At 71.6% G+C, this 44,833-nt stretch carries 41 protein-coding genes and 1 tRNA gene; 22 read left to right on the top strand and 20 right to left on the bottom strand.

Going from position 1 to position 44,833, the window contains the following annotated elements:
• Positions 1-2,983 (top strand): FAD-binding and (Fe-S)-binding domain-containing protein (locus D9R02_RS03430; RefSeq protein WP_147435327.1); only part of this gene is annotated, 2,983 nt, incomplete at its 5' end.
• 16 nt (positions 2,984-2,999) lie between these two features.
• Here the strand turns inward: D9R02_RS03430 and D9R02_RS03425 are convergent.
• On the bottom strand, positions 3,000-4,247 hold the full coding sequence (locus tag D9R02_RS03425; protein WP_039100575.1) for an MFS transporter: 1,248 nt from the start codon (positions 4,245-4,247) through the stop codon (positions 3,000-3,002).
• Between the two features lie 98 nt (positions 4,248-4,345).
• Here D9R02_RS03425 and D9R02_RS03420 point away from each other — a divergent pair.
• The 3 genes from D9R02_RS03420 to D9R02_RS03410 all read left to right on the top strand — a co-directional run bounded on the left by D9R02_RS03420 (position 4,346) and on the right by D9R02_RS03410 (position 5,781).
• Positions 4,346-4,419: transfer RNA gene (locus tag D9R02_RS03420), tRNA-Pro, on the top strand.
• Between the two features lie 91 nt (positions 4,420-4,510).
• A complete protein-coding gene (locus D9R02_RS03415) occupies positions 4,511-5,365 on the top strand; it encodes a PhzF family phenazine biosynthesis protein (protein ID WP_121566345.1) in 855 nt (284 codons plus the stop codon).
• Positions 5,362-5,781 carry a thiol-disulfide oxidoreductase DCC family protein gene (locus D9R02_RS03410; protein ID WP_245190519.1) on the top strand — a complete coding sequence of 140 codons (420 nt, stop codon included), beginning with the start codon at positions 5,362-5,364 and terminating at the stop codon, positions 5,779-5,781. The genes D9R02_RS03415 and D9R02_RS03410 overlap by 4 nt, the downstream gene beginning before the upstream one ends.
• A 15-nt stretch (positions 5,782-5,796) precedes the next feature.
• Here D9R02_RS03410 and thiE read toward each other — a convergent pair whose 3' ends face one another.
• A complete protein-coding gene (gene thiE / locus D9R02_RS03405; protein WP_121566344.1) occupies positions 5,797-6,459 on the bottom strand; it encodes a thiamine phosphate synthase in 663 nt (220 codons plus the stop codon).
• A 245-nt stretch (positions 6,460-6,704) separates the two neighbouring features.
• Here thiE and thiO point away from each other — a divergent pair, with 245 nt between their 5' ends.
• From thiO to moeB, 4 genes are all read left to right on the top strand, one after another.
• Positions 6,705-7,976 (top strand): glycine oxidase ThiO, encoded by a 1,272-nt coding sequence (gene thiO / locus D9R02_RS03400; RefSeq protein WP_121566343.1) that lies wholly within the window; start codon positions 6,705-6,707, stop codon positions 7,974-7,976.
• 65 nt (positions 7,977-8,041) lie between these two features.
• Positions 8,042-8,326, top strand: a complete 285-nt coding sequence (gene thiS / locus D9R02_RS03395) for a sulfur carrier protein ThiS (RefSeq protein ID WP_121566342.1) — start codon at positions 8,042-8,044, stop codon at positions 8,324-8,326.
• A gap of 2 nt (positions 8,327-8,328) precedes the next feature.
• Entirely contained in the window at positions 8,329-9,303 is a 975-nt protein-coding gene (locus D9R02_RS03390; RefSeq protein ID WP_121566341.1) for a thiazole synthase, read from the top strand.
• Entirely contained in the window at positions 9,300-10,559 is a 1,260-nt protein-coding gene (gene moeB, locus D9R02_RS03385; protein WP_121566340.1) for a molybdopterin-synthase adenylyltransferase MoeB, read from the top strand. Before D9R02_RS03390 ends, moeB begins: the two co-directional genes overlap by 4 nt.
• A 271-nt stretch (positions 10,560-10,830) precedes the next feature.
• On the opposite strand, the gene D9R02_RS03380 is transcribed toward moeB, so the two are convergent.
• The 3 genes from D9R02_RS03380 to D9R02_RS03370 are packed head-to-tail and all read right to left on the bottom strand — an operon-like array spanning position 10,831 to position 14,296.
• On the bottom strand, positions 10,831-11,475 hold the full coding sequence (locus D9R02_RS03380) for a LutC/YkgG family protein (RefSeq protein WP_121566339.1): 645 nt from the start codon (positions 11,473-11,475) through the stop codon (positions 10,831-10,833).
• Entirely contained in the window at positions 11,472-13,457 is a 1,986-nt protein-coding gene (locus D9R02_RS03375; RefSeq protein WP_121566338.1) for a LutB/LldF family L-lactate oxidation iron-sulfur protein, read from the bottom strand. Before D9R02_RS03375 ends, D9R02_RS03380 begins: the two co-directional genes overlap by 4 nt.
• A complete protein-coding gene (locus D9R02_RS03370; RefSeq protein ID WP_039102030.1) occupies positions 13,454-14,296 on the bottom strand; it encodes a (Fe-S)-binding protein in 843 nt (280 codons plus the stop codon). The genes D9R02_RS03375 and D9R02_RS03370 overlap by 4 nt, the downstream gene beginning before the upstream one ends.
• A 326-nt stretch (positions 14,297-14,622) precedes the next feature.
• Here D9R02_RS03370 and D9R02_RS03365 point away from each other — a divergent pair, with 326 nt between their 5' ends.
• The gene (locus tag D9R02_RS03365) at positions 14,623-16,293 is read left to right on the top strand and encodes an L-lactate permease (protein WP_121566337.1); all 1,671 of its coding nucleotides are present in this window, start codon (positions 14,623-14,625) and stop codon (positions 16,291-16,293) included.
• Positions 16,294-16,378: 85 nt separating this feature from the next.
• Entirely contained in the window at positions 16,379-17,122 is a 744-nt protein-coding gene (locus D9R02_RS03360) for a FadR/GntR family transcriptional regulator (RefSeq protein WP_121566336.1), read from the top strand.
• 348 nt (positions 17,123-17,470) lie between these two features.
• On the opposite strand, the gene D9R02_RS03355 is transcribed toward D9R02_RS03360, so the two are convergent.
• On the bottom strand, positions 17,471-18,217 hold the full coding sequence (locus D9R02_RS03355) for a response regulator (protein WP_183085943.1): 747 nt from the start codon (positions 18,215-18,217) through the stop codon (positions 17,471-17,473).
• A gap of 23 nt (positions 18,218-18,240) precedes the next feature.
• Between D9R02_RS03355 and D9R02_RS03350 the strand changes: the two genes are divergently transcribed.
• The 3 genes from D9R02_RS03350 to D9R02_RS03340 are packed head-to-tail and all read left to right on the top strand — an operon-like array spanning position 18,241 to position 19,978.
• Entirely contained in the window at positions 18,241-18,447 is a 207-nt protein-coding gene (locus D9R02_RS03350) for a hypothetical protein (protein ID WP_019310030.1), read from the top strand.
• A complete protein-coding gene (locus tag D9R02_RS03345; RefSeq protein ID WP_259463900.1) occupies positions 18,444-19,643 on the top strand; it encodes a sensor histidine kinase in 1,200 nt (399 codons plus the stop codon). Before D9R02_RS03350 ends, D9R02_RS03345 begins: the two co-directional genes overlap by 4 nt.
• The gene (locus tag D9R02_RS03340; protein ID WP_019310028.1) at positions 19,640-19,978 is read left to right on the top strand and encodes an MGMT family protein; all 339 of its coding nucleotides are present in this window, start codon (positions 19,640-19,642) and stop codon (positions 19,976-19,978) included. The genes D9R02_RS03345 and D9R02_RS03340 overlap by 4 nt, the downstream gene beginning before the upstream one ends.
• 50 nt (positions 19,979-20,028) lie before the next feature.
• Here D9R02_RS03340 and D9R02_RS03335 read toward each other — a convergent pair whose 3' ends face one another.
• The gene (locus D9R02_RS03335) at positions 20,029-21,000 is read right to left on the bottom strand and encodes a phosphoribosylaminoimidazolesuccinocarboxamide synthase (RefSeq protein WP_121566333.1); all 972 of its coding nucleotides are present in this window, start codon (positions 20,998-21,000) and stop codon (positions 20,029-20,031) included.
• Entirely contained in the window at positions 20,997-22,358 is a 1,362-nt protein-coding gene (gene purD / locus D9R02_RS03330; RefSeq protein WP_121566332.1) for a phosphoribosylamine--glycine ligase, read from the bottom strand. Before purD ends, D9R02_RS03335 begins: the two co-directional genes overlap by 4 nt.
• Before the next feature lie 70 nt (positions 22,359-22,428).
• Between purD and D9R02_RS03325 the strand changes: the two genes are divergently transcribed.
• From D9R02_RS03325 to purM, 5 genes are all read left to right on the top strand, one after another.
• A complete protein-coding gene (locus tag D9R02_RS03325; RefSeq protein WP_121566331.1) occupies positions 22,429-23,430 on the top strand; it encodes an asparaginase in 1,002 nt (333 codons plus the stop codon).
• A gap of 13 nt (positions 23,431-23,443) precedes the next feature.
• Positions 23,444-23,803, top strand: a complete 360-nt coding sequence (locus D9R02_RS03320; protein ID WP_121566330.1) for a sterol carrier family protein — start codon at positions 23,444-23,446, stop codon at positions 23,801-23,803.
• A gap of 80 nt (positions 23,804-23,883) precedes the next feature.
• The gene (locus D9R02_RS03315) at positions 23,884-24,225 is read left to right on the top strand and encodes a DUF2273 domain-containing protein (RefSeq protein ID WP_121566329.1); all 342 of its coding nucleotides are present in this window, start codon (positions 23,884-23,886) and stop codon (positions 24,223-24,225) included.
• Between the two features lie 13 nt (positions 24,226-24,238).
• Positions 24,239-25,786 carry an amidophosphoribosyltransferase gene (gene purF, locus D9R02_RS03310; RefSeq protein ID WP_121566328.1) on the top strand — a complete coding sequence of 516 codons (1,548 nt, stop codon included), beginning with the start codon at positions 24,239-24,241 and terminating at the stop codon, positions 25,784-25,786.
• Complete coding sequence (purM, locus tag D9R02_RS03305; protein WP_121566327.1) at positions 25,783-26,940, top strand: phosphoribosylformylglycinamidine cyclo-ligase; 1,158 nt, start codon at positions 25,783-25,785, stop codon at positions 26,938-26,940. Before purF ends, purM begins: the two co-directional genes overlap by 4 nt.
• A 93-nt stretch (positions 26,941-27,033) precedes the next feature.
• On the opposite strand, the gene D9R02_RS03300 is transcribed toward purM, so the two are convergent.
• The 5 genes from D9R02_RS03300 to D9R02_RS03280 all read right to left on the bottom strand — a co-directional run bounded on the left by D9R02_RS03300 (position 27,034) and on the right by D9R02_RS03280 (position 32,373).
• Positions 27,034-27,234: a DUF3073 domain-containing protein gene (locus tag D9R02_RS03300; RefSeq protein ID WP_019310020.1), complete on the bottom strand. Its 201-nt coding sequence runs from the start codon at positions 27,232-27,234 to the stop codon at positions 27,034-27,036.
• Between the two features lie 377 nt (positions 27,235-27,611).
• Positions 27,612-30,275: an ATP-dependent chaperone ClpB gene (gene clpB / locus D9R02_RS03295; RefSeq protein ID WP_121566326.1), complete on the bottom strand. Its 2,664-nt coding sequence runs from the start codon at positions 30,273-30,275 to the stop codon at positions 27,612-27,614.
• A gap of 99 nt (positions 30,276-30,374) precedes the next feature.
• Positions 30,375-30,977, bottom strand: coding sequence for a DNA-3-methyladenine glycosylase I (locus tag D9R02_RS03290; RefSeq protein ID WP_121566325.1), 603 nt, complete (start codon positions 30,975-30,977; stop codon positions 30,375-30,377).
• Positions 30,974-31,684 (bottom strand): GNAT family N-acetyltransferase, encoded by a 711-nt coding sequence (locus tag D9R02_RS03285; RefSeq protein ID WP_121566324.1) that lies wholly within the window; start codon positions 31,682-31,684, stop codon positions 30,974-30,976. The genes D9R02_RS03290 and D9R02_RS03285 overlap by 4 nt, the downstream gene beginning before the upstream one ends.
• Complete coding sequence (locus tag D9R02_RS03280) at positions 31,681-32,373, bottom strand: hypothetical protein (protein WP_121566323.1); 693 nt, start codon at positions 32,371-32,373, stop codon at positions 31,681-31,683. Before D9R02_RS03280 ends, D9R02_RS03285 begins: the two co-directional genes overlap by 4 nt.
• 53 nt (positions 32,374-32,426) lie before the next feature.
• On the opposite strand from D9R02_RS03280, the gene D9R02_RS03275 reads away from it, so the two are divergent.
• Complete coding sequence (locus D9R02_RS03275) at positions 32,427-33,101, top strand: HAD family hydrolase (protein ID WP_121566322.1); 675 nt, start codon at positions 32,427-32,429, stop codon at positions 33,099-33,101.
• 226 nt (positions 33,102-33,327) lie between these two features.
• A complete protein-coding gene (locus tag D9R02_RS03270; RefSeq protein WP_059281727.1) occupies positions 33,328-33,978 on the top strand; it encodes an HAD family hydrolase in 651 nt (216 codons plus the stop codon).
• Between the two features lie 208 nt (positions 33,979-34,186).
• Here D9R02_RS03270 and D9R02_RS03265 read toward each other — a convergent pair whose 3' ends face one another.
• The 3 genes from D9R02_RS03265 to D9R02_RS03255 all read right to left on the bottom strand — a co-directional run bounded on the left by D9R02_RS03265 (position 34,187) and on the right by D9R02_RS03255 (position 37,698).
• Positions 34,187-35,830 (bottom strand): DEAD/DEAH box helicase, encoded by a 1,644-nt coding sequence (locus D9R02_RS03265; RefSeq protein WP_121566321.1) that lies wholly within the window; start codon positions 35,828-35,830, stop codon positions 34,187-34,189.
• A gap of 186 nt (positions 35,831-36,016) precedes the next feature.
• Positions 36,017-36,769, bottom strand: a complete 753-nt coding sequence (locus tag D9R02_RS03260; protein ID WP_121566320.1) for an SDR family NAD(P)-dependent oxidoreductase — start codon at positions 36,767-36,769, stop codon at positions 36,017-36,019.
• 149 nt (positions 36,770-36,918) lie between these two features.
• On the bottom strand, positions 36,919-37,698 hold the full coding sequence (locus D9R02_RS03255; RefSeq protein ID WP_121566319.1) for a type 1 glutamine amidotransferase domain-containing protein: 780 nt from the start codon (positions 37,696-37,698) through the stop codon (positions 36,919-36,921).
• A gap of 205 nt (positions 37,699-37,903) precedes the next feature.
• Here D9R02_RS03255 and D9R02_RS03250 point away from each other — a divergent pair, with 205 nt between their 5' ends.
• Together D9R02_RS03250 and D9R02_RS03245 are read left to right on the top strand one after the other, a co-directional pair.
• On the top strand, positions 37,904-38,302 hold the full coding sequence (locus D9R02_RS03250; protein ID WP_019310009.1) for a DoxX family membrane protein: 399 nt from the start codon (positions 37,904-37,906) through the stop codon (positions 38,300-38,302).
• Positions 38,303-38,471: 169 nt separating this feature from the next.
• Positions 38,472-39,980, top strand: coding sequence for an alanine/glycine:cation symporter family protein (locus D9R02_RS03245; RefSeq protein ID WP_121566318.1), 1,509 nt, complete (start codon positions 38,472-38,474; stop codon positions 39,978-39,980).
• A 13-nt stretch (positions 39,981-39,993) separates the two neighbouring features.
• Here the strand turns inward: D9R02_RS03245 and D9R02_RS03240 are convergent, their stop codons facing one another.
• The 4 genes from D9R02_RS03240 to D9R02_RS03225 form a co-directional block, all read right to left on the bottom strand.
• On the bottom strand, positions 39,994-40,851 hold the full coding sequence (locus D9R02_RS03240) for a D-hexose-6-phosphate mutarotase (RefSeq protein WP_121566317.1): 858 nt from the start codon (positions 40,849-40,851) through the stop codon (positions 39,994-39,996).
• A gap of 62 nt (positions 40,852-40,913) precedes the next feature.
• On the bottom strand, positions 40,914-42,374 hold the full coding sequence (locus D9R02_RS03235; RefSeq protein WP_121566316.1) for an amino acid permease: 1,461 nt from the start codon (positions 42,372-42,374) through the stop codon (positions 40,914-40,916).
• 218 nt (positions 42,375-42,592) lie between these two features.
• Positions 42,593-44,059 (bottom strand): alanine/glycine:cation symporter family protein, encoded by a 1,467-nt coding sequence (locus D9R02_RS03230; RefSeq protein WP_059281721.1) that lies wholly within the window; start codon positions 44,057-44,059, stop codon positions 42,593-42,595.
• A gap of 192 nt (positions 44,060-44,251) precedes the next feature.
• The coding region (locus tag D9R02_RS03225; RefSeq protein ID WP_147435326.1) for an MFS transporter at positions 44,252-44,833 on the bottom strand (582 nt) is incomplete at its 5' end.

Here is a 44,833-nt window from a genome sequence, read left to right as displayed (position 1 = left end):
GCCCGACGACGCCGCCCCTGCCACCCCTGCCTCCCCGCTGGACCGCGCGGTGGCCAGGATCGAGCGGGAGTGCGGCAGCGGCGTCGTCGTCAGCGGGGAGCTGGAGCGGCGGGCCGTGGCCCACGACGCCTCTCACTACCTGCTGCAGCCCCGCGCGGTGCTGCGTCCGCGGGACGAGTCCGAGGTGGGGCGCATCTTCGCGGCCGCCGCGGAGGCGGGCGCGGGGCTGACGCTGCGCTCGGGCGGCACGTCCCTGTCCGGGCAGGCCGTCACGGACCAGCTGCTCGTGGACGTGCGCCGGCACTTCAAGGCCGTGGAGGTCCTGGACCAGGGCGCCCGCGTGCGCGTCCAGCCGGGCGTCACCGTGCGCCAGGTCAATGCCCGGCTGGCCCCGCACGGGCGGTCGCTGGGCCCGGATCCGGCGAGCGAGTCGGCGTGCACGCTGGGCGGAGTGGTGGCCAACAACTCCTCCGGGATGGCGTGCGGCACGGAGTTCAACACGTACCGCACCCTGGAGTCCATGGTGCTCGTGCTGCCCTCCGGCACGGTCCTGGACACCGCCGCCCCGGACGCCGCCGAGACGTTGCGGGCGCGCGAGCCCGAGCTGTTCGAGGGCCTGCTCCGGCTGCGGGACCGCGTGCGGGGCAACCCGGAGTCCGTGCGGACCGTGGAGCGGCTGTTCGCCATGAAGAACACCATGGGCTACGGGCTGAACTCTTTCCTGGACCACGAGGACCCCGTGGCGATCCTGGAGCACCTCATGATCGGCTCCGAGGGCACGCTGGGGTTCGTGGCGAGCGCGACCCTGCGCACCGTGCCCGTGCACCCGCACGTGGCCACCGGCCTGCTGGTGTTCCCCACCGTGGTGGCCGCCACGAGCGCGGTGCCGGAGCTGGTGGGCTCGCACTGCGCCACCCTGGAGCTGCTGGACGCCACGTCCCTGGCGGTCTCGCAGCGCACGGGGCTCGCCCCGCCCGCGATCATGGACATCCCCGTGGACCAGCAGGCCGCGCTGCTCGTGGAGTACCAGCACGACACCCCGGACGGTGTGCGGGAGCTGGCGCAGGCGGCGTCGTCCACCTTCGATGCGCTGGAGCTGACCGGGCCCGTGTCCCTGACCACGGACCCCCGCGAGCGCGCGAGCCTGTGGACCGTGCGCAAGGGGCTCTACACCACCGTGGCGGGCAACCGGCCGCAGGGCACCAACGCGCTGCTCGAGGACGTGGTGGTGCCCGTGGACCAGCTGGGCGGCACGTGCGAGCAGCTCACCGGGCTCTTCGACGCCCACGGCTACCGGGACTCCGTGATCTTCGGCCATGCCAAGGACGGCAACGTCCACTTCATGCTCAACGAGCAGTTCGACGACCCCGCCCAGCTGGAGCGCTACGAGCGCTTCACCGAGGAGATGGTGGACCTGGTGCTCGGCCGCGGGGGCTCGCTGAAGGCGGAGCACGGCACCGGGCGCATCATGGCGCCGTTCGTGCGGCGGCAGTACGGGGACGAGCTGCACTCCGTGATGGTGGAGCTCAAGGCCCTGATCGACCCCGGGAACCGCTTCAACCCCGGCGTGATCCTCACCGAGGACCCGCGTGCGTACCTGCGGGACCTCAAGACCGCCCCGCCCGTGGAGTCCGAGGTGGACCGCTGCGTGGAGTGCGGCTACTGCGAGCCGGTGTGCCCGTCCCAGGACCTCACGCTCACGCCGCGCCAGCGCATCGTGGGCCGCAGGGAGATCGCCCGGGCCGAGGAGCGCGGGGACACCGCCCTGGCCGCACGGCTGCGCCGCGAGTACGACTACGCCGGGCTGCAGACGTGCGCGGTGGACGGCATGTGCGTCACGGCGTGCCCCGTGCACATCAACACGGGTGACCTGGTGCGCCGGCTGCGCGCGGAGAACCACTCCACGGTCGCGGACCTCGCGTGGGGGGCCGCCGCGCGCTCGTGGGCCGCGACCTCTGCGGGGGCGTCCTTCGCCCTCACGCTGGCCTCGCGCATGCCCGCCGCGCTGCCCGCCTCTGCGACCCGCGCGGCCCGCGCCGTGCTCGGCGCGGACACGGTCCCCCGCTACAACGCCACGCTCCCGGCGGGTGGCGGCAACCGCTCCCGGTTGACGACGCCGCCCGCGCCCTCCCCTGCCGAGCGACCGTCCCGAGGGGCTGCGGGCACCCCGGGCACGAGTGCCGTGGGAACGGGTGCGGCGGAACCGGGGGCGACGGCTGCCCGCGGTGACACCGCGGCGTCGGCCTCCGCGCAGCACCATCCCGTCCGAGCCGTGTTCTTCCCCGCGTGCATCGGGGCGATGTTCGGCACGGTGACCGGGGAGGGCCCCTCGGCCTCCGAGGCGTTCCTGCGGCTGTGCGAGCGCGCCGGTGTGGCCGTGCGGATCCCGGAGGGCATCGACTCGGCCTGCTGCGGCACCCCGTGGAAGTCCAAGGGCCTGCCCACCGGCTACGCCACGATGACCGAGCGGACCCTCGGGATGCTGTGGGAAGCCTCCGAGCAGGGGCGGCTGCCGGTGGTGTGCGATGCGGCGTCCTGCACCGAGGGGCTCGAGACCATGCGGGAGCTGGCCACGGACCATCCCGTGTACCGCGAGCTCCGCTTCGTGGACGCCGTGACCTTCACCGCCGAGCACGTGCTGCCCGGCCTGGACCGAAAAGCACGCCTGGAGACCCTGGCCGTGCACCCCACGTGCTCGTCCGTGCACCTGGGCGCCACCGAAGACCTCATGCGGGTGGCCCGGGCGTGCGCCCGGGAGGTCACCGTGCCCGTGGACTGGGGCTGCTGCGGCTACGCCGGGGACCGCGGGATGCTGCACCCGGAGCTCACGGCGTCCGCCACGCGGCGCGAGGCCGCGGAGGTGCGGGCCGGTGATTTCGATGCATATGCATCGTTGAACCGGACGTGCGAGCAGGCCCTCACGGAGGCCACGGGCCGGCCCTACGAGCACGTGCTGCAGGTCCTGGAGCGAGTCACCCGCTGAGCCGGACGGACGCGGCTCAGCCCCGCGGCGGCGTCGTGCCCGGATCCGGGACACCCCGTGCCGCGGCGCGCGCCACCGGGACCGCGGAGGCCGCGCACACCAGCACGCCGAAGAGCAGGCACCACACGAAGCCCGTGGTGGGCTCCACCCCGGCCCAGCGGGCCACGGCCGGCGCCACGAGCGACAGCACGAACGGCACCGCGAAACCCGTGTAGGTGAGGGTGTAGAACACGCCGATGAGCGCCCCAAGCTCGTGCGGGCGGGCCATGAGCTCCACCTCGCGCAGCCCGGCCACCATCATGAACCCGTAGCTCACGCCCAGCACCACGGCCGTGGGAACCGCGAGCCAGCTCGAGTGCCAGGTCACCGTCAGCGCGCCGAGGACCAGGCCCACGCTCGCCGCGCCGAGCCCGGTGACGGACAGCGGGAGCCACCCGTGGCGCGCGAGCCGCGCCGCGAGCGGCTGCACCAGCACGCCCGTGAACATCACGGCAGCGGCCACGACGCCCAGGTAGGCCACGGGCCAGCGCACGGTGCTGAGCAGGAAGGACGGGATGCTCGCAAAGGCAATCGTCGCCGTGCCGAACACCCACGGCGCCCATGCCGCGACCACCCAGAAGAACCGGGACGTGCGCGCCACGGCAGGAACCAGGGGCCGTGACGGGCGCGGGCCGCTCGCGGGTGGCTGCGTCTCGGGGACGTTCCACACGAGCACCGCGGCCACCACGGTGAGGACCACGTGCACCACGAACGGGGTGACCTGCGGCGCGGGCAGGAACTGCGCGAGCAGCCCGGCCGCGAGCGGCCCGGCACCGAAGCCCGCGGAGAGCACCACGGTGGCCCGCCGGGGTCCGGCACCCGGGCGGTCGGTGCTCAGCTGCTTGACCCACGCGGACCCGGACGCCATGGCCATCCCCACGCCGAAGCCCATGATCCAGCGGCCCGGGTACAGCAGCCAGTCCGTGGTGTGGGACGCCGCCGCGAGCACCAGGGACGCCACGAGGACCACCGCGAGCGCGGGGCGCATCACGGCGCGCCGGCCCCGGTGGTCGGAGACCGGGCCGAGCACGAGCAGCGCAGGCACGAGGCCCGCCGCGTAGATCCCGAGCATCCCGGTCACGAAGGACTCGCTGAGCCCGTCCTGCGAGCGGTAGACCTCGAGCATCGGGGCGAAAAGGTTGGCACCGAACCCCACGGTGAACATGGCCGTGCCCACGCGCCACCACGTGCGAGGGGTGACGGCCGTCACGGCGGGGTTCTCCATACCAGCGAGGCTACCGGGGCGGCGCGGGGAAATTTCACATTCTCCGGACCCTGACGCTATGCTGAAGCAGTTGTTCGCGGGTTCGCCCGTGCAACTTCCGGGATGTGGCGCAGCTTGGTAGCGCGCGTCGTTCGGGACGACGAGGTCGCAGGTTCAAATCCTGTCATCCCGACCGAAATCCCCTTGCTCCTCCGCAACCGGAGCAAGGGGATTTTTTTCATGCCCGCCCCCCGCGCGTCGGGGCTCCGTGGTGGAATCGGGGCATGACCTCCGCACCCCGTTCCCGCCCGTTCGCCCAGGTGGACGTGTTCTCCGCCGAGCCCTTCCGGGGCAATCCCGTGGCCGTCGTCCTGGACGGCGCGGACCTCACGGACGAGCAGATGGCACGGTTCGCGAACTGGACCAACCTCTCCGAGACCACGTTCGTGCTGCCGCCCACCTCCCCCGACGCGGACTACCGGCTGCGCATCTTCACGCCCGACCGCGAGCTGCCGTTCGCGGGCCACCCCACCCTGGGCTCGGCCCGCGCGTGGCTCGCGGCGGGAAACACGCCGCGCGGTGACGTCATCGTCCAGGAGTGCGCCACGGGCCTGGTCCGCGTCCACACGTCCAACGACGACGCCGCCCTCGCCTTCGAGGCCCCGCCCACCCTCCGCTCGGGGGACCTCGCACCGAACGTGCTGGAGCCGATCACCACCGGGCTGGGCCTGCACCCGGACCAGGTGGTGGCGCACCAGTGGGTGGACAACGGACCGGGGTGGGCCGCGCTGCTGCTCAGCTCCGCGGACGAGGTGCTCGCACTGGAACCCACCTTCGCCGCACTCGGTGCGCACAAGGTGGGAGTGCTCGGCCCCGCCCCCGACAGCGCGGAGCACCGCTTCGAGGTGCGCGCGTTCGTGCCCGGGGCCACCGGGTACGAGGACCCCGTGACCGGCAGCCTCAACGCGGGTCTCGCGCAGTGGCTCGTGCGGACCGGCCGCGCCCCGCAGGACTACACCGCACGTCAGGGCACCCGGATGGGTCGTCGAGGGCTGGTCCGCGTGAGCGCGGATGCGACGGGTGCCGTGCGCGTGGGTGGGCACTGCACGGTGTGCGTCTCGGGGAGCGTGGTCCTGTGAGCACCCGGCTGCACGTGGTCTTCGACGGCCGGTGCGGTTTCTGCACCCGCGCGGTGGGCTGGGTGGAACACCTGGACCGCCACGGACGGATCGAGCTGCACGCGTGGCAGCACCCGGGCGTGCCGGAGCGCTTCGGCCTGACCCCGCAGCAGTGCGACGCCTCGGTCTGGGCGGTCCCCGCCGGGCCCGGGGACCCGCAGGGCGACGGCGGGCTCGCGGTGAGCGGTGCCCGAGCAGTTGCGAGCATCCTTGACACAGCCCTGGGCACACGCTTCTTCGGCGCGCTCTACGGGCTGCCGCTGGTGGCCCGCACCCAGGAGGCCGTCTACCGCTGGGTGGCCGCTCACCGAGGACGCTTTCCGGGCGTCACCCCGTGGTGCGAGCAGCATCCCGGGCAGTGCGGTGCCGTTCGCTGACCGGCGCCTCCCCCGTCAGGCGGGCAGCGCGTCCCGGAGTTCGCGCGCGGCGGCGGTGACATCGGTGGCCTCGGTGACCGCCCGCACCACCACGATGCGCGAGGCCCCGGTGCCGAGCACGGCGGGGAGCCGGGCGGCGTCGACACCCCCGATCGCGAAGAACGGCGTGTCCCCGGCGTGCTCCGCGGCGTAGCGGGGCAGCTCCAGGCCCACCGCGGCCCGTCCCGGTTTGGTGGGGGTCTCCCAGACCGGTCCGGTGCAGAAGTAGTCGAGCCCGGGATCCGCGAGCGCGGCATCCACCTGGGCGGGCGAGTGGCACGAGCGGCCGAGCACCACGTCAGGACCCAGCACCGTGCGGGCCTGCTGCGTGGTGAGATCCCCCTGGCCCACGTGGAACACGTCCGCGCCGGTCAGCAGGGCCACGTCCGCGCGGTCGTTCACCGCAAAGAGCTTGCCGTGCTCACGGGCAACCTCAGCGAGCACCCCGATGGCCTCGATCTCCGCGGCCGCCTCGAGCGTCTTGTCCCGCAGCTGGATGATGTCCGTCCCGCCCGCGTATGCGGCGTGCAGGAACTCCCGCAGGTCACCGCGTTCCCGTCGTGCGGTCACGCACACGTAGAGCCGCGTGTCCCGCAGCTTCTCGCGGCGTCGTCGTCCCTGGTCCTCGATCTGTGCCATGCCGCCATCGTGGCACGAACCGGCACAGGGCGCGCGGCGAGCGATCTGCTCCCCGCGAATTCCCCGGGGACGGGGGCCACGGGGAGGACTAGACTGGCGGCGTCGTCCGGCCGCCCTGCATCGTGCCGCCCGACGAGTTCCACGGGAGCCCGCACCCGTCCGCACGGACCACCGCAGCGGGCTGAGAGGGCGTGAGCCGCCGACCGGTCACCTGACGCGGATCATGCCGCCGGAGGGAGGAAGAGATGCCCGAGAACACGCCCGCCCACGTGGTGGTGGCCGGGGCCGGTCTGATCGGCCTGGCCACGGCGCTCGAACTGCGACGCCGCGGGGTTGCCGTCACCGTGGCCGACCCCCAGCCCGCGTGGGGCGCCACACGTGCCGCGGCGGGGATGCTGGCACCCGTCGCGGAGACCCAGTACGGCCAGGAGCGGCTCTACCCCCTGATGCGCGCGTCCGCCGAGGAGTACCCCGGCTTCGTGGAGCGGGTGGCCGCGGCCACGGGACTCGCCACGGGATACCGCACGGAGGAGACGCTGGTGGTCGCCGCCGACGCCGCGGACGCCCGGTCCCTCTCCGACCTCGCCTCCCACCAGATCGCCTCGGGCATGGACGTGGAGGAGATCTCCACGCGCGAGGCCCGCTCCATGGAACCCGCGCTCGCCCCCAGGCTCGGGGGTGCCGTGCGCATCGTCTCCGACCGTCAGGTGGACCCGCGGATGCTGGCCGCCGCCATGGTCGAGGCCCTCAACGCACCGCACGCCGAGACGCTCGCGGGCGCCGCGGATGCCGGCCCGGTCACCTGGCTGACCCACCGGGTGGAGTCGGTGCAGGTGCCCCGCAAGGGCCCCCGCAGGGTGGAGGGTGTGCTCCTGGACAACGGCGAACGGATCCCCGCGGACGCGGTGGTGGTGGCCTCGGGGCTCACGGCCAACACCATGGGCGGGCTGCCCGAGGACCTGGAGCTGCGGCTGCGACCCGTGTTCGGTGACATCCTGCGGCTGCGCGTCCCCGACTCCGTGCTGGGACCCGGTGAGGAGCACCTGCTGACCCGCACGGTGCGCGCCCAGGTCATGGGCCGCCCGGTCTACATGGTCCCGCGCGTGGACCGCACACTGGTGGTCGGTGCCACCAACCGCGAGGACGGCCGGGAGTCGGTGCTGGCCGGAGGCGTCCACCAGCTCCTGCGGGACGCCCGCGCGGTGGTTCCCGCGATCGACGACTGCGACGTCCTGGAGATGATGGCCCGGGCCCGCCCGGGCACCCCGGACGACCTCCCCTACCTCGGAACCACCTCCGTGGCCGGGCTGGTGATCAGCACCGGGCACTTCCGCCACGGCATCCTGCTGACCCCCGTGGCCTCCCGTCTCGCGGCGGAACTCGTGACCGGGGTTCTGGATCCCGAGGTGGACCACCAGCGGGACGTGGAGTTCCTCGCCGCCACGGATCCGGGGCGCCACTCCCGCCCGAACGACGACCTGCACGACACCACCGACTTCTCGGGAGGACTCGCATGAGCGCCCCTGCACCGCACACACCAGAGGCCGGCGCCGAGCCCGGTTCTCCGGACCCCGGGCGACCGGTGCCCGCCACTGGCGAGCCCCACGCGCCGCGGCAGGACGTCGGTCCGGGCACCGCGAGCATCAACGGCTCCCCGGTGGAGGTCCACGAGGGGTTCACCCTCACCGATGCGGTGGCACAGCTGACAGGCCGGGAGATCACGCCGCAGGGCACCGCCGCGGACGGGCACCCCCTGGGGATCGCCGTGGCCGTGGACGACACCGTGGTCCCCCGCTCCCTGTGGGCCACCACCGCCGTGGCACCGGGGCAGTCGGTGGAGGTCGTCACCGCGGTGCAGGGAGGCTGAGCATGACGGACAAGGATCTGGGCACAGCGCCGCTGACGGTGGCCGGGGTCGAGCTGACCTCACGGCTCATCATGGGCACCGGCGGTCTCACGGACCTCGCCATGCTCGAGCGCGCCCTGCTGGCCTCCGGCACCGAACTGACTACGGTGGCTCTGCGCCGCTTCTCCCCCGGCCCGTCACGGCCGGTTGCCACCTCCGTTCCCGGTGGCTCCGGAGCGGGGGTGGACGGAGGCGGCCCGCGCGGAACGGGAGCCACCGGTGGGACGGGTGCGGCGTCGTCGTCGGGGGCCCCGCGGGACAGCCTGTACGCGATCCTGCGCCGCCACGGCATCCGGGTGCTGCCGAACACCGCCGGGTGCTACACGGCCCGGGACGCGCTGCTGACCGCGGAACTCGGACGCGAGGCGCTGGAGACGGACTGGGTCAAGCTGGAGATCATCTCCGACGAGGACACCCTGCTGCCGGACGGCGTGGAGCTGCTGGACGCCACCGAGAAGCTCGTGCGGCGTGGCTTCAAGGTCTTCGCGTACACGTCCGACGACCCCGTGCTCGCGCTGCGTCTCGAGGACGCGGGGGCCAGCGCCGTGATGCCCCTGGGTGCGCCGATCGGCACGGGACTCGGCATCCTGAACCCCCACAACATCGAGCTGATCGCCTCGCGTGCCGGCGTACCCGTGGTGCTGGACGCCGGCATCGGTACGGCGTCCGAGGCGGCGCTGGCCATGGAGCTCGGGTGCGACGCCGTGCTGCTCGCCTCCGCCGTGACCCGCGCCCAGGACCCCGTGGCCATGGCGCACGCCATGAGGCACGCCGTGCAGGCTGGTCTGCTTGCGCGCGGCGCGGGACGCATTGCGCGCCGCACCCACGCTCTGGCGTCCTCGCCCATGGCCGGCCGGATCGGTGCGGGCGAGGACGCTCCCCGCGGGGACTGGCCCGCCCGGTCCGTGGCCGAGGCCGCGGGAGACGTCACCCGATGAGTGCTCCCTCCCCGTTCGACCCCCTGGTGGAACCGGCCGCAGATCTCACCCGCGAAGAGCTCGAACGGTACTCGCGCCACCTCACGCTCACGCAGTTCGGCCCGGAGGGACAGCGTCGGCTCAAGAACGCGCGCGTGCTCGTGGTCGGCGCCGGCGGCCTGGGCGCACCCGCACTGCAGTACCTCGCGGCAGCCGGTGTGGGAACCCTGGGCGTCGTGGACGACGACGTCGTGTCCGTCTCCAACCTGCAGCGCCAGGTGATCCACACTGTGGCGGACGTGGGACGGCCCAAGGTGGACTCCGCCGCGGACGCCGTGGCCCGTCTCAACCCGCTGGTCACCGTGCGGACCCACGACACCCGGCTCAGCACCGGAAACGCCCTGGAGATCCTCGGGCAGTACGACCTGGTGCTGGACGGGGCGGACAACTTCGCCACCCGCTACCTCGTGGCGGACGCCGCCGAGCTCACCGGGATCCCCGTGGTGTGGGGCTCCATCCTGCGCTTCGACGGCCAGGTCTCCGTGTTCTGGGCGGGCCACGGACCGGTGTACCGGGACCTCTACCCGGAGGCTCCCCCGGCCGGTTCCGTCCCCTCGTGCGCGGAGGGCGGGGTGCTGGGCGTCCTGCCCGCAACCATCGGCTCCGTGATGGCCACCGAGGCCCTGAAACTCCTCACCGGCCTGGGCGCGCCCCTCGTGGGCCGGGTTCTCGTCCACGACGCGCTCGCCCAGACGTGGCGCACCCTCACCGTCCTGCCGGACCCGGAGCGCGAGCCCGTCACCGACCTCTCGCGGGTCGTCGTGGCGTGCGGCCTTCCCTCCCCCGGCGACGGCGCGGCGGACCGCGGGGACGTCTCGCCCGCTGCCCCCGAGGCCGGGGTGGGCACCCCGCCGGCCGGACCGAGCGCCGTCGAGACCGTGGACGCCACCGAACTCGCCCGGCTGCTGGAGGCCCGCGAGCGCGGCGAGACCGCCTTCACGCTCGTGGACGTGCGCGAGGACTGGGAGCGGCAGCTCGTGTCCATCCCCGGATCCGTGCCGGTGCCCCTGGACCGGCTGCTCACCGACGGCGTGCGGGCGCTGCCCGCGGGCACCGAGGGGGACGTGGTCCTGCACTGCAAGGCCGGGGTGCGCTCCGCGCAGGCCCTCGCGGCCCTGCGCGCCGACTACGCCCTGCGGGAGGACAACCTCAAGCACCTGGACGGTGGCATCCTCGCGTGGATCGAGGACGTGGACCCCTCGCAGCCGCGCTACTGAGCAGTGCAAGAGCCACGCGCCGCGAGCGCCTCGAGCCCCTCCCGCACCTCACCCGCCTGGCGCACCGTCAGCACCGCCCTCCTCCACGCAGAAAAAAGTGCAGATATTGCCATCTACGGACTGGTAGATGGCAATATCTGCACTTAATCCCTCGGGGTGAACCTGGGCATCAGCTCGTGGGTGGACGATCCCCGGCGCGGGTTACCGAGGGCGGGACCCCGGGGCGGGTCCCCGGGGCGCCGCTGCGCGGGCCCGTCGACCGGTCAGACCCTCAGCCCAGCAGGATGACGTCCAGCGTGCGCGGCCCGTGGACACCCTCCACGCGCTCGAGCTCGATGTCCGATGTGGCGGACGGGCCCGAGATCATGGTGGTGGGCGCGGTGGGTTCCACCCGGGCCATGGCCTCGGGGATCAGCTCCACCACGGAGTCCAGCGGCACGATGCAGATGTGGTGGTCCGGCACCAGGGTGATGGCGCGGCGCCCCTCGTCCGGGCGCCCCGACAGGAAGATGGTGCCCGTCTGCGCGCACGAGACCGTGGAGGAGGTCACCACGGCGTCCACCTGGTTGAGGTCCCGCACGGTCAGCGCGGAGGCCTTGCGACCGTCGTTGGGGTCCACGATGGCGCGGCGCGCCGCAGTCTCCTCGGGGAGCAGCGCGGTGTCCAGCCCCTCGGGGATCACGTAGCGGGCGGACGCCCCCAGCTGCGTGGCGATGCGCTGCGCCACCGTCTGAGCCGTCTCCCGGTACACATTGGCCTTGTAGTCCAGCAGCCGGTCCTCAAGCATGTCGACGATCTCGTCGCGCGAGAGCTCCGAGGTGTGCCGGTAGTCCCGGGGGACCTCAGGCGCCTGCGGGTGGTCGGAGAGCGCACCGTGCAGCCGCTCCAGGATCTCGGTCTTGGCGTCCGCGCTCATGCCTGCTCTCCGTTCTGGTCCCCGCGCTCGGCGTGGCCGTTGGGGGCGTCGATGTTGTCCTCGTGCGGATCGCCCGTGGCCTCCCGCTGGCCCCCGGCTGCGGCATCGGGACCGGCACCCGGGGTGGCGGCGTCGTCGCCCGTCCCGGCGGCGGTCTCCGCCACACGGGAGGCCTTGGCCGCGTCCTCGGCCGCGGGAGCGCCCGGGCTGGCCGACGCCGCCGCGCTGTCCTCCGCGCGTTCGTCACCGCTGCGCTGCAGGCCGGACCCCGCCGGGACACCGTCGCGTGCGAGGCGCTCGTCGGTCTCCCCCTCGTGCTTCTTCCACCAGTTGCGGAAGGACTCCTTGGGCGGTTCGGGGATGTCCCGCTCGTCGGTCCAGCCGCCCACCATGCCGGGGAGCCAGCCGATGGCGTGGTCGCGGCCCGCCACCAGGCGCCCCATGGGCAGCCCGCGCTCGGCGAGGGACATCCGCTGCCCGGAGGACATCACGAAGGACGCGCCCTTCATCATGGCGTCCATCTGCGTGGGCAGTCCTCGGGAGGGGACGGCCCGGCGCATCCGGCGCCCGGCGCGGCGCGCCCGCGAGCCCAGCTGGGACAGGGATCCCTCGGAGGGGGCCGAGTCCTGACCGCCCTGGCCCTCGTCCGCGGTGAGGGACTTCTCCTCGCGCCAGTCATCGGCGCCACCCACGGCCGGGTCCTCGGTGGCGGGAGCCGGTTCGGCCCGGTCCACGCGCTGACCGTGCTGGGTGCGGATGTCCTCGTCCCGCAGGTGCACCAGGATGTCCGGGATGTTGATCTTCACGGGACACACCTGGTAGCACGCACCGCACAGCGAGGACGCGTAGGGCAGGGAGGCGTTCTTCTCGGACGTGATGCCCGTGAGCTGCGGCGAGAGGATCGCCCCGATGGGACCGGGGTAGGTGGAGCCGTAGGAGTGGCCACCCGCGTGCTCGTACACCGGGCACACGTTCAGGCACGCGGAGCAGCGGATGCAGTGCAGCGCGGAGCGCCCCTTGGGGTCCGAGAGCACGGCGGAGCGGCCGTTGTCCAGCAGCACCACGTGGAAGTTCTTGGGGCCGTCCCCCGGGGTCACGCCCGTCCACAGGGAGGTGTACGGGTTCATGCGCTCCCCCGTGGAGGAGCGCGGGAGGAGCTGGAAGAACACCTCGAGGTCCTGGTAGGTGGGCAGCAGCTTCTCGATGCCCATCACGGTGATGAGCGTCTCGGGGAGGGTGAGGCACATGCGGCCGTTGCCCTCGGACTCCACCACGGACAGGGTGCCGGTGTCCGCGATGCCGAAGTTCGCACCGCTGATGGCCACCTTGGAGGTCAGGAACTTCTCCCGCAGGTGCTGCCGGGCCGCCTCCGCGAGGACTCGGGGCTCGCTCGTGAGCTCGTCCGTGACACCGGGCATCTCGCGGCTGAAGATCTCGCGAATCTCCTCGCGGTTCTTGTGGATCGCGGGCACCAGGATGTGCGAGGGCTTGTCCCGCCCCAGCTGCACGATGAGCTCGGCCAGGTCCGTCTCCGTGGCGGTGATCCCGTGCTCGGAGAGGTGCTCGTCCAGCCCGATCTCCTGGGTGGCCATGGACTTCACCTTGATGACGTCGGTGGTGTCCTGCTCCTGGACCAGGCGGGTCACGATGGCGTTCGCCTCGTCCGCGTCCCGGGCCCAGTGGACGACGCCGCCGCGTGCCGTCACGTTCGCCTCGAACTGCTCGAGCAGCTCCGGCAGCCGCGCCATCACGGTCTCCTTGATGGCGGAGCCGGCGTCGCGCAGCTCGCTCCAGTCCGGAACCTCCCCCACCACGCCGGCGCGCTTGGCGCGGATGGTGTGGGTGGCGTGCCGGATGTTGGCCCGCATCTGCTCGTTCTGCAGCTCCTTCTTGGCGGCCTTGGGGAACGCCACCTGCGCGTGCAGGTTGCCCTGCCCGTGCACGGGGCGCACGGACGGCATGCCGAGGGACGTGACGCTCATCGAGTTGCTCCTGCGGTGGTGGCCGCGCTCGTCGAACGACGGCCGGGCTGGGGGATGGACAGCTCCACGGGGCCCTCCACGTGCAGCGGGTTGGACCGGGTGGACGCGAGGATCTCCGCGAAGTGGACGGTCTGGATGTCCACCTTGCGCTTGGAGGCGGCTCCGCCCAGGTGCATCAGGCAGGAGGCGTCCCCGCCGGTGCACAGGGAGGCGCCGGAGCCGCGGATGTTGTGGAGCTTGGCGTCCGCCATGGCACCGGAGACGTCCGGGTTCTTGAAGGAGAAGGTGCCGCCGAAGCCGCAGCACTCCTCGGCGTCCGGCAGCTCGTGGAACTCGATGTCCGCCACGGAGCGCACGAGATCCTTCTGGCGGTCCCCGAGACCCAGCAGCCGCATGCCGTGGCACGAGGGGTGGTACGTCACGGGGTGCGGGAAGTAGGAGCCCAGCTGCTCGGCGGCGTCGGTCACACCCAGCACGTCCACGAGCAGCTCGGAGAGCTCGTACGTGTTCCCGGCGACCATCTCGGCGTCCTCCGCCAGGGCGTCCTCACCGCACTCGCGGGCGACCATGGGCTGCTGGTGGCCCAGGGAGGCCACGCACGATCCGGACGGTGCCACGGCGACGTCGTAGTCCACGCTGGTGAAGGCGCGCACGTGGTTGCGGATGACCGGCACGGCGTCCTGGAAGTACCCGCTGTTGACGTGCATCTGCGAGCAGCAGCCCTGCCCCTGGGGGAACACGACCTCGTGCCCCAGCCGCTCCAGGATCCGCACGGTGGCCAGCGCCACCTTGGGGTACATGGCGTCCACGATGCACGTGGCGAAGAGCGCGATTCTCATGTGTGTGGTCTCCCAACCGTCTGCGCCGGTCATGCTGTGCCCCGGTCCATCTCTGTGGCCAGACCAGGCTACGCCCGTGAGTCCGGTCACAACAACGCGCAACCCACCCCGGGACACTTCGCCGGAGGGGCGCATGGGGCCCACGCCCGCGGGTGCGCGACTCCTTCACCGTGTGACATGGATCATGTACGCTGTGTGGTCGGACCACTATGGTCTGACCACTTATCGTACGACCCGTCCCGGACACGGCGCACACCGCCCCGCCGGGACCGCCCCCTCGATCCGGGAACCACGGTTCCGATCCGGCCCCACCCCTTGGAGAACCCGTGAACACATTCACCGCCGCCACCGATGCCGTGGCGGGCAGCGTGGGCTGGTCAGCCCTGGTCGGCTGCCTGCCCCTGCTGACCTTCTTCGTGATGCTGCTCGCCTTCAAGGCGAGCGCCTACGTGGCGGGTCTGACCTCGCTCGCCGTGGCCCTGCTCGTGGCGGTCTTCGGCTTCGGCATGCCGGCCCACCTCGCCGCGCTGACGGCCACCCAGGGCGCCGTCTACGGCCTGTTCCCCATCGTGTGGATCGTGGTCATGGCCCTGTGGTTCTACCAGGTGACCGTGCTGTCCGGACGCTTCGAGGACCTGCGCACCATCTTCGACACCATCGGCGGCGGCGACCTGCGCATCCAGGCCATGCTGATCGCCTTCTGCTTCGGCGGGCTGCTGGAGGCCCTCGCCGGATTCGGTGCCCCCGTGGCCATCACCGCCACCATGATCCTGGCCCTGGGTCTCAAGCCCCTCAAGACGGCCACCCTGGTCCTGATCGCCAACACCGCCCCCGTGGCCTTCGGCGCCATCGCCATCCCCATCACCACGGCCGGCACCCTGACGGACCTGGACCCCGCGCACATCGGCGCGGTCGTGGGACACCAGGCCCCGTTCTTCGCGTTCGTGGTTCCGTTCTTCCTGCTGATGATCGTCGACGGCGCCCGGGGCCTCAAGCAGGCCTGGCCCGCCGCGCTGGTGGTGGGCGGCAGCTTCGCCGTGGCCCAGTGGTGGTGCGCCACCCACTTCTCCTACGAGCTCACGGACGTGGTGGCCTCGCTGGTGGGCCTCGCGGCCATCGTGGTCCTCATGCGCTTCTGGCGGCCCAAGGGCGCGGAGGAGGTGCGCGCGGACCTGGGCGTCACCCGCCCCGAGAACGCGGCGGTGCTCACGCCGGCACGCGTGTGGATGGCCGTGCTGCCCTACGTGCTCGTGGTGGTGGTCTTCGGGATCGCCAAGCTGTGGACCGCGGGGGTCAGCATCCCCAAGGCCCTGGCCTCCACTGACGTGAAGATCCCCTGGCCCGGCCTGCACGGCCACCTGGTCAACGCCCAGGGGGACCCCATCTCCGGCACCGTCTACACGTTCCAGTGGCTCTCGAGCCCCGGAACGCTGCTGCTGTTCACCGGCCTGGTGGTGGCTGTGGTCTACGCCGTGTTCAACCACCACGGCACGTTCCGCCTGAACATCGGCGACGCCCTGGCGGAGATTGGCCGCTGCTTCTGGAAGATGCGCTTCTCCGCCCTGACCATCATGTCGGTCCTGGCCCTGGCCTACGTGATGAACTTCTCCGGTCAGACCCTGGCGATCGGCACGTTCGTGGCCGGCCTCGGCGCGGCGTTTGCGTTCTTCTCCCCCGTGCTGGGCTGGGTGGGCACGGCCGTGACCGGATCGGACACGTCCGCCAACGCGCTGTTCGCCAACCTGCAGAAGACCGCGGCCCTGGGCTCCGGGCTGGACCCGTACCTGATGACCGCGGCGAACACGTCCGGCGGCGTGGTGGGCAAGATGATCTCGCCCCAGTCCCTGGCCATCGCGTCCTCGGCCGTGGGGATGCAGGGCAAGGAGTCGCAGATCTTCCGCTCCGTGCTCCCGTGGTCCCTGGGCATGCTGCTCGCGCTGTGCTGCCTGGTGTTCCTGCAGTCCAACGTCCTCGCGTGGATGCTGCCGGTGGCCTGAGACGGCCGAGTACAGTGAACGGTCTCGGCCCGCCACCGCAGCTCGCGGTGGCGGGCCATCGCACGTCAGGATCCGGGGAGGAACCATGAGCACTGCACCCGCCTACACGGTGGTGCTGGACTGGCTTGAGCAGCAGCTGCGCTCGGGAGGTCTGCGCGTGGGCGACAAGCTGCCCGCCGAGCGCGCCCTGGCCGAGGACTTCGGCATCTCGCGGGCGTCGGTGCGGGAGGCCGTGCGAATCCTCGCCGCCATGGGGCTGGTGCGCACCGCCACCGGATCGGGTCCGCAGTCCGGCGCCACTGTCATCTCGGATCCCTCGGCGGCCCTGGGCTGGGCGCTGCGGATGCACATCGCCACCCGCTCCCTGCCGGTGGCAGACGTGGTGAGCACCCGCATCCTGCTGGAGACGCAGTCCAGCCTGGACGCGGCGTCGTCGGAGACCGGGGAACGGGACCGGGTCCTCGCGGAGGCCGAGCAGATGCTGGAGCGCATGGAGGATCCCGAGGTGGGGGACGAGGAGTTCCATGCCCTGGACGCCCAGTTCCACCTGCACCTCGCCTCGCTGGGCGGCAACGTGGTGCTCGAGACGATCATGGCGTCACTGCGGGAGGCCACGATCGGCTACGTCCAGGAGACCGTGGCGGCCACCTCCGACTGGCCGAGCATTCGAGCGCGTTTGCAGGAGCAGCACCGGGAGATCCACCGGGCCACGCGAGCCCGGGACGGGGAGCGTGCTGCACGGCTGCTGCGCGAGCACATCATGTGGTTCTACGGCCACGCGCCGGATGCGGCCTGCACGGCGGGCCGCCCGCCGGCCGACGAGCGCTGAACCGGCAGGACGCGGACACAGAAGAACCCCGACGCCCCCTGGTCGGAGGACGCCGGGGCCAGGCTCGTGTCTGCCCTGGACCGCTGACGCAACGGGGACCCTCGGAGCTGCACGCGAGGTGATCCAGGCCTCACGGAACTCGTTCGGTCACACAGGAGACACGAGGACCCCCGCTGCGAACCCAGCGGTCCGCTCCGTCGGGGATGCGAACGCCGTACAACCGTTCGCCCTACCGGAGCGCGTGGACATCTCATCCGATGTCCACGAACCACTCTGCCGTACGAGGACCCCGAACCACCATGGCCAATCGGCCAGACTTGTGGACCGAAGCTGGGCACGGTCTGTGAGTCAGCGCGGCCCCGGGGTGGAGTCCGCGTCCAGCTCGGGGTGCACGAGCCCCCACTGGATGCCGGAGATCAGCACCTGCACCCGGTCCCGCACGGCGAGCTTCTCGCACAGGTGGGACACGTAGGACTTCACGCTGCCGTGGGACACGGTCATCCGCTCCGCGATCTCCGCGTTGTTGAGCCCCTTGGCGATCCACTCCAGCGTCTCCTGTTCACGCGGGGTGAGTTTGGGCGCCCCGGGGTGCGGGCCCGGCGGCGGGGACATCGCCGCCTGGGTCAGGGCCCCACGGCCGCGTCCCCGCCGCACGGAGGGCACGGGGACGTCGCCCAGCACGTTGTTGGCCAGGGAGTTCGCCACGGACGGGGACAGGGCCAGCTCGTCGTCGCGGATCAGGGTCACGGCCGAGACGATGTCGTCGTGCCGGGCGTCCTTGACCAGGTAGCCGGAAGCGCCCGCGCGCAAGGCCGGAACCACGTACTCGAGGGTGGAGAACGTGGTCAGTGCCAGCACCCGGGTGTCCGGGCACTGCGCCACGATCTGGCGTGTGGCCTCGATCCCGTCCATCCCGGGCATGCGGATGTCCATGAGCACCACGTCGGGGGACAGCCGCAGACTCTCCGCGACCGCCTCGGCGTCCTCGGAGGCCTCCCCCACGACCTCGAACCCCGGCTCGGCGCGGAAGAGGTTCGCGAGGGCGTCCCGCATGAGCGGATGGTCGTCCACCAAAAGAAGCCTGCACAAATCCATGAAACGATCATAAACTTGCGCACATGACTCAGCATTCGCAGGATCTCGACGCCGCGGCCTCACCCGCCCGCCGCACCTCTCCTCTCCGCGCGGCCGCTGCCGCCGCCCTCGTGTTCTCCATGCTCTTCGCCTCCGCGGGACCCGCCCTGGCGGTCTCCTCCGGTGACTCGGTGCGCGGACCGGGCAGCGCGCTCTGCCGCTTCTTCCCCATTTACTGCAACCCCCGGTGAGTTCCGCCCCCGCCGTGACGGACGGGGTCCACATAGCACGGGGCGGTGGGCTGCCCAGCTGGCTGCGCATCGCCCTGGTGCTGTTCGCCGCGGTGGCGGCATTCGACGACCTTCACGCCTTGCACTGGGCGGAGCTGGATCCGACCACGGCCGCCCTGGTCTCGGCGTGGATCGTCCTGAGCTACGGCGCGGTCGCGCTGCTCGCGTGGTCCGCCGCGGCGAGCGCCCTGGCCATCGTCCCCTCCTACGCCCTGTGCCTGGTGCTGGACGAGTACTCCGTGGCCCTGCTGTGCGGCTGCGTGGTGATGGTCGGCGCCGTGGCCATGCTCGGCCGCGCGGCACTGGTCGCTCACCTTGCCGTGACCGCCGCCTGGGTGGCGGTGACGGCCTGGGTGCTGGAGAGCTCGGACTTCTTCTGGGCGCTCGGCATCCCCCTGGGCATCGCCGCGCTGATCGGCGTGGCCGTGCGGTTCTTCCTGGGGCAGTACCGGCTCAACACCCGTCGGCTCGCCGTCATGGAGGCCACGCACCAGCGGCTGAGGGAGCAGGAGCGGCTGGCCCTGGCACGCGACCTGCACGACGTCGTGGCCCACGAACTGACCCTCGTGACCATGCAGGCCGCAGGCTCCCAGCGGCAGACCGATCCCGCCGAGCTGCACCGCACCATCGACACCATGGACGCCGCGGCCCGCTCCGGGCTGACCGAGCTGCGCACGCTGCTGCACATCCTGCGGGACTCCCCCGGCGCCGATGACGCCGGGGAGGCCGCCGAGGATCGGGGCAGCGCCTCGGGCCTGACCACCGGTTCCCTGCACGGCGTGGTCCGGACCCTCGAGTCGAGCCTGCGCCAGGCGGGACTGGTGCCGGAGTTCGAGGTGGGCGAGGGCGTGGACGACATCCCCACGTCCATCCGCGGCACCGCGGCCCGGGTGCTGCAGGAGGCCTCCACCAACATGATCAAGTATGCGCCCGCGGGGTCACCCTGCCTGGTGCGGCTGGGCGTGCAGGACGCTGCCGTGTGCATCCACACCCAGAACCGGGTGTCTCAGGGTGCCGCGGACCCGGAGCGCCACGAACTGGCCTCCGGCTTCGGTCTGCGGGGCATTAGGGAACGCGTGGCCCTGCTGAACGGCCAGGTGGACTACGGCCCGCAGAACCACGTGTGGCACCTGGACGTGCGGATCCCCGTCGCGTGAGCGGACCAGGCGCGGAGCAGACCCGCCGCGGTGAGGCTGCGGTCGGGGCCGTGCGCGGCGTCGTGCTGGGCATCCCGTCCGGGACCGTGCTCAGCTACGGGGACGTGGCCGAGCTGGCGCAGCTCGGAAGCCCCCGGCTGGCGGCGCGCATCATGAGCTTGGGCCAGGCCGGCGAGGACGTGCCGTGGTGGCGCGTGGTGCGGGCCGACGGCACTCTGCCGGACCGGCTGCAGATCGCCGCGCGAGGGCACTACGAGAGTGAGGGAACGGCCCTCAGAACCACCTCCGCGCACTGGGTGCAGGTGGACATGGCCCGCGCCCGCTGGAACGGCTGACGCCGAGGCCCGAGAGACCGACGCCGCTCTCCCCCGCCTGCGCGCGGGGCTCAGGCGTCGGCGAGGCCCGTCACCTCGAAGAAGCCGCCGCGGGGGTCGAACGCCCGACCCGTGAGCCGCTCGTAGGCCTCCACGTAGCGTTCGCGCGTCTTGGCCACCACGTCCTCGGGCAGCGCGGGGACCGGCCCGTGGCCGTCCCAGCCGGAGGCGTCCGAGCGGAGCCAGTCACGCATGTACTGCTTGTCGAAGGACGGCTGGGAGCGGCCCGGCTTGTAGGTCTCCATGTCCCAGAACCGTGAGGAGTCCGGGGTCAGCACCTCGTCCCCCAGGGTGATCGCACCGCGGTAGGAGTCCAGGCCGAACTCCACCTTGGTGTCCGCCACGATGATTCCCCGTTCACGGGCGATCCGCTCGGCACGCGTGTAGATCTTCAGGGAGAGCTCCCGCAGCCGGTCCGCCACGGAGTTGCCGACCACGTTGGCCATCTCCCGGTAGGTGATGGGCTCGTCGTGCTCACCCAGCTCGGCCTTGCCCGTGGGCGTGAAGATGGGCTGCTCCAGGCGGTCGCCGTCCTGCAGCCCCTCCGGCAGCTCGATCCCGCACACCGCGCCCGTGGCCCGGTAGTCCTTGAGCCCGGAGCCGGTGAGGTAGCCGCGCACGATGTTCTCCACGGGGAACATCGAGAGGTTCTTGCACACCACGGCGCGTCCGCGCACGGACTCGTGGACGTCCGTGGAGAGGATGTGGTTGGGGATCCCGTCCAGCTGCTGGAACCACCACAGGGACAGCTGCGTGAGGATCGTGCCCTTGTCGGGGATCTCGGTGGGCAGCACCTGGTCGAACGCGGAGATCCGGTCGCTCGCGACCACCAGCACGGCGCCCGCGCGGTACTCGGCGTCGTCGTGGATGGCGGCTCCCGTGGCCGCCAGGCGGGACTCGTCAGGGACGTACAGCTCCCGGACCTTGCCCGAGTAGACGTGCTTCCAGCCGGGGATCTCGCGGGGTGTGCCGTGCTCGCTCATGCCTGCTCCTCTGCCGCGTCCGCCGCGGGCCGTCCGTCCACCGCTGGTGCGTGCCCCGCCCCGGGGGACGACGCCGCCGGGGTCACCGGGGTCTCGATCCGCCCCTCGGACGCCGCGAGCGCGATGTCCGTGCGGTAGTGCGATCCGTCCAGGGTGATGTGCTCCATCCCACGATAACCGCGCTCCCGCGCCTGCCGCAGGTCCGCACCGCGGGACACCACGGCGAGCACCCGGCCGCCGGCGGAGACCAGCTCACCGGCCTCGTTGCGGTCCGTACCGGCGTGGACCACCCAGGTGTCCGCTTCATGGGCGGGGTCCTCCAGTCCGGTGATCACGTCCCCCTTGCGCGGCGCACCGGGGTAGTTGTGCGCGGCGAGCACGATCGTCACGGACGCCCCGGGTGCCCACTCGAGGGCCCGGTCCTCGTCGAGGCGCCCCCGGGCGGCGTCGAGCAGCAGCTGACCCAGCGGCGTCTGCAGCACGGCCAGGACGGACTGGGTCTCGGGGTCCCCGAATCGCGCGTTGAACTCGATGACCCGGGTGCCCCGGGAGGTCACGGCCAGACCGCAGTAGAGCACGCCCGTGAACGGGGTGCCGCGGCGTCGCAGCTCGTCCACCACCGGGCGGGCCACACGGTCCACGACGTCCTGAGTGAAGCCCTCCGGGAGCCAGTCCAGCGGCGTGTAGGCGCCCATGCCGCCGGTGTTGGGGCCCTGGTCCCCGTCCCGCACGCGCTTGAAGTCCTGCGCGGGCTGCAGGGGCACCACATGGGTGCCGTCGCTGAGCACGAACAGGGAAACCTCGGGTCCGTCCAGGAACTCCTCCACGAGCACCGAGCCCCCGGCGTCCAGGCACTCCCGGGCGTGCGCCTCGGCGCGTTCCCGGTCCTCCGTGACCACCACGCCCTTGCCCGCGGCCAGCCCGTCGTCCTTGACCACGTAGGGCGCGCCGAACTCCTCGAACGCCTCGCGCACCCGGGCGAGGTCAGAGGTGGCGACGGCGCGCGCGGTCGGGACACCGGCGGCGGCCATGACCTCCTTGGCGAACGCCTTGGAGCCCTCGATGCGGGCGGCCTCGCGGGACGGGCCGAAGACCGGGATCCCCGCCTCGGTGAGGGCGTCCGCGACACCGGCCACGAGCGGTGCTTCCGGACCGACCACCACGAGGTCCACGGCCAGGTCCCGCGCGAGCGCCACCACGGCCTCCGGGTCCTGGGTGTTGACCGGGTGCACGGGGACGTCCTGGGCGATCCCGGCGTTGCCGGGCGCCGCGTGGACCTCGCTGACGTGCGGGTCCCGCAGCAGGGACATGATCATCGCGTGCTCGCGGCCGCCTGGGCCCACCACCAAAACCTTCACGCGCTCAGCGTATCGGCAGGGGCCCTGACGAGGGCAACGGGGGTGCGCGCCCCGCTGTCATACTGGGGTCATGCAGACTTTCAGCTCGGACCAGGCCGTCGAACTCGCGGTGGTGCAGCGCAGCGGATACGTGGAGTCCCGCCACAGCGGTTCCGCCGTGGTGCTCGCCCCGGACGGGTCCGTGGCGTTCTCCGTGGGTGCCCCGGAGGAGACGATCTTCCCCCGTTCCACGCTCAAGCCGTTCCAGGCCATCGCCTCCATGAAGGCCGGGGCGGCGCTGCGGGGCGAGCAGGTGGCGATCGCGGCGGCATCGCACACCGGCACGTTCGACCACCTGGATGCCGTGAGCTCGATCCTGAAGGCCGCGGACCTGGGCCCCGAGGCCCTGCAGTGCCCGCCGGACTGGCCCGAGGACGAGGACACCCGCGCGTGGCTGATCCGCACCGAGCGCGGCAAGAACCGGATGTGCATGAACTGCTCCGGAAAGCACGCGGCCTTCCTGCTCGCGTGCGTGACCAACGGCTGGCCCACGGACTCCTACCTGGATCCGGCCCACCCGCTGCAGCAGCTCGTGGTGGAGACCATCGAGGAGTTCTCCGGCGAGACCGTGGCGCACCTGGGGGCGGACGGCTGCGGGGCGCCGCTCACGGCCATCTCCCTGACCGGTCTGGCACGCATGTACTCCACGCTGGGCCGCGCCGCGCGCAACATCCAGGCGGACGCCCGCGCCGCCACCGTGGCCACCTCCATGCTCGACTACCCCGAGTACGTCCAGGGTCCGGGCCGCTCCAACACCGTGGTCATGGAGGAGCTGGACGTCATCACCAAGCTGGGCGCCGAGGGCGTGCTGGGTCTCGGCACCCGCTCCGGGTGGTCCGTGGCCATCAAGATGCTCGACGGCTCCTCCCGCGCCAACTCCCTGGTGGGCCTCAACCTCCTCGTCCATGCGGGCGCCATCTCCCGGGCCGACACCGACCGCGTCCTCGCGCGCGTCACGCACCCCGTCACCGCGGCCGGGCAGCCAGTGGGCGCCATCGAGCTCGCCCAGCCGCTGCTCGACCTCATGGCCTGAGGGCAGCCCTGGCATGCGACGCAGGATCGACCCCGCGGATGGCTCCCTCGCGCTCGCGCGCTGGCGCCGGGACCCCGAGCAGGCGGACCGGCGCACCACCGCCACCGCCGTGCGCTACTGCCTCGAGGAGCTCGGCTCCCGCGCCGAGGGCAACTCCGTGGAGGTGCGTGTGCCACCCTTCGGCGTGACCCAGTGCGTCCCCGGACCACGGCACACCCGCGGCACCCCGCCCAATGTGGTGGAGACCACCGCGACCACCTGGCTGGCTCTCGCCACGGGCGCCGAGACCTGGGCGCACGCGGTGGCGGAGGGAACCGTGGCGGCGTCGGGAACCCGCACGGACCTCAGTGCGTGGTTGCCGCTGTTCGGGTGACACCAACTCCCAGCGGATCGCCAGCCCGCCCTCAGCGGGCTCGGCGCGCGGTCCCCGGAACGCGCGATAGCCTGGAGACCATGAGTTCCGCGAGCCCCGAAACCCCCGAACGCCAGCCGCAGTCCGTGTCCCGGACGCAGGAGGTGACGGTGCGCCGCGCCCCCAACCTCCTGGCGTTCGTGGCCACCGGCGCCGCGGTCGGCGCCCTCGTGGGGCTCCTCGTGGGGGCGCTCGGCCCCGGCTCGATCGCCTACACCCGCGCGGCGATCATCGGCTTCTTCCTCATGATGTTCCTGATCCTGGGTGCCACCCTGGGCGCCGTGGTGGGCCTGCTGCTGGACCGGGTCTCGTTGAAGCGCTCACGGAACGCGTCCGCCGAGGTCGAGGACGTTCACGAAGGCGGGCACCGCACGCACTCGTGAGACACTGTCTCTCGTGGTTCGAGCTGACGGAAAACTCTCCCATGACCTTCTTCCCGGTGAGAAAGGCCCCCAGGACGCGTGCGGCGTGTTCGGCGTGTGGGCTCCCGGCGAGGACGTCGCCAAGCTGACCTACTACGGTCTCTACGCCCTGCAGCACCGCGGGCAGGAGTCCGCGGGCATCGCCACCTCGGACGGCGAGCGGATCTCGGTCTACAAGGACATGGGGCTCGTGTCCCAGGTCTTCGACGAGACCACCCTCAACACCCTCAAGGGGCACCTGGCCGTGGGCCACGCCCGGTACTCCACCACGGGCGCCTCCCACTGGGCCAATGCGCAGCCCACCCTGGGGGCCACGCCGCACGGCACCCTGGCGCTCGCGCACAACGGCAACCTGACGAACTCCGCGGAGCTCTACGACCTGCTGCTGGACAAGTCCGGGTTCCCCTCCCGGGGTGAGATGGCGCGCGGCAACACCACGGACACCGCCCTGATCACAGCCCTGCTGGCCGAGCACCCCCTCAACTCGCTCGAGGAAGCAGCCATGAAGCTGCTCCCCCAGCTCGTGGGCTCGTTCTGCCTCACGTTCATGGACGAGAGCACGCTCTACGCCGCCCGCGATCCGCTGGGCGTGCGTCCGCTCGTGCTGGGCCGCCTCGAACGCGGCTGGGTGGTGGCCTCCGAGACCGCCGCGCTGGACATCGTGGGCGCCTCCCTGGTGCGCGAGGTCGAGCCCGGCGAGTTCATCGCGATCGACGAGAACGGGCTGCGCTCGAGCCGTTTCGCGGAGCCCACGCCCGCCGGGTGCGTCTTCGAGTACGTGTACCTCGCGCGCCCGGACACCACCATCAACGGCCGCTCGGTGTACGAGTCCCGCGTGGAGATGGGGCGCCGGCTCGCGCAGGAGCACGCGGTGGACGCTGACCTCGTGATGCCCACCCCGGAGTCCGGCACCCCGGCCGCGATCGGCTACGCGGAGGCCGCCGGGATCCCCTTCGGCCACGGCCTGGTGAAAAACTCCTACGTGGGGCGCACGTTCATCGAGCCCTCGGACACCATCCGCCAGCTCGGCATCCGGCTCAAGCTCAACCCCCTGCGCTCGATCGTGGCGGGCAAGCGCCTGGTGGTCGTGGACGACTCGATCGTGCGCGGCAACACCCAGCGCGCCCTGGTGCGGATGCTGCGGGAGGCCGGAGCCGCGGAGATCCACGTGCGGATCTCCTCTCCGCCCATCAAGTGGCCGTGCTTCTACGGCATCGACTTCGCCTCCCCGGCCGAGCTGATCGCCAACGGCCTCACCGTGGAGGACGTCCGCGCCTCCCTGGGAGCGGACTCCCTGGGCTACATCTCCGAGGACGCCATGATCGAGGCCACCGCGCAGTCCCGCGGCAACCTGTGCACGGCGTGCTTCTCCGGCGAGTACCCCACGGCGCTGCCCAAGGCGGACCGCCTGGGCAAGGCCGTCCTCGAGGCTACCGGTGCCCACGCGGCGCCCTCCGCGGACCTAGTGGAGCCCCTCACCGACCGACCCGACGACGCCGCCACCCAGGAGACCCGCGCATGAGCCAGCAGCCCCACGAGCCCCAGTCCGTCACGTACGCGAGTGCCGGCGTGGACGTGGACGCCGGGGACCGTGCCGTCGAGCTCATGAAGGCCGCGGTGAAGGCCACCCACACGCCCGGCGTGGTGGGCGGCGTGGGCGGGTTCGCGGGTCTCTTCGACGTCTCGGAGCTCACCGCCTACCGCAAGCCGTACCTGGCCACGTCCACGGACGGAGTGGGCACCAAGGTGGCCATCGCCCAGTCCCTGGACATCCACGACACCATCGGGTGGGACCTCGTGGGCATGGTCGTGGACGACATCGTGGTGGTGGGCGCCAGGCCCCTGTTCATGACCGACTACATCGCCACCGGCAAGGTGGTCCCCGAGCGCATCGCCGGCATCGTGCGGGGCATCGCCGCCGCCTGCGAGGCCGCCGGCACCGCGCTGGTCGGCGGGGAGACCGCGGAGCACCCCGGCCTTCTCGGAGTGGACGAGTACGACGTCGCCGGGGCCGCCACCGGCGTGGTCGAGGCCGACGAGCTGCTCGGCCCGCAGCGCGTGAAGGACGGGGACGTCATCATCGGCATGGCCTCCTCCGGCCTGCACTCCAACGGCTACTCCCTGGTGCGCCGGGTCATCAACGTGGCCGGCTGGCAGCTGGACCGGCAGGTCAGCGAGCTGGGCCGCTCCCTGGGCGAGGAGCTGCTGGAGCCCACCCGCGTCTACGCCGCCGACGTCCTGGACCTCGCCCGAACCTTCCCCGTCAACGGGGAGGAGGGTGCCACGGGCCACGGCGTGCGCGGCTTCTCCCACGTGACCGGCGGAGGCCTGGCGGCCAACCTCGCCCGCGTGCTCCCCGCGGACCTGCAGGCCACCGTGGACCGTTCCACGTGGTCCCTGCCGCCGGTCTTCCGCCTGGTGGCGGAGCTGGGCAACGTGCCGCAGCCGGACCTGGAGCGCACCCTGAACCTCGGGGTGGGCATGGTCGCGATCGTGGACCCGGCAGTGGCCGACGCCGCCGTGGCCCACCTCAACGAGCGCGGTCTCCCCTCGTGGGTCATGGGCCGCGTGGGCCCCGTGGACCCGGACGCCGCCCGGCACGGCACCGACTGGGTGCAGGGCGCCAAGGGCGTGGCCGGTGGCGGCGTGCTGATGACCGGCGACTACGCCGACTGACCGACGGTACGCAACGAACCGCCCACACGGCAGTGTGGGCGGTTCGTTGCTGTGCTGAAGTCGAGCGGCGCGCTCACCGCGCCGGACGCCGGGTCAGTCGTAGTCGGAGTACTTCTCCACGTAGGTCGAGTAGTCGTCCTCGTCCTCGGGTCGTTCCTCGTGGTCCACGGCTCGGGAGGACGGTGTCGTGCCTCGCAGCTCGCGCTGCAGGGCCGAGTAGTCGGTCTGCGGGCTGAAGTACTTGATCTCCCGCGCCTGTCGTGTCGCCTTCGCCTTTTGACGGCCGCGCCCCATGGCGTGACCCCCTCTGCGTCTCGTGTCCGGTGGGCGGTGCCGTGTTGAGCACACAGTACGGCCCCGGAGTGTCTTGTCAGTTTTTCGTGAGTCCAGGGTACATGTTTTGAACGCTTCTCGCGTACCGGCCACCTGTGCGTTCACCCCCGGCCGGTCCGGGGCGGCTCAGGGGCGTGCCGCCGCCGTGGACGGGCCCGGATTCGACCCCGCTTCGGCCCATCCCCGGGCTGCCACAGGGGGCCGGAGAACGGGCGCCGGGCGGTTCCCCCGCTGCGTCGCACGGCGGCCCTGGGTGGGCCGGGAGGAGGGCGCCGGCGCGGAGGGATTCCTCACCGGCGCCCCGTGCCCGGCAACCGGTCACCGGGTGGGCGCAACGGTCACTCGTCCACGATCTCCGCATCCACGATGTCGTCGTCCCCCATGTCCCGGGAGGCCGCTGAGCCGCCCCGTTCGGTCGTGACCGTGAGGCCGTCCTCGGCGACGTCCGGGTCCACGTCCACCACCACGGTGTCGCCGTCCAGGATGGCCCCGGACAGCAGGCCCTTGGCCAGGCGGTCGCCGATCTCGCGCTGCACGAGCCGGCGCAGCGGGCGGGCGCCGTAGGCGGGGTCGTAGCCGGTCATGCCCAGCCACTCGCTCGCCGCGGGCGTGACCACCAGGGCCAGGCGGCGCTGCGCGAGACGCGTGGCCAGCTGGGCCACCTGGATGTCCACGATCTTCGCGAGGTCCTCGGTGCTCAGCGGCTCGAACATGATGATGTCGTCCAGCCGGTTGAGGAATTCCGGCTTGAAGGACGCGGTCACCACGCCCATCACGGCGTCGTTCTTGGCCTTGTCCTCCAGGGTGGGGTCCACCAGGAACTGGCTGCCCATGTTGGAGGTGAGGATCAGGATCACGTTGCGGAAGTCCACGGTGCGGCCCTGGCCGTCGGTCAGGCGGCCGTCGTCCAGCACCTGCAGCAGGATGTCGAAGACCTCGGGGTGGGCCTTCTCCACCTCGTCCAGCAGCACCACGGAGTACGGGCGGCGCCGCACGGCCTCGGTGAGCTGACCACCCTCGTCGTAGCCCACGTATCCGGGAGGGGCACCGACCAGCCGGGAGACGGAGTGCTTCTCCGAGTACTCGGACATGTCGATGCGGATCAGGGCGCGCTCGTCGTCGAACTGGAACTCCGCCAGGGACTTGGCCAGCTCGGTCTTGCCCACGCCCGTGGGACCCAGGAACATGAACGAGCCGATGGGCCGGTCCGGGTCGGAGATGCCTGCCCGGGAGCGGCGCACCGCGTCCGCCACGGCGGTCACGGCCTTGCGCTGCCCGATCAGCCGCTTGCCCAGGACGTCCTCCATGTGCAGCAGCTTCTCGGACTCGCCCTGCAGCATCTTGCCCGCGGGAATGCCCGTCCACGCGGAGATTACCTCGGCGATGTCGTCCGCGGTGACCTCCTCGGACACCATGGTGTCCTCGCTCAGTCCGCTCGCGTCCTCCTGGGCCTGGGCGGCGTCGAGCTCCTTCTGAGCGGCGGGGATCTCGCCGTAGAGCAGGCGGGAGGCCTCGCCGAGGTCGCCGTTGCGCTGGGCGCGCTCGGCCTGCGAGCGCAGGTCGTCGATCCGGGCCTTGAGTTCGCCCACCTGGTTCAGACCGGCCTTCTCCGACTCCCAGCGGGCGTTCAGCGCGTCCAGCTCGGCCTGCTTGTCCGCCTTGTCCTGGCGCAGGGCGGCCAGGCGCTCCACGGAGGCGGGGTCGCTCTCGCCGTCCAGCGCGAGCTCCTCCATGGTGAGGCGGTCCACAGCGCGGCGCAGCTCGTCGATCTCCTCCGGGGCGGAGTCGATCTCCATGCGCAGCCGGGACGCGGCCTCGTCGATCAGGTCGATGGCCTTGTCCGGCAGCTGGCGGCTGGGGATGTACCGGGTGGACAGCTGGGCCGCGGCCACCAGCGCGGAGTCCGCGATCTGCACCTTGTGGTGCGCCTCGTAGCGCTCCTTGAGCCCGCGCAGGATGGCCACGGTGTCCTCCACCGAGGGCTCCCCCACGTAGACCTGCTGGAAGCGGCGCTCCAGGGCGGCGTCCTTCTCGATGTTCTCGCGGTACTCGTCCAGCGTGGTGGCACCGATCAGGCGCAGCTCACCGCGGGCCAGCATGGGCTTGAGCATGTTGCCGGCGTCCATGGAGCCCTCGGACGCGCCCGCACCGACCACGGTGTGGATCTCGTCGATGAACGTGACGATCTGCCCCTCGGATTTCTTGATCTCGTCCAGGACGGCCTTGAGCCGCTCCTCGAACTCACCGCGGTACTTGGCACCCGCCACCATGGACCCGAGGTCCAGGGAGATCAGGGTCTTCCCGCGCAGGGACTCGGGGACGTCCCCGGCCACCATGCGCTGCGCGAGACCCTCGACCACGGCGGTCTTGCCCACGCCGGGCTCACCGATCAGCACGGGGTTGTTCTTGGTGCGGCGTGAGAGCACCTGCACCACGCGGCGGATCTCCGAGTCACGGCCGATCACGGGGTCCAGCTTGCCGTCCCGGGCGATCGCGGTGAGGTCCGTGCCGTACTTCTCGAGCGACTGGAAGGTGCCCTCGGGATCCGGGCTGGTCACCCGGCGGTCTCCGCGCACCTGAGGAATGGCCTCCGCGAGCGCCTCGGCCGTGACTCCGGCGCTCGAGAGGGCCTCCGCGGTCTTCTCCTGGCCGGCCGCGAGTCCGTAGAGGATGTGCTCCGTGGAGACGTACTCGTCCTGCAGCTCGCGCGCGTAGTTCTCCGCGGCCTGCAGCGCCTGCAGGGCACCGCGGCCCAGCTGCGGCTGGGCGGTGGAAGCCCCGGAGGCACTCGGCAACGCCTTGATGAGCGAGCTGGCCTTGAGGGACACGGAGTCGGCGTTCGCTCCCGTGGCCTGCAGGACGGCGACGGCCACACCGTCACGCTGGTCCATCAGGGCCTTGAGCAGGTGGGCGGGTTCAATGGTGGGGTTGCCCGCCGTGGCGGCGTTCGTGGCCGCGGCGTTCAGGGCCTCTTGAGACTTGGTGGTGAACTTGGTGTCCACGGCATCTCCTTTGCTTGACTAAAGGTTTGTCACTTGCCTTGAGTCTACCCCGCTCAACCTCAGAAGGGAAGAGTTTTTCACAGGTTGTTCCTTGGTCGGCTATCCCGCCCAGACCCCGGAGGACCCCCTGCGGTGGCTGCCCAGCAGGTGCGTGTCCACCATGCCGATCGCCTCCATGAGTGCGTACGCGGTGGTGGGCCCCACGAACGCGAACCACCGCCGCTTCAGCTCCCTAGACAGCGCAGTGCTCTCCTCCGAGGTGGTGGGCACCTCCGCGAAGCGCACCGGTTCGGGCGTGCGCCCTGGCTGGTACGACCACACGAGCGCCACGAGTCCCTCGTGCTCCCGCAGCGCCACGGTCGCACAGGCGTTGGTCACGGCCGCGCGGATCTTGCGCTCGTTGCGGATGATCCGGGCGTCCCCCATGAGCCGTGCCACGTCCGCCTCGGTCATCGCGGCCACGGCATCCGGGTCGAAGCCGTGGAACACCTCGCGGAACGCGGGCCGCTTGGCGAGCACCGTGCGCCACGAGAGCCCGGCCTGGAACCCCTCCAGCACGATCCGCTCGTACAGCCCGGCCTCGTCCCGCACCGGCATGCCCCACTCGGTGTCGTAGTACTCGCGCAGCAGCGGGTCGGTCGCGGCCCACACCGGCCGGGCGAGGCCGTCCTCGCCGGTCACCAGGTCCGGGTTCCCGTTCACGAGATGCCCCAGCTGTCCCGCGACCCGACGACGACGCCGCCCAGCCCGTCGCTCCCGCACCGACGTCCCGCGTCCCGGCCCAGGGGTTCTGCGTCTGCAGCCGTGCGCCCCGCGGGCCCGTGGTCTCCGGGAGCCCCGGGGCCCGACGACGTGCGGCCCGTTGCAGGGGCGATGGCGTCGGCCGGGGCAGTGATCTCGAAGAGCGCGCACTCGGCGTCGTAGTAGGCGCGGCTGAGTCCGAGCGACCGCATGCCCAGCCGCCGACAGACCGCCTGTGAAGCCTGGTTGCCGGGGTGGGTCACGGCGACCACGCGTGTGACTCCCGCTGAGAAGGCGTGCTCCAGCACGCCCCGCGCTGCCTCGGTGGCGTACCCGTGACCCCACGCCCGGGGGTGGAGGTGCCACCCGATCTCGATGTCGTGGGCGGTGTCCGCGCCCGAGTCCGGAATGGGCTTGAGCAGCAGGGTCCCCAGGGGCTCACCCTCGTGGGTGCTCACGAGCCACACGCCGTGCACGGGGTGGCTGCCGTGCAGCTCGTTCCAGCGCTCGATCTTCTCCCCCGCCGCGGCCAGGGTCCGCACCCGCTGGGTGCCGTCTCCGAGCCACCGCTGCACCTCCGCACGGGAGTAGAGGTCCAGGACGAAGGGGGCGTCCGCGGCGTCGTAGCCCCGCAGGGTCAGCCGCTCGGTGCGCAGCGCGGCGGTCACGGCTGCTCCCCCGACGACGCCGCCCGGTCCGCCCGCGCCTCGTCCCCGGTCCCGCTCGCGGGGCCCCGCGGCGTGGTGCGCGCACGGGAAGCGGCAACGGCCCCGGAATCATGTGTCGTGGCAGGGCCTGGGGCGTCCTGCTCCTGGTCGCGCTCGAGCCGGTCCAGGCGCTCGTCCTCCGTGAGCGGCTCGCCCCGCAGTCTGCGCGCCGTGACCCGCAGCTCCGTGACCGCCAGCAGCACCAGGGCCACCGCCGTGGCCACCGAGAGCACCCCGAGGATGTTCACGAACCCGTATCCCAGTTCGAGGTACTCGTCCCCCGCCACGTGGGTGAACACGGAGCGCATGCCCTCCGGCGTGGAGTCCGGGAGGAAGAAGCCGAGGCCCCACGTGATGACCCAGGAGGCCACGGCCGTGGCGATCGTCCGCCCGGTGACCGCGTGCGAGGGGTAGTTCAGGCTGTCCCGGCGGAACAGGGCGGCCGCGACCACGTGCAGCACCAGGATGGGAAGGGCGAGCGCCACCGCGTACACGGGGGTGAGGGCGCCCAGCAGCCCCACGATCCCACGCCCGAAGCCCACCCAGAGTGCCAGCAGCACGGCCATGACCACCATGACCACGGGGAAGCCGCGCGAGAACGCGGACCCCGGCCTGGACGGGACGGCGGACGGGCGATCCGGGGAGCTCATGGACCCATCGTAGGACGGTGGGGATGTCGGCACCGGCGCGTAGCGTGGAGAGCATGACCACCACAGACTTCCCCCGCGCAGTGCTCTTCGATCACGACGGAACCCTGGTGGACACCGAGCCCCTGTGGGAGCTGGGCAAGCAGCGCCTGGTGGCCGCCCACGGCGGGCAGTGGACGGAGCAGGACACGCAGGACACCCTGGGCCGACCGCTGGCCGCCACGGTGCAGCGCCTCGCCGAGCTCGGGGTGCCCGGCACCCCGGAGCAGGTCTTCCGGGATCTCTTCGGTGTCCTGGCGGAGGTCTTGGAGCAGAACCCGCCCACGTTCATCCCCGGCATCCGGCCGCTGCTGGACGAGCTGGACTGCGCGGGCATCCCCGCCGCGATCGTCACCAACGCCACGTCCGAGGTGGCGCGCTACACCGCGGGACTCGCGCCGGACAACCTGTTCCGGGTGATCATCGGGGACGAGGAGGTGGCGCAGGGCGTGAAGGCCAAGCCGGATCCGGATGCCTATCTCGAGGCCGCCCGGCGTCTCGGCGTGAACCCCGAGGACTGCGTGGTGCTCGAGGACTCCCCCTCGGGAGCCGCCGCGGGAGTGGCCGCCGGCATCACCACGGTGGTGGTGCCCGGTGTGCAGCAGGTTCCGGAGGGGCCGGGCGTGGTGCACGTCCGCGAGCACGCACACGTGACCTTTGAGTTCCTGCGCTCTCTGCGCCCTCGCCCCTGACGCCCCGGGCCCCGCGCACCATGGCCCGGGGCCCCGCCTCTGGTGGCCTGGGTACCCGCGCCCCGCCGCCACTAGACTGGCCGCGTTCCAGCACGCCGGACCGCACCGGCACAGTGCGGCTCCGCCCGGCCGAGCTGAGCCCCCGCGGGCACCGCACGACCCGCGAGCCGCACCCGCTGCTCCGCCGCAGAACGCCATTCCCGCAGCACCGCACCGAAAGGCAGCCATGACGTACCCCCAGGCCGTTCTCTTCGACCACGACGGCACCCTGGTGGACACCGAGCCCCAGTGGGCCCAGGCCAAGCGGGCCGTGGCCGAGCACTACGGCCAGAGCTGGAGCGTGACGGACGACCACGCCACACTCGGCGGCACCGTGCAGGACGCCGCGCGCACGTTCGTGGACCGGGGCGCCCCCGACTCCGTGGAGGAGATCACCGAGCGGCTCGCCCAGCACGTGCTCGAGAGCATGGGCGACGAGATCCCCTTCCTGCCCGGCGTCCGCGCCCTGCTGGTCGAGCTGCGGGACGCGGGGATCCCCGCCGCGATCGTCACCAATGCGCTCACCGTGATCGCCCGTCACACCGCCGAGGGTGCCCCGGAGGTGCTCACGCGGATCGTCTCCCACGACGACGTCACCCACGCGAAGCCGGACCCCGAGCCGTACCTGCGCGGCGCGGAGCTGCTCGGGGTGGAGCCGCGCAACTGCGTGGCCGTGGAGGACTCGGAACCGGGCGTCCGCGCCGCGGTGGCCGCGGGCATGACCGTGGTGGTGGTCCCGGGCGACAAGCCCGTCCCGGACGGCCCGCACCGCGTGTTCGTGGACTCCCACGAGGACGTCACGCTCGAGTTCCTTCGCTCGCTCACGCCGCCGGCCTGACCCGCACGCGCCCGACCGGCGCCAGAGCTCACCGGGCGCACGCGCGCCATGCGCCGCCAGGGCGACGACGGCGCGGGACGCCACGCACGCCCCCCGTCACGTCAGGGAGACAACCGTGCGTTCCGCCCCGGAAGCACGGACCCCGGCAGCAGAGAACCCCCGGCTCGATGACGTCGAGCCGGGGGTTCTGCTGTGGTGCACCGGGGTGTCAGCGCGCCGACTGCCCCGAACGGTTGTTCGCACGACGCCGCTGCGCCGCGGCCATCGCACGGTCCGGCACCTGACCCGCCGACTGGCCACGCTGGGCGGAGCCACCGCGGGAGGAACGGGAGGATGCCGTGCGCCCGGAACCGGACCCGGCGGCGTCGCCGGAACCGCGACGCGGGGACGAGGACCGGCCGCCGCCGTTGCGCGCGGGAGCCCCGCCGCGGGCGGAGTCGGTGCGACCGCCGCCCGAGCGTCCACCGCTGCGACCGGAACCCTGACCCGCGCCCTGCTCGGAGCGCTGGGCGGAGCCCTGGCCGGAACGCTGGGCACTGCCACGTCCACCACCGGAGCGGCCACCGCCCTGACGGGAGCCGCCGGAGCGGCCACCCGAGCGTCCGGTGGAGCGGCCGCCCGAACGGTTGCCGCCGCCGTTCTGCTGAGTGGGAGCCGGTGCGTAGGCCACGAGCTCGGCCCGCTCGCCCACGAGCTCCCTGACGATCTCGGAGTCCGGTGCCACCTCGTCCACGCGGGGCGTGACGCCGGCCTTCTTCATGAGCTTGTTGACGTCCGAGCGCTCCTCGGTGGTGGCGATCGTGATCACGGCACCGGAGGCACCGGCGCGCGCGGTGCGCCCGGAGCGGTGGAGGTAGGACTTGTGTTCGGCGGGCGGGTCGATGTGGACCACGAGCTCGACGTCGTCCACGTGCACGCCGCGGGCGGCGACGTCCGTGGCCACGAGCACGCGCACGTCACCGTCGGAGAACGCCCCGAGGTTGCGGTCGCGGGCACCCTGGGACAGGTTGCCCTGCAGGTCCACGGCGGGGATGCCGGCCTGGCTGAGCTTCTTGGCCATCTTTTTGGCGCGGTACTTGGTGCGCGTGAACATCATGCGCCGGCCCGTGCCGGAGGCGAGCGCCTCGATGAGGGCCTGCTTGTCGTCCGCGTGGGTCACCAGCACCTGGTGGTCCATGGTGGTCACCGCGGCCTGGGCATTGTCCGCCGAGTGCAGCACGGGGTCCCTGAGGAACTTCTTGACCAGCACGTCCACGCCGTTGTCCAGCGTGGCGGAGAACAGCAGCCGCTGCGAGCCCTGCGGGGTCTTGGAGAGGATGCGGGTGACCACGGGCAGGAAGCCCATGTCGGCCATGTGGTCGGCCTCGTCCAGCACGGTGACGCGGACGTCGTCGAGCGTGAGCAGGCCCTGCTTGATGAGGTCCTCGAGACGCCCGGGGCAGGCCACCACGATGTCCACGCCGTTGGCGAGCGCCTTCTCCTGGTGCTTCTGGGAGACGCCGCCGAAGATCACGGTGGTGTTCAGACCCGCGGCCTTGGCGAGCGGGGCCACGGTGCGGTCGATCTGGGTGGCGAGCTCCCGCGTGGGGGCCAGCACCAGGCCAGTGGGGCGGTTCGCGCGGCGGGACACCCGGCTGGAGCCGGGGGCGAGACCCGCGAGGCGGGAGACCAGCGGCAGCGCGAACGCCACCGTCTTGCCGGAGCCCGTGCGGCCACGGCCGAGCACGTCCCGCCCGGCCAGGGAATCGGGGAGGGTCTTCTCTTGGATGGGGAAAGCTTCCGTGATGCCCACGCGGGCGAGATCAGAGGAAAGCGCCTCGGGCACACCGAGGTCTTCGAAAGAATGAGACAAGGAACGTCTTTCAGGGTTGGTCCGCGCAAAACGATTTCACGCGCACGCGCCACACGGGGCGCGGTCTGCGCGCCTAGGACCGGCGCGCCTTCTACCCCGCGCTGTGCACGGGGGAACTGCTCGAGTCTACACCCCACGCGGTGCCCGCACGCGCGAGCCGCCTCACACCCGCCACGACAGCTCGGCTCACACCGCGGTGTACCCGCCGTCCACCAGGTAGTAGGAGCCGGTGATGAAGGACGCCGCGTCCGAGAGCAGGAACACCGTCAGCTGCGCCACCTCCTCGGGCGTTCCCAGCCGGCCCATGGGGTGCTTGGCGATCAGCTCCGCGAGCACCTGCGGCGGGAGGTTCTTCAGCAGCGGGGTGTCGATGTACGCCGGCCCCACCGCGTTCACGCGGATTCCACGCTGCGCGTAGTCCACGCCGGTCTGCCTGGTGAGCCCCACCAGCCCGTGCTTGGCGGTGGTGTAGGCGCTGTTGCCCACGGTGGTGGCCACCGTGGAGTGGATGGAGCCCACGTTCACGATCGCCCCGCCCCCGTGCTGCTCGATCACCGGCAGCTGGGCGTGCATCCCGTAGGCCACACCGTGCAGGTCGATCGCCACCGTGCGCTCCCACGCCTCGAGGTCGGTCTCCCCGAGCGCCTCGGTCTGCCCGCCCACACCGGCGTTGTTCACGGCGTAGTGCAGCCCGCCGTAGGTCTGCACCGCGAAGTCCACGGCCGCGGCGGCGTCGTCCCTGCTGGAGACGTCCTGCCGGATCCCGGCGGCGTCCCCGCCGGCGGCCATGATGGCCTGCACCACGTCGTCGATCCCCGTGGAGTCCACGTCCGTGACCACCACCTTGGCGCCCTGCCGGGCCAGGTGCATGGCGATTGCCGCCCCGATCCCGGAGGCCGCTCCGGTGACCAGCGCTGTTCGTGAGGTGAACTCTGACATGGGGACTCCTGGGCGTCGATCTCCGTGCGGACGCCCCCAGTCTCACCCGGGGCGGCCACCCCCGGCCAGGGGGTTCACGAATGAGTCAGGGCCGGGGGCGACGCCGCGGCCGTCGCCCCCGGCCCCGCTGCGGACCGTGCCCGGGACGCTCAGTCCTCGTCCTCCGCGGCGGCCTTCTCGGCGTCGTGCTCGGCGCGCAGGTCCTGTGCGGCCTGCTCCTCCTCGGCCTTCTGCTCGCGCACCACCTCGGTGAGCAGCTTGGTCATCTCCTTGGCCACACCGGCCGCGGACTGCGGGTTCTGCCCGGTGACGAGGCGCTCGTCCACCTGGACGTTCTCCTCCCAGTTATCCGCCACCTTGACCGTGGCGCCCTGCTCCTCGAGCTTGTCCTGCAGCAGGTAGGGCACCGTGTCCTTCTTGCCCACTTCCTCCTCCTCGGCGGTGGTGAACGCGGCCACCTTCCGCCCGGAGAGCAGGTTCACGCCGTTGGAGAGCTCCACGTCCACCAGCCCGGACGGGCCGTGGCACACGGCGCCCACCACTCCGCCGGAGTCGTAGACGGCGGCCACGAGCTTCTGCAGCCCCTCGTGGCCGGTGAAGTCCCACATGGTGCCGTGCCCGCCCACCAGGTACACGGCGTCGTACTGGGAGGGATCCACCACGGAGACCTTGGGGGTGTTGTAGAGGGAGGCCTTGGCGGTCTCGTCCTGCGTGAACTCCACCTGGATGGGATCGTCCTCCTGCACGGCGTCCCGCGGGGGCTGACCGCCCGCGATGGAGGCGAAGTCCACGAAGTAGCCCGCGTCCCGGAACACCTTCCACGGGTGGGCCGCCTCCGCCACGTTGTAGCCGGTGGCCTCGCCCGTCTCGCCCAGGGTGTCCTGGCTGGTCAGGACCAGGAGGATCTTCTTCATGGTGGTGATGTCCACGGGTTCTCCTTTCGTGAGCGCGCGGTGCGCGCAGCGTGGCACCACCCTAGACAGCGCCGTGCGGACCCGCGCTGGCCGTTCGCTGTGGGCATGGAGCCTGCCCCGGCCCCCGGAAAGTCCCCGCTGTTAGCATGTTCAGCGATCCCCGGTGGAGGTGCTCACACCCCCGCGAGACCCCCGCCGCTCCACGACGAAAGGCTCGATCATGCGCATCTCCAACGCCATCCTGCGCGGCGTCCCCGGCGCCTACCTGCTCCAGTCCGGCTACGGCAAGCTCAGCATGGACGCCCAGTCCGCCGAGGGCCTCCAGCAGTTCGCCGCCACGGGCGTGCCGCAGTTCGCGGAGTGGGACCCCAAGACCTTCGCCACGTTCGTCGCGGGCTCGGAGCTCGCCATCGGCGGTGCGCTGCTCACCCCGTTCGTGTCCAAGCGTCTGGCCGGCGCGGGGCTGCTCGCGTTCAGCGCCGGGCTGCTGTCCATGTACTTCCGCAACCCGCAGATGACCCAGGAGGACGGCATCCGTCCCTCCGAGGCCGGCATCTCCCTCTCCAAGGACGTCTTCCTCTCCGCCATCGGCGCCGCGCTGATGATGCAGAAGAAGTAGTCCCACCCCGTTCCACCACGACGCCGCCCGAGGGCCTTCGCGCAGAAGGTCACCGGGCGGCGTCGTCGTTTCCCGTGGGTCACACGGGCGCGTCTGCCGCGGAACGGAAGGCGACTGCTAAGTTGGTCACCACTTCGACCCACGTCTCACGGAAAGCTCCGTACCCCCCATGGAATCCCTGCAAAGCAGCTTGGACACCGTTCGTGACCTGATCTGGGGGCCGTGGTTGCTCCTGCCCCTGCTCTTCGGCACGGGCGTCTTCATGACCATCCGTCTGCGCGGCATCCAGCTCCGCCTGTTCACCAAGGCCATGAGCCTTGGGTTCGGGCGCCGCTCCCGCGCGAGCGGCGAGAAGGGGGACATCTCCTCGTTCGCGGCCATGTCCACCGCGCTGGCCGCGACCGTGGGCACCGGCAACATCGTGGGTGTGGCCGCCGCCATCTCGATCGGCGGGCCCGGCGCGCTCTTCTGGATGTGGATCACCGCGCTGTTCGGCATGGCCTCCAAGTACGCGGAGTGCTTCCTGGGCGTGCGCTTCCGCACCCGTGACACCGCGGGCCAGCTCACGGGCGGCCCGCAGGTCTACCTGGCGCGCGGCATCCCCAACAAGTTCGGCCGGTTCCTGTCCGTGATGTTCGCGGTGTGCTGCGTGGTGGCCACGTTCGGGATCGGCAACATGACCCAGGGCAACGCGATCGCCTCCAACCTGGAGCACTCGTTCAGCGTCCCGCCCGTGGCCACCGCGGTCGTCCTGGGCGTGGGCACCGGCCTGGCACTGGTGGGCGGCATCAAGTCGATCGCCAAGGTCACCACGTTCATGGTGCCGCTCATGATCGTGCTGTACATCGGCTTCGGGCTCTACATCATCGCCGTGAACTACCAGGGCATCCCCGAGGCCGTGGGGCTGATCCTCTCCGGTGCGTTCACCCCCATGGGTGCGGCCGGGGGCTTCGTGGGGTCCACGGTGCTCGTGGCCATCCAGATGGGTGCTGCCCGGTCCCTGTTCTCCAACGAGTCCGGGATGGGCACGGCCTCGATCGCTGCGTCCATCGCGCAGACCAGCCACCCCGTGCGCCAGGGCCTGGTGTCCATGACGCAGACGTTCGTGGACACCCTGGTGGTCATCTCCATCACGGGCTTCGTGATCCTGACCACCGGGATGTGGACCGAGGGGGATCCCGCGACCATGACCTCCCGCGCGTTCGCCACCGGGCTGCCCGGCGAGTGGGGCGGCACGATCGTGACGATCTGCCTGGTGCTGCTCGGCTACTCCACGGTGCTCGGCTGGGCCTACTACGGAGAGCGCAACGTGGAGCGGCTCGCGGGCGCCCGCGCGGCCATCGTGTACCGGGTGATCTTCTCGGTCGCGGCCGGCCTGGGTGCCCTGGCACCCCTGGCGCTCGTGTGGACGTTCTCGGACATCATGAACGGGCTCATGGCCATCCCCAACCTGATCGGACTGGTGCTGCTGTCCGGGCTGGTGGTGCGGGAGACCAAGCTGTACCTGGACCACGACCCCACGTTCAACGCCACCACGGAGCAGATCAACGAGTTCATGGGCACCCACCCCGGGGCGCTGGACGCGCAGCTGCACCACACGGTGGACCTCAGCTCCCCGAACCCGGCGCTGTCCGAGACCGGTTCCGCGCCGGGCCCCGCGGCCACCACGGGCCGCTGAGCCGCGGCGTCGCCTACTGCTCGGCGGGGAGCTCCCGCACCTCGACCACCTGGGCGATGGTGTGGGTCTCCCCCGCCGCCAGGCGCACCGGGGAACCCATGACGTTGCCGGCCTCGACGCACAGCATGGTCTTCCACTCGTCGTCCGCGAAGTCGCTCATGCCCACGGCCTTGTCCGCCCACGGGTTCCACACCACGGTGCTGTCCGAGCCCTCCTTGCCGATCACGAGCTCACGTCCGAGCGCGGGATCCGCCACGCGCACCTCGCCGCGGTGGGCGAACACGGCGTCGGTCTCCCCCGTGAGACGCAGCTCGCCCTGCTGGACGCGTTGCTCCTTGGCCACCTTGTCGTAGTAGGAGGCGCCCTCCAGCCCGGACACCGTGACCTGCTCGGAGTCCCCCACGTGCAGGTAGGTGTGCAGGGCCTCCTCGACCTCGAAGGTCTCCGAGCCGGTGTTGGTCACGGTGAGCTCCAGGCGGAGCGTGTGCCCGGCGGTCATCCGGAAGCGCGCGGAGAAGTCGTGGGGGAACACCTCGCGCAGCTCCGGTGCGACGTCCTCGGAGGTGAGGGCGAACTCGGCGAACGGGTCGCCCTGCTCGTCCTCGCCCTGCTCCGCGAGCGTCCACTCCGTGATGCGCGCGAAGCCGTGGGCGGGCTCCATGTCCCCGGTGCGGCCGGGGCCGAACCACGGGAAGCACAGGGGCACGCCGCCTCGGATGGCGCGGCCCGTCTCGTTGTACGCGCGGGAGGACACCCACAGCACGGGCTCGTGCCCCTCCGGGGCCCAGGACAGTGCGTGGGCTCCGTAGCTCAGCACCGCTCCGTGGCCGTTGGGGCCGGACAGGGTCAGGGGTTCGGGCAGTCGTGTCATGCCTCCACCTAAGCACGCTCCCCGGTCGTTGCCGAGGAGCACCACGGCAGGTTACCGCCGGGTTACGAATCGCTGGGCGCCGCCGTCTCCGGCTCCGACACCTCCCGCTTGAACCACTCGAAGGCCTGCTGGTGGGACTCCGTACGGCGCACGAAGAACCAGGAGACCCCCAGCACCGCGAGCCACACGGGCACCGCGACGAGCCCGGCGGCCGTCTCGCTGTCCGTGCTCAGCGCCCACACCACGAAGGCGAAGAACGCCATCACCACGAAGCACATGGGCACGCCGCCCGGCATCTTGTACTCGGAGGCGGCGTGGCGCTGCGGGAACTTCCGGCGGAAGCTGATGTAGGAGATCAGGATCATGGTCCACACGAAGATGAACAGGGTGGAGGCCACGGACGTGATCAGCGTGAACGCCTCGATGATCGAGTCCCCGGCGTAGAGCACCGGGATGGTCAGCAGCAGCACCAGGGCCGTGAGGAACAGGGCGCGCACGGGGACACCCACCTTGTTCAGCCCCCGGAAGAACCGCGGCGCGCTGCCCTCGGCGGAGAGCCCGAACAGCATGCGGGACGTGGAGAACACCCCCGAGTTGGAGGAGGACATCGCGGAGGTCAGCACCACGAAGTTCACCACGGAGGCCGCCGCTCCGAGCCCGGCCAGGGAGAACATGGCCACGAAGGGGGACTGCTCCGGGTCGATCGAACGCCACGGGGTGACCACCAGGATGGCCAGCAGGGAGCCCACGTAGAAGATCAGGATGCGCAGGGGCACCGAGTTGATGGCCCGGGGCAGCGTGGTGCGGGGATCACGGGCCTCGGCGGCCGTGGTGCCCACGAGCTCCACGCCCACGAAGGCGAAGACCGCGATCTGGAACCCCGCGACCACGCCCATGGCCCCGTTCGGGAACCACCCGCCGTCGTTCCACAGGTTGGACACCTGCGCCACGTGCCCGTCCGGGGACGTGAAGTGCGTGAGGGCCATGACGGCCCCCACCACGATCAGCGCGAGGATGGCCACGATCTTGATGAGCGCGAACCAGAACTCCATCTCCCCGAAGCTCTTCACGCTCATGGCGTTGAGCAGGAACACGATGACCAGCACCGCCACCGTGGGCAGCCACAGCGGCACGGTGGGCCACCAGAACTGCACGTACCCGGTGATGGCCACGAGCTCAGCGATCGCGGTGACGATCCAGCAGAACCAGTAGGACCAGCCCACGAAGAACCCTGCCCAGGGGCCGATCAGGTCCGCCGCGAAGTCCGCGAACGTCTTGTAGTGCAGGTTGGACAGCAGCAGCTCACCCATGGCCCGCATCACGAAGAAGAGGAAGAAGCCGATGGCCATGTAGACGAACACCACGGCGGGGCCCGCCAGGGAGATCGTGCGGCCCGAGCCCATGAACAGCCCGGTGCCGATGGCACCGCCGATCGCGATCAGCTGGATGTGGCGGTTGCTCAGACCTCGGGCGGGTCCGGAGTGGGAGTGGGGCGGCGACACCGCGGTGGAGCTGTTGGTCATGGCTCACGAGGGTACACGGGCATTCCTGAACGTCGTGGCCTGGGGCACACCGCGCCGCGGTGCCTGCCACCGGGTGTGGACGCGCGCCGTGGGAACGCCAAGGGCCCCGTGCCACCCGGAGACTCCGGGGGCACGGGGCCCTGGTGCCGGGCGGGGTCACCGTGCGGAGCACCCCGTTCCGGGGAGGCTTCCGGCGGCGCCACGCCGAGGTGCTGCCGTCAGCGCACGCGGGCCGAGCTCGCGGTCCCCGGCAGCACGTAGCTGTCGATCGCGCCCGGGTGGCCGTCCATGAAGCCGTCGATCTGCAGCTTGGAGGCGCGCAGCTGCGGGTCGTTGCGCAGGTAGTGCTTGGTCTCGCGGGCCACCAGACCGGAGAGGATCACCAGACCGATCAGGTTGGGGATGGCCATGAGACCGTTCATCAGGTCCGCGAAGGACCACACGATCGCCAGGGGCACGCTGCAGCCCACGAACACCACGGCCGAGAAGAACACGCGGTAGGGCATTACCGAGCCGCGCCCGAAGAGCCGCTCCATGCACCGCTCGCCGTAGTAGGCCCAGCCCAGGATGGTGGAGTACGCGAACAGGACGAGCCCGAGGGTCACGATCAGGTGCCCCCACGCCCCGGGGAGGCCGTGGCTGAAGGCGTCGCCGGTCATGGTGGCCGCGAAATCCTCGCCCTGCTCCCACACCCCGGTGGTCACGATCACGAGGCCCGTGCAGGTCACCACCACGATGGTGTCGATGAAGGTCTGGGTCATGGAGACCAGGCCCTGGCGCACCGGGTGGGTGGTCTGCGCCGCTGCGGCCGCAATGGCCGCGGAGCCCATGCCGGACTCGTTGGAGAAGATGCCGCGTGCCACGCCCATCTGCACCACCACCATGATGGCCGAGCCGGTGAACCCGCCCACGGCCGCGTGGCCGGTGAAGGCGGAGGTGAAGATGGTGGCGAACGCGGCGGGCACGGCCTCGATGTTGACCACCAGGATGAACAGGGCGCCCAGCACGTAGAACAGGATCATCACGGGCACCAGCGCGGAGGTCACCTTGCCGATGGACTTGATGCCGCCCACGAGCACCAGCAGGGTCATGACCGCGAGCACGAGACCCGTGATCCACACGGGCACGCCGAAGGACGACTCCACGTTCGCGGAGATCGAGTTGCCCTGGGTCATGTTGCCGATCCCGAAGGACGCGAGCACCGCGGCGATCGCGAAGAACAGGGAGAGGAACTTCCCGAAGCCATTGGGAATGCCGCGGAACAGGTAGTACTGCGGGCCGCCGGAGATCTCCCCCTTGGCGTCCCGGGCGCGGAAGCGCACGCCCAGGAACGCCTCCGAGTACTTGGACGCCATGCCCAGCACACCGGTGACCCACATCCAGAACAGGGCGCCGGGGCCGCCGATCGAGATGGCCGTGGCCACACCCACGATGTTGCCGGTGCCCACGGTGGCCGCGAGCGCGGTGGTCAGGGCCTGGAACTGGGAGACGTCACCGCCGGGGGCGTCCTTGTCCTTGCGCTCGAACAGGGCGAGCCGCAGGGCAGGAATCAGCTTGGTGACCTGCAGCCCCGCCAGCCGGGCGGTCAGCAGGATGCCCGTCCCGAGCAGCAGCGGCATCAGGACGAACGGCCCCCACACGACGCCGTCGATCGTGTCGAGGATGGTCTGGAGCGAATCGAGCATGGAGGTGTCCCTCGTTCGAGCGGGAGGCGCGGAGCCACGGATCAACTGTGAAGCAGGTCACTGCTGGGCACAGTGAACCACATCGCACGCCTGTCCCACCGCCCATTCGGCTTCGTTGCGACGGTGTTGGGCCACGGGTGTCACGGAACGGGCACGAAGACGCCGCGCGGCCGGCCCCCGGCCACGCAGCAGCTACCGCCGGGCCGCGAGCACCAGCCCCAACGAGACCACGGCGCACACCGCCATGCACACGAGCATGGGGACAGCGGTGAACTCTCCCCCGAGCCCCGTGAGCGGCGTGACCGCTCCCGCCATCGCAAACTGTGCCGTGCCCACCACGGCGGCACCCGTGCCGGAGAGCCCCCGGGACTGCGCCCGGCGCTGCGCCAGGGCCACGGAGTTGCCCAGCACAAAGCCCATGCAGGACTGCGCGAGGAAGATCAGCACGAGGGTCGCAGTGCCCACCACGCCCAGCAGTGCGAGCACGAGGTTGAGCGTGGAGAACACCGCGAGCCCGCAGACTCCCGCGAGCAGCAGGGGCTGCGGCGCGCGGGACCCCACGAGCCGTGTGTTGAGGATTCCCGTGGCGATCGACCCGCACGCGTTCACCGCGAAGATCACGGAGTAGCCCAGCGCACTGAACCCCAGCACGTTCTGAACCACGAACGAGGACGCGGAAATGTAGGAGAACAGCGCTCCGAACGCGAAGGCGAACCCCAGGGCGTGGAGGGTGAACCGCCGGTCCCCCACCACCCGCACGGCGTTGCGCAGGAT

The organism is Kocuria rhizophila, assembly GCF_003667225.1.
GTDB classification, from domain to species: Bacteria; Actinomycetota; Actinomycetes; order Actinomycetales; family Micrococcaceae; genus Kocuria; species Kocuria rhizophila.
Note: the sequence above shows the minus strand (reverse complement) of the source record. Positions and strands in the feature narration are given on the sequence as shown.

What these genes read in the sequence shown, in the direction of transcription:
- D9R02_RS03425 (WP_039100575.1), bottom strand. Translation starts at nt 4,247, where the DNA reads ATGGAGAACCCCGCCGTGACGGCCGTCACCCCTCGCACGTGGTGGCGC.
- D9R02_RS03415 (WP_121566345.1), top strand. Translation starts at nt 4,511, where the DNA reads ATGACCTCCGCACCCCGTTCCCGCCCGTTCGCCCAGGTGGACGTGTTC.
- thiE (WP_121566344.1), bottom strand. Translation starts at nt 6,459, where the DNA reads ATGGCACAGATCGAGGACCAGGGACGACGACGCCGCGAGAAGCTGCGG.
- thiO (WP_121566343.1), top strand. Translation starts at nt 6,705, where the DNA reads ATGCCCGAGAACACGCCCGCCCACGTGGTGGTGGCCGGGGCCGGTCTG.
- D9R02_RS03390 (WP_121566341.1), top strand. Translation starts at nt 8,329, where the DNA reads ATGACGGACAAGGATCTGGGCACAGCGCCGCTGACGGTGGCCGGGGTC.
- moeB (WP_121566340.1), top strand. Translation starts at nt 9,300, where the DNA reads ATGAGTGCTCCCTCCCCGTTCGACCCCCTGGTGGAACCGGCCGCAGAT.
- D9R02_RS03380 (WP_121566339.1), bottom strand. Translation starts at nt 11,475, where the DNA reads ATGAGCGCGGACGCCAAGACCGAGATCCTGGAGCGGCTGCACGGTGCG.
- D9R02_RS03375 (WP_121566338.1), bottom strand. Translation starts at nt 13,457, where the DNA reads ATGAGCGTCACGTCCCTCGGCATGCCGTCCGTGCGCCCCGTGCACGGG.
- D9R02_RS03370 (WP_039102030.1), bottom strand. Translation starts at nt 14,296, where the DNA reads ATGAGAATCGCGCTCTTCGCCACGTGCATCGTGGACGCCATGTACCCC.
- D9R02_RS03360 (WP_121566336.1), top strand. Translation starts at nt 16,379, where the DNA reads ATGAGCACTGCACCCGCCTACACGGTGGTGCTGGACTGGCTTGAGCAG.
- D9R02_RS03355 (WP_183085943.1), bottom strand. Translation starts at nt 18,217, where the DNA reads ATGGATTTGTGCAGGCTTCTTTTGGTGGACGACCATCCGCTCATGCGG.
- D9R02_RS03350 (WP_019310030.1), top strand. Translation starts at nt 18,241, where the DNA reads ATGACTCAGCATTCGCAGGATCTCGACGCCGCGGCCTCACCCGCCCGC.
- D9R02_RS03335 (WP_121566333.1), bottom strand. Translation starts at nt 21,000, where the DNA reads ATGAGCGAGCACGGCACACCCCGCGAGATCCCCGGCTGGAAGCACGTC.
- D9R02_RS03325 (WP_121566331.1), top strand. Translation starts at nt 22,429, where the DNA reads ATGCAGACTTTCAGCTCGGACCAGGCCGTCGAACTCGCGGTGGTGCAG.
- D9R02_RS03320 (WP_121566330.1), top strand. Translation starts at nt 23,444, where the DNA reads ATGCGACGCAGGATCGACCCCGCGGATGGCTCCCTCGCGCTCGCGCGC.
- D9R02_RS03315 (WP_121566329.1), top strand. Translation starts at nt 23,884, where the DNA reads ATGAGTTCCGCGAGCCCCGAAACCCCCGAACGCCAGCCGCAGTCCGTG.
- purM (WP_121566327.1), top strand. Translation starts at nt 25,783, where the DNA reads ATGAGCCAGCAGCCCCACGAGCCCCAGTCCGTCACGTACGCGAGTGCC.
- D9R02_RS03300 (WP_019310020.1), bottom strand. Translation starts at nt 27,234, where the DNA reads ATGGGGCGCGGCCGTCAAAAGGCGAAGGCGACACGACAGGCGCGGGAG.
- D9R02_RS03280 (WP_121566323.1), bottom strand. Translation starts at nt 32,373, where the DNA reads ATGAGCTCCCCGGATCGCCCGTCCGCCGTCCCGTCCAGGCCGGGGTCC.
- D9R02_RS03275 (WP_121566322.1), top strand. Translation starts at nt 32,427, where the DNA reads ATGACCACCACAGACTTCCCCCGCGCAGTGCTCTTCGATCACGACGGA.
- D9R02_RS03270 (WP_059281727.1), top strand. Translation starts at nt 33,328, where the DNA reads ATGACGTACCCCCAGGCCGTTCTCTTCGACCACGACGGCACCCTGGTG.
- D9R02_RS03260 (WP_121566320.1), bottom strand. Translation starts at nt 36,769, where the DNA reads ATGTCAGAGTTCACCTCACGAACAGCGCTGGTCACCGGAGCGGCCTCC.
- D9R02_RS03250 (WP_019310009.1), top strand. Translation starts at nt 37,904, where the DNA reads ATGCGCATCTCCAACGCCATCCTGCGCGGCGTCCCCGGCGCCTACCTG.
- D9R02_RS03245 (WP_121566318.1), top strand. Translation starts at nt 38,472, where the DNA reads ATGGAATCCCTGCAAAGCAGCTTGGACACCGTTCGTGACCTGATCTGG.
- D9R02_RS03240 (WP_121566317.1), bottom strand. Translation starts at nt 40,851, where the DNA reads ATGACACGACTGCCCGAACCCCTGACCCTGTCCGGCCCCAACGGCCAC.
- D9R02_RS03235 (WP_121566316.1), bottom strand. Translation starts at nt 42,374, where the DNA reads ATGACCAACAGCTCCACCGCGGTGTCGCCGCCCCACTCCCACTCCGGA.
- D9R02_RS03230 (WP_059281721.1), bottom strand. Translation starts at nt 44,059, where the DNA reads ATGCTCGATTCGCTCCAGACCATCCTCGACACGATCGACGGCGTCGTG.